Origin of the sequence: Azospirillum sp. TSH64, assembly GCF_003116035.1 — a bacterium.
Taxonomy (GTDB): Bacteria; Pseudomonadota; Alphaproteobacteria; order Azospirillales; family Azospirillaceae; genus Azospirillum.
Genome location: NZ_LGQW01000015.1, coordinates 5,022,977 through 5,077,647 on the forward strand (window position 1 = coordinate 5,022,977; position 54,671 = coordinate 5,077,647).

58 protein-coding genes (2 of these 58 running past the window's edge) are annotated in these 54,671 nt (G+C 68.9%); 37 read left to right on the plus strand and 21 right to left on the minus strand.

Annotation, left to right across the window (positions count from 1 at the left end; translation table 11 throughout):
- From TSH64_RS24095 to TSH64_RS24205, 23 genes are all read left to right on the plus strand, one after another.
- On the plus strand, positions 1-1,137 hold the 3' portion of the coding sequence (locus tag TSH64_RS24095) for a PLP-dependent aminotransferase family protein (protein ID WP_109448885.1). The gene continues 249 nt to the left of window position 1, outside the view; 1,137 of the gene's 1,386 nt are visible here — the last part of the coding sequence; its start codon lies beyond the left edge, outside the window; its stop codon occupies positions 1,135-1,137.
- A gap of 123 nt (positions 1,138-1,260) precedes the next feature.
- Positions 1,261-2,046: an ectoine/hydroxyectoine ABC transporter ATP-binding protein EhuA gene (gene ehuA, locus TSH64_RS24100; protein ID WP_109448887.1), complete on the plus strand. Its 786-nt coding sequence runs from the start codon at positions 1,261-1,263 to the stop codon at positions 2,044-2,046.
- Positions 2,047-2,129: 83 nt separating this feature from the next.
- Complete coding sequence (gene ehuC / locus TSH64_RS24105; protein WP_109448889.1) at positions 2,130-2,789, plus strand: ectoine/hydroxyectoine ABC transporter permease subunit EhuC; 660 nt, start codon at positions 2,130-2,132, stop codon at positions 2,787-2,789.
- Between the two features lie 11 nt (positions 2,790-2,800).
- Entirely contained in the window at positions 2,801-3,457 is a 657-nt protein-coding gene (gene ehuD / locus TSH64_RS24110; RefSeq protein WP_109448891.1) for an ectoine/hydroxyectoine ABC transporter permease subunit EhuD, read from the plus strand.
- 41 nt (positions 3,458-3,498) lie between these two features.
- Positions 3,499-4,284: an ectoine utilization protein EutA gene (gene eutA / locus TSH64_RS24115; protein ID WP_109448893.1), complete on the plus strand. Its 786-nt coding sequence runs from the start codon at positions 3,499-3,501 to the stop codon at positions 4,282-4,284.
- The gene (gene eutB, locus TSH64_RS24120) at positions 4,281-5,267 is read left to right on the plus strand and encodes a hydroxyectoine utilization dehydratase EutB (protein ID WP_199237650.1); all 987 of its coding nucleotides are present in this window, start codon (positions 4,281-4,283) and stop codon (positions 5,265-5,267) included. Before eutA ends, eutB begins: the two co-directional genes overlap by 4 nt.
- A complete protein-coding gene (gene eutC / locus TSH64_RS24125; RefSeq protein ID WP_109448897.1) occupies positions 5,255-6,259 on the plus strand; it encodes an ectoine utilization protein EutC in 1,005 nt (334 codons plus the stop codon). Before eutB ends, eutC begins: the two co-directional genes overlap by 13 nt.
- A gap of 45 nt (positions 6,260-6,304) precedes the next feature.
- On the plus strand, positions 6,305-7,495 hold the full coding sequence (gene doeA, locus TSH64_RS24130; RefSeq protein ID WP_199237651.1) for an ectoine hydrolase DoeA: 1,191 nt from the start codon (positions 6,305-6,307) through the stop codon (positions 7,493-7,495).
- A 2-nt stretch (positions 7,496-7,497) separates the two neighbouring features.
- Positions 7,498-8,535, plus strand: a complete 1,038-nt coding sequence (doeB, locus tag TSH64_RS24135) for a N(2)-acetyl-L-2,4-diaminobutanoate deacetylase DoeB (protein ID WP_109448899.1) — start codon at positions 7,498-7,500, stop codon at positions 8,533-8,535.
- Between the two features lie 138 nt (positions 8,536-8,673).
- A complete protein-coding gene (gene ehuB, locus TSH64_RS24140) occupies positions 8,674-9,522 on the plus strand; it encodes an ectoine/hydroxyectoine ABC transporter substrate-binding protein EhuB (protein ID WP_199237652.1) in 849 nt (282 codons plus the stop codon).
- A 309-nt stretch (positions 9,523-9,831) separates the two neighbouring features.
- Positions 9,832-10,779: a flavin reductase gene (locus tag TSH64_RS24145; protein ID WP_109448903.1), complete on the plus strand. Its 948-nt coding sequence runs from the start codon at positions 9,832-9,834 to the stop codon at positions 10,777-10,779.
- 39 nt (positions 10,780-10,818) lie between these two features.
- Entirely contained in the window at positions 10,819-12,330 is a 1,512-nt protein-coding gene (locus TSH64_RS24150) for an aldehyde dehydrogenase (protein WP_109448905.1), read from the plus strand.
- Positions 12,331-12,375: 45 nt separating this feature from the next.
- The gene (locus TSH64_RS24155) at positions 12,376-13,491 is read left to right on the plus strand and encodes an LLM class flavin-dependent oxidoreductase (protein ID WP_109448907.1); all 1,116 of its coding nucleotides are present in this window, start codon (positions 12,376-12,378) and stop codon (positions 13,489-13,491) included.
- Positions 13,492-13,493: 2 nt separating this feature from the next.
- Positions 13,494-14,321, plus strand: coding sequence for an alpha/beta fold hydrolase (locus tag TSH64_RS24160; RefSeq protein ID WP_109448909.1), 828 nt, complete (start codon positions 13,494-13,496; stop codon positions 14,319-14,321).
- A complete protein-coding gene (locus TSH64_RS24165; protein WP_109448911.1) occupies positions 14,314-14,712 on the plus strand; it encodes a carboxymuconolactone decarboxylase family protein in 399 nt (132 codons plus the stop codon). Before TSH64_RS24160 ends, TSH64_RS24165 begins: the two co-directional genes overlap by 8 nt.
- Positions 14,709-15,023, plus strand: a complete 315-nt coding sequence (locus tag TSH64_RS24170; RefSeq protein ID WP_109448913.1) for an NIPSNAP family protein — start codon at positions 14,709-14,711, stop codon at positions 15,021-15,023. The genes TSH64_RS24165 and TSH64_RS24170 overlap by 4 nt, the downstream gene beginning before the upstream one ends.
- Before the next feature lie 157 nt (positions 15,024-15,180).
- Positions 15,181-16,377 (plus strand): glycine betaine/L-proline ABC transporter ATP-binding protein, encoded by a 1,197-nt coding sequence (locus TSH64_RS24175; RefSeq protein ID WP_109448915.1) that lies wholly within the window; start codon positions 15,181-15,183, stop codon positions 16,375-16,377.
- The gene (locus tag TSH64_RS24180; RefSeq protein ID WP_109448917.1) at positions 16,370-17,305 is read left to right on the plus strand and encodes a proline/glycine betaine ABC transporter permease; all 936 of its coding nucleotides are present in this window, start codon (positions 16,370-16,372) and stop codon (positions 17,303-17,305) included. Before TSH64_RS24175 ends, TSH64_RS24180 begins: the two co-directional genes overlap by 8 nt.
- A 79-nt stretch (positions 17,306-17,384) precedes the next feature.
- A complete protein-coding gene (gene proX / locus TSH64_RS24185) occupies positions 17,385-18,422 on the plus strand; it encodes a glycine betaine/L-proline ABC transporter substrate-binding protein ProX (RefSeq protein WP_109448919.1) in 1,038 nt (345 codons plus the stop codon).
- Between the two features lie 100 nt (positions 18,423-18,522).
- Positions 18,523-19,116 carry an amino acid synthesis family protein gene (locus tag TSH64_RS24190; RefSeq protein ID WP_109452997.1) on the plus strand — a complete coding sequence of 198 codons (594 nt, stop codon included), beginning with the start codon at positions 18,523-18,525 and terminating at the stop codon, positions 19,114-19,116.
- 41 nt (positions 19,117-19,157) lie between these two features.
- Complete coding sequence (locus tag TSH64_RS24195) at positions 19,158-20,126, plus strand: glyoxylate/hydroxypyruvate reductase A (RefSeq protein ID WP_247873120.1); 969 nt, start codon at positions 19,158-19,160, stop codon at positions 20,124-20,126.
- Positions 20,126-21,388, plus strand: coding sequence for an MFS transporter (locus tag TSH64_RS24200; protein ID WP_109448921.1), 1,263 nt, complete (start codon positions 20,126-20,128; stop codon positions 21,386-21,388). Before TSH64_RS24195 ends, TSH64_RS24200 begins: the two co-directional genes overlap by 1 nt.
- A gap of 81 nt (positions 21,389-21,469) precedes the next feature.
- Complete coding sequence (locus TSH64_RS24205; RefSeq protein WP_109448923.1) at positions 21,470-23,278, plus strand: helix-turn-helix domain-containing protein; 1,809 nt, start codon at positions 21,470-21,472, stop codon at positions 23,276-23,278.
- A 42-nt stretch (positions 23,279-23,320) separates the two neighbouring features.
- Here TSH64_RS24205 and TSH64_RS24210 read toward each other — a convergent pair whose 3' ends face one another.
- The 3 genes from TSH64_RS24210 to TSH64_RS24220 form a co-directional block, all read right to left on the minus strand.
- A complete protein-coding gene (locus TSH64_RS24210) occupies positions 23,321-23,644 on the minus strand; it encodes a cytochrome c (RefSeq protein ID WP_109448925.1) in 324 nt (107 codons plus the stop codon).
- Between the two features lie 24 nt (positions 23,645-23,668).
- Entirely contained in the window at positions 23,669-24,937 is a 1,269-nt protein-coding gene (locus tag TSH64_RS24215; RefSeq protein ID WP_109448926.1) for a PQQ-dependent sugar dehydrogenase, read from the minus strand.
- 305 nt (positions 24,938-25,242) lie between these two features.
- Complete coding sequence (locus TSH64_RS24220) at positions 25,243-26,046, minus strand: NAD(P)H-dependent oxidoreductase (protein ID WP_109448928.1); 804 nt, start codon at positions 26,044-26,046, stop codon at positions 25,243-25,245.
- Positions 26,047-26,170: 124 nt separating this feature from the next.
- Between TSH64_RS24220 and TSH64_RS24225 the strand changes: the two genes are divergently transcribed.
- Positions 26,171-27,088 carry a LysR family transcriptional regulator gene (locus tag TSH64_RS24225; RefSeq protein ID WP_109452999.1) on the plus strand — a complete coding sequence of 306 codons (918 nt, stop codon included), beginning with the start codon at positions 26,171-26,173 and terminating at the stop codon, positions 27,086-27,088.
- On the opposite strand, the gene TSH64_RS24230 is transcribed toward TSH64_RS24225, so the two are convergent.
- The gene (locus tag TSH64_RS24230; RefSeq protein ID WP_109448931.1) at positions 27,079-27,555 is read right to left on the minus strand and encodes an Lrp/AsnC family transcriptional regulator; all 477 of its coding nucleotides are present in this window, start codon (positions 27,553-27,555) and stop codon (positions 27,079-27,081) included. The two genes, TSH64_RS24225 and TSH64_RS24230, sit on opposite strands and share 10 nt — an antisense overlap.
- A 246-nt stretch (positions 27,556-27,801) precedes the next feature.
- On the opposite strand from TSH64_RS24230, the gene TSH64_RS24235 reads away from it, so the two are divergent.
- Positions 27,802-29,127 (plus strand): FAD-binding oxidoreductase, encoded by a 1,326-nt coding sequence (locus TSH64_RS24235; RefSeq protein ID WP_109448933.1) that lies wholly within the window; start codon positions 27,802-27,804, stop codon positions 29,125-29,127.
- A 45-nt stretch (positions 29,128-29,172) separates the two neighbouring features.
- Here TSH64_RS24235 and TSH64_RS24240 read toward each other — a convergent pair whose 3' ends face one another.
- The 4 genes from TSH64_RS24240 to TSH64_RS24255 form a co-directional block, all read right to left on the minus strand.
- Positions 29,173-30,069, minus strand: coding sequence for a LysR family transcriptional regulator (locus TSH64_RS24240; RefSeq protein WP_109448935.1), 897 nt, complete (start codon positions 30,067-30,069; stop codon positions 29,173-29,175).
- Between the two features lie 103 nt (positions 30,070-30,172).
- Positions 30,173-30,403 (minus strand): hypothetical protein, encoded by a 231-nt coding sequence (locus tag TSH64_RS24245; RefSeq protein ID WP_109453000.1) that lies wholly within the window; start codon positions 30,401-30,403, stop codon positions 30,173-30,175.
- A 110-nt stretch (positions 30,404-30,513) separates the two neighbouring features.
- Positions 30,514-31,089, minus strand: a complete 576-nt coding sequence (locus TSH64_RS24250; RefSeq protein ID WP_109448937.1) for a TMEM175 family protein — start codon at positions 31,087-31,089, stop codon at positions 30,514-30,516.
- A gap of 70 nt (positions 31,090-31,159) precedes the next feature.
- Entirely contained in the window at positions 31,160-31,858 is a 699-nt protein-coding gene (locus TSH64_RS24255) for a pirin family protein (RefSeq protein WP_109448939.1), read from the minus strand.
- A 133-nt stretch (positions 31,859-31,991) separates the two neighbouring features.
- Here TSH64_RS24255 and TSH64_RS24260 point away from each other — a divergent pair, with 133 nt between their 5' ends.
- Entirely contained in the window at positions 31,992-32,924 is a 933-nt protein-coding gene (locus TSH64_RS24260; protein ID WP_199237654.1) for a LysR family transcriptional regulator, read from the plus strand.
- Between the two features lie 18 nt (positions 32,925-32,942).
- Here TSH64_RS24260 and TSH64_RS24265 read toward each other — a convergent pair whose 3' ends face one another.
- Positions 32,943-33,647, minus strand: coding sequence for a YoaK family protein (locus TSH64_RS24265; RefSeq protein WP_109448941.1), 705 nt, complete (start codon positions 33,645-33,647; stop codon positions 32,943-32,945).
- Between the two features lie 223 nt (positions 33,648-33,870).
- Here TSH64_RS24265 and TSH64_RS24270 point away from each other — a divergent pair, with 223 nt between their 5' ends.
- Positions 33,871-34,269 carry a hypothetical protein gene (locus TSH64_RS24270; RefSeq protein ID WP_109448943.1) on the plus strand — a complete coding sequence of 133 codons (399 nt, stop codon included), beginning with the start codon at positions 33,871-33,873 and terminating at the stop codon, positions 34,267-34,269.
- 209 nt (positions 34,270-34,478) lie between these two features.
- Positions 34,479-34,889 (plus strand): helix-turn-helix transcriptional regulator, encoded by a 411-nt coding sequence (locus TSH64_RS24275; RefSeq protein WP_109448945.1) that lies wholly within the window; start codon positions 34,479-34,481, stop codon positions 34,887-34,889.
- 286 nt (positions 34,890-35,175) lie between these two features.
- On the opposite strand, the gene TSH64_RS24285 is transcribed toward TSH64_RS24275, so the two are convergent.
- Complete coding sequence (locus TSH64_RS24285; protein ID WP_109095614.1) at positions 35,176-35,886, minus strand: IS6 family transposase; 711 nt, start codon at positions 35,884-35,886, stop codon at positions 35,176-35,178.
- Positions 35,887-35,888: 2 nt separating this feature from the next.
- On the opposite strand from TSH64_RS24285, the gene TSH64_RS24290 reads away from it, so the two are divergent.
- Positions 35,889-37,046 carry a HipA domain-containing protein gene (locus TSH64_RS24290; RefSeq protein ID WP_146208063.1) on the plus strand — a complete coding sequence of 386 codons (1,158 nt, stop codon included), beginning with the start codon at positions 35,889-35,891 and terminating at the stop codon, positions 37,044-37,046.
- 43 nt (positions 37,047-37,089) lie between these two features.
- Here TSH64_RS24290 and TSH64_RS24295 read toward each other — a convergent pair whose 3' ends face one another.
- From TSH64_RS24295 to TSH64_RS24340, 10 genes are all read right to left on the minus strand, one after another.
- Entirely contained in the window at positions 37,090-37,995 is a 906-nt protein-coding gene (locus tag TSH64_RS24295; protein WP_109448951.1) for a TauD/TfdA family dioxygenase, read from the minus strand.
- A gap of 32 nt (positions 37,996-38,027) precedes the next feature.
- Entirely contained in the window at positions 38,028-38,726 is a 699-nt protein-coding gene (locus tag TSH64_RS24300) for a ThuA domain-containing protein (RefSeq protein ID WP_109448953.1), read from the minus strand.
- Positions 38,723-39,511 carry an SDR family NAD(P)-dependent oxidoreductase gene (locus TSH64_RS24305; protein WP_109448955.1) on the minus strand — a complete coding sequence of 263 codons (789 nt, stop codon included), beginning with the start codon at positions 39,509-39,511 and terminating at the stop codon, positions 38,723-38,725. The genes TSH64_RS24300 and TSH64_RS24305 overlap by 4 nt, the downstream gene beginning before the upstream one ends.
- A gap of 105 nt (positions 39,512-39,616) precedes the next feature.
- Positions 39,617-40,177: a hypothetical protein gene (locus TSH64_RS24310; RefSeq protein WP_109448957.1), complete on the minus strand. Its 561-nt coding sequence runs from the start codon at positions 40,175-40,177 to the stop codon at positions 39,617-39,619.
- Between the two features lie 26 nt (positions 40,178-40,203).
- Entirely contained in the window at positions 40,204-41,010 is an 807-nt protein-coding gene (locus TSH64_RS24315) for a sugar phosphate isomerase/epimerase (RefSeq protein ID WP_158285410.1), read from the minus strand.
- Positions 41,007-41,822, minus strand: a complete 816-nt coding sequence (locus tag TSH64_RS24320; protein ID WP_109453002.1) for an SDR family oxidoreductase — start codon at positions 41,820-41,822, stop codon at positions 41,007-41,009. The genes TSH64_RS24315 and TSH64_RS24320 overlap by 4 nt, the downstream gene beginning before the upstream one ends.
- A gap of 26 nt (positions 41,823-41,848) precedes the next feature.
- Positions 41,849-42,829, minus strand: coding sequence for an ABC transporter substrate-binding protein (locus TSH64_RS24325; protein ID WP_109448961.1), 981 nt, complete (start codon positions 42,827-42,829; stop codon positions 41,849-41,851).
- The gene (locus TSH64_RS24330; protein ID WP_109448963.1) at positions 42,826-43,848 is read right to left on the minus strand and encodes an amidohydrolase family protein; all 1,023 of its coding nucleotides are present in this window, start codon (positions 43,846-43,848) and stop codon (positions 42,826-42,828) included. Before TSH64_RS24330 ends, TSH64_RS24325 begins: the two co-directional genes overlap by 4 nt.
- Positions 43,849-43,924: 76 nt before the next feature.
- Complete coding sequence (locus TSH64_RS36445) at positions 43,925-45,442, minus strand: ABC transporter permease subunit (RefSeq protein ID WP_247873121.1); 1,518 nt, start codon at positions 45,440-45,442, stop codon at positions 43,925-43,927.
- A complete protein-coding gene (locus TSH64_RS24340; RefSeq protein ID WP_199237655.1) occupies positions 45,439-46,359 on the minus strand; it encodes an ABC transporter ATP-binding protein in 921 nt (306 codons plus the stop codon). The genes TSH64_RS36445 and TSH64_RS24340 overlap by 4 nt, the downstream gene beginning before the upstream one ends.
- A gap of 235 nt (positions 46,360-46,594) precedes the next feature.
- On the opposite strand from TSH64_RS24340, the gene TSH64_RS24345 reads away from it, so the two are divergent.
- The 3 genes from TSH64_RS24345 (at position 46,595) to def (ending at position 49,167) form a co-directional block, all read left to right on the plus strand.
- Positions 46,595-47,527, plus strand: a complete 933-nt coding sequence (locus tag TSH64_RS24345; RefSeq protein ID WP_158285411.1) for a LysR family transcriptional regulator — start codon at positions 46,595-46,597, stop codon at positions 47,525-47,527.
- A gap of 165 nt (positions 47,528-47,692) precedes the next feature.
- A complete protein-coding gene (locus TSH64_RS24350; RefSeq protein WP_109448969.1) occupies positions 47,693-48,553 on the plus strand; it encodes a DUF1989 domain-containing protein in 861 nt (286 codons plus the stop codon).
- A 77-nt stretch (positions 48,554-48,630) separates the two neighbouring features.
- A complete protein-coding gene (gene def, locus TSH64_RS24355) occupies positions 48,631-49,167 on the plus strand; it encodes a peptide deformylase (RefSeq protein ID WP_211099166.1) in 537 nt (178 codons plus the stop codon).
- 68 nt (positions 49,168-49,235) lie between these two features.
- Here def and TSH64_RS24360 read toward each other — a convergent pair whose 3' ends face one another.
- Complete coding sequence (locus tag TSH64_RS24360) at positions 49,236-50,726, minus strand: PLP-dependent aminotransferase family protein (protein WP_109448971.1); 1,491 nt, start codon at positions 50,724-50,726, stop codon at positions 49,236-49,238.
- 314 nt (positions 50,727-51,040) lie between these two features.
- On the opposite strand from TSH64_RS24360, the gene tauA reads away from it, so the two are divergent.
- The 5 genes from tauA to TSH64_RS24385 all read left to right on the plus strand — a co-directional run.
- Positions 51,041-52,048, plus strand: a complete 1,008-nt coding sequence (tauA, locus tag TSH64_RS24365) for a taurine ABC transporter substrate-binding protein (RefSeq protein ID WP_109448973.1) — start codon at positions 51,041-51,043, stop codon at positions 52,046-52,048.
- Positions 52,049-52,094: 46 nt separating this feature from the next.
- Positions 52,095-52,898 (plus strand): taurine ABC transporter ATP-binding subunit, encoded by an 804-nt coding sequence (tauB, locus tag TSH64_RS24370; protein WP_109448975.1) that lies wholly within the window; start codon positions 52,095-52,097, stop codon positions 52,896-52,898.
- A complete protein-coding gene (locus tag TSH64_RS24375; protein WP_109448977.1) occupies positions 52,895-53,776 on the plus strand; it encodes an ABC transporter permease subunit in 882 nt (293 codons plus the stop codon). The genes tauB and TSH64_RS24375 overlap by 4 nt, the downstream gene beginning before the upstream one ends.
- Positions 53,777-53,802: 26 nt before the next feature.
- Positions 53,803-54,558: a sulfite exporter TauE/SafE family protein gene (locus TSH64_RS24380; protein ID WP_109448979.1), complete on the plus strand. Its 756-nt coding sequence runs from the start codon at positions 53,803-53,805 to the stop codon at positions 54,556-54,558.
- Positions 54,559-54,572: 14 nt separating this feature from the next.
- Positions 54,573-54,671 carry part of the coding region annotated (locus tag TSH64_RS24385; protein WP_146208137.1) for an SDR family NAD(P)-dependent oxidoreductase on the plus strand (this coding region is incomplete at its 3' end). 239 nt of the annotated region lie beyond the right edge of the window, so 99 of the 338 annotated nt are shown.

The window sequence follows — 54,671 nt, forward strand, 5'->3', positions numbered from 1 at the left end:
GAGGTCGACCCGCCCTACATCCCGCAACGCACCGACGAGGTGATCGACCTGTCGATCCTGAAGCCGGTGTGCGAGCCTCTGCATGTGGAGGCGATGCGGGGGGCGCTGGTGGAGCTTGCCGCCAGCCTGCCGCCGGCCGTGGTGCTGTCCTTCCGCCCCAACACCCTGTTCGCCCGCCACCGGGCGACGGCGGTGTCCTGGCTGCGCCACTGCGGGGTGGAGACGGGGGCTGCCAACGTCACCCTGACCAACGGCGCCACCGCCGGCATGACCATCGCCCTGATGGCCGCCGCCCCTCCCGGATCGACCGTGGTGACGGAGGAGGTCGGGCACCACACCCTGCTGCCGCTGGCCTCCTATCTCGGCATCAAGCTGCGCGGCGTCGCCATCGACGAGGAAGGGATCCGGCCCGACGCGCTCGATGCTGCCTGCCGCGACGGCACGGCCAAGGCCCTGTTCGTCATGCCGAACCCGATCAACGCCACCGCGACCCACATGGGCGAGGAGCGGCGGAGGGAGATCGCGCGGCTGGCCCAGCGGCACAATCTCTCCATCGTGGAGAACGACCCGCTCGGGCCCCTGCTGAGCGAGCGGCGCCCGCCGCTGGCGGCCCTGGCGCCGGAACGGACCCTCTACGTCACCAGCTTCACCAAGACGGTGATGCCGGGCCTGCGCACCGGCTATCTGGTGGTTCCGGACCGGCTGCTCGCCGCCGTCACCAACCGCCATCTGGTGACCAACTGGATCGCGACGCCCATCGTCGCCGAGATCGCCACCCGCTGGGTCGAGAGCGGATTCGCGATGGAGATGGTGGAATGGCAGCGCAAGGCCCTGCACCGCCGCCACGCGCTGGCGGCGGAAATCCTGAAGGGCATCCCCCATCGCAGCCATGCCGAGGGGCTGCATCTGTGGCTGCCGCTGGGGGAAGGACGGCCGGAGGCGACCTTCGTGTCGCATGCCCGCCATCAGGGGGTGGCGCTGGCGCCGGGATCGGCCTTCGCCATCGGTCCCGGTACGCGGCCCGACGCGCTGCGCGTCTCCATCGGCTCCACCACCGAGGCGGAGCTGCACGCCGGCCTGCGCGTGATCGTCAATCTGCTGAACAGCGATCCGGAACCGGTGCTTCTCGCCATCTGAACAATTCCGAGGGGGGCTCCTCCAGAATTGTCATGATTTTATTTTCCGGATTGACATGATTTAGGCGGTCCCGCATCGTTTGCGCACATCCACGGTCGCCAACCATTGCAAGGGAAGACCGGTGTGACCGACACAATCATCGACATCGACCGGGTCACGAAGCGCTACGGCTCGCACACCGTGCTGCAGGATTTGTGTTTTTCAGTCCGGCCGGGTGAGAAGCTGGCGCTGATCGGGCCGTCCGGCTCCGGCAAGACGACGATCCTGCGGACGCTGATGACGCTGGAGACCATCGAAAGCGGCACCATCCGCATCGATGGCGAGCCCCTGTTCCAGATGGAGCGCAACGGCAGCCTGGTCCCCGCCGACGAGGCGCATCTGCACCGGATGCGGACCAAGATCGGCATGGTGTTCCAGCTGTTCAACCTGTTCCCGCACAAATGCGTGCTGGACAATGTCACGCTGGCGCCGATGCTGACCAAGGGCGTCAGGAAGGCGGATGCCGAGCGCCGGGCGATGGAACTGCTGGACCTCGTCGGCCTCGCCGACAAGGCCCGCGCCATGCCGGCCCAGCTGTCCGGCGGCCAGAAGCAACGGGTGGCCATCGCACGCGCCCTGGCGTTGCAGCCGAGGATCATGCTGTTCGACGAGGTGACCTCGGCCCTCGACCCCGAACTGGTGGAAGAGGTGCTGAGCGTGATGCGGATGCTGGGGTCGACCACCGACATGACCATGTTGCTGGTGACCCACGAGATGAGCTTCGCCCATGATTTCGCCGACCGCGTGCTGTTCTTCGACCGCGGCCGCATCGTCGAGGAGGGGCCGCCCGACGTGCTCTTCACCAACCCGACGCACGAGCGGACCCAGGCCTTCCTGAAAAAGATCATCGCTGCCGGACAGCGGATCTAAAAGTTCAGCGCATCTGAAGGCTCGGCGCATCCGACCGCGTCCGTTTCCGCTTTTTTCCCCCGAACGCAGGAGATCTCGGCTTCATGGCTGATTGGGCCGGCTATCTGGGCTTGATGCTGGACGGCGCGCTGGTGACGGCGAAGCTGACCGTGCTCGGCTGCGCGCTGGCCCTGCCGGCCGCCTTCCTCGCCGGGCTGGGCCGGCTGTCGCGCCACTCCACGGTGCGCGCCCTGTCGGTCGCCTACATCGAGTTCTTTCGCGGCACGTCGATCTTCGTCCAGCTGTTCTGGGCCTATTTCGTCCTGCCGCTGATCGGGGTGACGCTGACGCCGTTGCAGGCCGGCGTGCTGGCGCTCGGGCTGAATGTCGGCGCCTATGGCGCGGAGGTGGTGCGAGCGGCGGTGCAGTCCATCGGCCGCGAACAGCACGAGGCCTGCATCGCCCTGAACCTGACGCGCTGGCAGAGCCTGCGCCACGTGCTGCTGCCGCAGGCGGCGGTGGTGATGGTGCCGACCTTCTGCAACAACGCCATCGAACTGCTGAAGGCAACCTCGGTCGTCTCGCTGATCTCGCTCAGCGACCTCACCTTCCAGGCGCAGGTCGTCCGCTCGCAGACCGGCAGCACCGCCCTGCCCTTCCTGACCGTGCTGGTCATCTACTTCGCCTATGCCAGCCTGATCTCGGCCGGCATGAAAGCCCTGGAGCGCCGCATGACCCGCGGCCTCGACGGGCTGCGCACTTAAGGAAACCGGCCATGGAATGGGATTGGGAGTTCGTCCGCGAGATCATGCCGATGCTGCTGGACGGCCTGCGCATCACGCTGCTGGCCACCCTGCTCGGCTCCATCCTGGCCGCCGCCGCCGGGCTGGGCTTCGCCCTGCTGCGCCGGTCGAAAAACCGGGCGGTGACGCGCATCACCGGCTTCGTGGTGGAGTTCATCCGCGGCACGCCGCTGCTGGTGCAGCTGTATTTCCTGTTCTACGTGCTGCCGGAGCTGGGACTGCTGCTGTCGCCGCTGACCGCCGGCGTGGTCGGCTTGGGCCTCCATTACGCCACCTACACGTCGGAGGTCTTCCGCGCCGGCATCGACAACACGCCGCGCGGCCAGTGGGAGGCGGCCAAGGCCTGCAACCTCACGCCCTACCAGACCTGGCGCCATGTCATCCTGCCGCAGGCGATCCCGCCGATGATCCCGGCGCTGGCGAATTATTTCGTCGCGATGTTCAAGGAAACCCCGCTGCTCTCCGCCATCACGGTGATCGAGCTGATGAGCGAGGCTCGCGGCGTCGCCAACAGCAATTACCGCTATCTGGAGCCGATGACGATGGTCGGCGTCCTGTTCCTGTGCATCAGCCTGATCGCCGTGCCCGCCCTCCACCTGCTGGAACGCCGTTTCCGGCCACCCCGCTGACTGCCGGCGCGCCGACACGCTGACCCTGGAGTTTCCGAGCCATGTCCTCCCTCCCCATCCTGCGCTCTCCCACCGCGCTGGCCTTCGACGACCGCCCGGTCGAAAAGCGCGTCGGCCTGGTCGTGCTGGCGACCGACCACACGACCGAACCGGATTTCCGCCGCATGGTCGCCGGCGACCGCATCGGCGTCTACACCGCGCGCATCCCCTACGCCAACCCGACGACGCCGGAGAATCTGCGCCGCATGCAGCCGCGCCTCGCCGACGGGGCGGCGCTGATCCTGCCCGGCGAGCCGCTCGATGCCATCTGCTATTCCTGCACCTCGGCCAGCGTCGTGATGGGCGACGACGCCATCGAGCAGGCCATCGCCTCGGCCAAGCCGGGCGCTCCCGTCATCACGCCGCCCGCCGCCGCCCGGCGTGCCCTGCATGCCTTCGGCGCCCAGCGCATCGCCGTGCTGACCCCCTACACCGAACAGACCAGCCGGCCGATGGCCGCCTATTTCGGCGTGCATGGCTTCGACATCGCGCGCTTCACCTGCTTCGGGCTGGATGACGACCGCGAGATGGCGCGCATCGCGCCGGCCAGTCTGGTGCGCGCCGCCGTCGAAGCGATGGCGCCGGACGCCGAGGCCCTGTTCATCTCCTGCACCGCCCTGCGCTCGGCCGCCGTCGCCGCCGAGATCGAGGACGCCATCGGCCGCCCCGTCGTCACCAGCAACCAGGCCACCGCCTGGGCCGCGCTGCGCCTGTGCGGCGATGACCGGTCCCGTCCCGGGGCTGGGCGGCTGATGACCCTGCCGCTGCCGCAGGATGCATGGTCATGAGCGGCCAGGACATCGGTCTGGAGGACGTCTTCCGTGCTCGCGCGCGGCTGGCCGGACGGATCGTGGCGACGCCGACCGTCGCCTCGCCCAGCCTGACCGCCCGCTGCGGCACTCCGGTCTTCCTGAAGCTGGAGACCCGCCAGACCACCGGCAGCTTCAAGCTGCGCGGCGCCACCAACGCGCTGTCGGCCCTGCCACGCGAAGCATTGGCGACGGGGGTCGCGGCGGCCTCCACCGGCAATCATGGCCGTGCGCTCGCCCATGCCGCCGCTCAGGCCGGCGTCCGCTGCGTCGTCTGCATGTCGGCGCTGGTGCCAGCCAACAAGATCGAGGGCATCCGCGCGCTGGGGGCGGAGATATGCATCGTCGGCCGTTCCCAGGACGACGCGCAGGTCGAGGTCGACCGGCTGGTCCGCGAGGAGGGCTTCGCCACCGTCCCGCCCTTCGACCATGCCGACGTCATCGCCGGACAGGGCACGCTGGGGCTGGAGATCGTCGAGGCGGTTCCCGATGCCGAGCTGCTGCTGGTGCCGCTGTCGGGCGGCGGCCTGATCGGCGGCGTGGCGCTGGCGGCCAAGGCCCTGCGGCCAGGCCTGCGGGTGATCGGCGTGTCGATGGAACGCGGTGCCGCGATGCATGCCAGCCTGAAGGCCGGACGCCCGGTCCAGGTCGAGGAGCTGGAGACGCTGGCGGATTCGCTCGGCGGCGGCATCGGGCTCGACAACCGCCACACCCACCGGCTCGCCGCCAGCCTGCTCGACGACGTGGTCCTGCTGACCGAGGCGGAGATCGCCGCCGGCATCGAGCACGCCTACTCCGCCGAGCAGGAAATCGTCGAGGGCGCCGGGGCCGTCGGCATCGCCGCACTGCTCGCCGGCAAGGTGACGCCGCGAGGCCCGACAATCGCCCTTCTGTCCGGCCGCAACATCGCCATGGACCTGCACCGCCGCATCATCACCGGAGGCCTGCCATGCCCCGCATGACCATCCTGACCGAGGCGGAGCTGCGGCGGATCGTTCCGCTCGACCGCGATGCCGTTGTCTGCGTCGAGGACGCCTTCCGGGCACTGGCCACCCGTCCGGTGGCAATGCCGCCGATCCTGCGGCTCGACATCCCGGAACATGCCGGCGGTAGCGGGGGAGAAGTCGACGTCAAGACCGCCTATGTCCCCGGCCTCGACGGTTTCGCCATCAAGATCAGTCCCGGCTTCTTCGGCAACCCGGCGCTCGGCCTGCCCAGCGTCAACGGGCTGATGGTGCTGCTGAGCAGCCGGACCGGGCTGGTCGAGGCCCTGCTTCTCGACAACGGCTATCTGACCGACGTGCGGACCGCCGCGGCGGGTGCGGTCGCCGCCAAACACCTGTCGCATCCCGACAGCGCCGTCGCCGCCGTCTTCGGCGCCGGGGTGCAGGCGGCGTTGCAACTGGAGGCGCTGATCCTGGTCCGCCCGATCCGCGAGGCCCGAATCTGGGCGCGCCAACCCGAGCGCGCCGCCACCACCGCCGCCCGCCTGTCGGAGCGGCTGGGCTTCCCCGTCCGCGCCGAGACGGACGGCCTGACAGCCGTGGCGGGGGCCGACATCGTCGTCACCACCACCCCGGCCGACCGGCCGATCCTGATGGCGGACTGGCTCGAACCCGGCCAGCACGTCACCGCCATGGGGTCGGACGCCGAACACAAGAACGAACTCGATCCCGCCATCCTGTCCCGTGCCGACCTCTATGTCGCCGACCGCCTGACGCAAACCCGCCGGCTGGGCGAACTGCATCACGCGATCGCCGCCGGCACGGTCGCCGCCGACCGGGAGTTTCCCGAGCTGGGCGCCGTCATCGCCGGGCAGGCCGCGGGCCGCCCCTCCACCGACGCCATCACCGTCTGCGACCTCACCGGAACCGGGGTGCAGGACACCGCCATCGCCACGCTGGCGCGCGGCCGGGCCCTGGCGGCCGGTGCCGGCACCGTCTTCGACGCCTGATCCTTCATTTCCCATGCCCCTCCTCTTACGAGAGAGACCCCCGACATGCTGGAACCGACGCTGAACTTCAGCCGGGCCGAATATGCCGCCCGGCTCGACAAGACCCGTGCCGCCATGGACAAGGCCGGCATCGAGCTGCTGATCGTCACCGATCCGTCGAACATGGCCTGGCTGACCGGCTATGATGGCTGGTCCTTCTACGTCCACCAGTGCGTGATCGTGCCGCCGCACGGCGAGCCGATCTGGTACGGACGCGGCCAGGACGCCAACGGCGCCAGGCGCACCGCCTATCTGGCCCATGACAGCATCATCGGCTATCCCGACCATTACGTGCAATCGACCGAACGCCATCCGATGGATTTGCTGTCGACGATCCTGGCGGACCGCGGCTGGGGCGGGCTCACCATCGGCGTCGAGATGGACAATTACTGGTTCACCGCCGCCGCCTACCAATCGCTGACCACCCACCTGCCCAATGCCCGCTTCCAAAACGCGACGGCGCTGGTCAATTGGCAGCGTGCGGTGAAGAGCCCGCAGGAACTCGACTACATGCGCAAGGCCGCCCGCATCGTCGAGGCGATGCACGCCCGCATCGTCGAGCGCGTCGAGCCCGGCATGCGCAAATGCGACCTCGTGGCCGAGATCTACGACGCCGGCATTCGGGGCATCGGGGGGGCGGACGGCTTCGGCGGCGACTATCCGGCCATCGTCCCGCTTCTGCCGTCGGGGGCCGACGCCTCGGCCCCGCACCTGACCTGGGACGACCGGCCGATGAAGCTGGGCGAGGGCACCTTCTTCGAGATCGCCGGCTGCTACAAACGCTATCACTGCCCGCTGTCGCGCACCGTCTTCCTCGGCACGCCGACGCAAGCCTTCCTCGATGCCGAGAAGGCGACGCTGGAGGGAATGGAGGCCGGGCTCGCCGCCGCCAAGCCGGGCAACAGCTGCGAGGACATCGCCAACGCCTTCTTCGCCGTGCTGAAGCGCTACGGCATCACCAAGGACAACCGCACCGGCTACCCCATCGGCCTCAGCTATCCGCCGGACTGGGGCGAGCGCACCATGAGCCTGCGGCCCGGCGACCGCACCGAACTCCAGCCCGGAATGACCTTCCACTTCATGACCGGCCTTTGGCTGGAGGACATGGGGCTGGAGATCACCGAGAGCATCGCCATCACCGACACCGGCGTCGAATGCCTGGCCAATGTGCCGCGCAAGCTGTTTGTGAAGTCCTGACCATGGCGCCCGCCGCACTTGCCCCCTCACCCATAACCCCGACGGTTGATTTCGACCGTGACGGGGTGCAGCATGGCTTCCTGCGCCTGCCCTACAGCCGCGACGATTCGGCCTGGGGGTCGGTGATGATCCCGCTCACCGTGGTGCGCAACGGCAGCGGGCCGACCGCCCTCTTGACCGGCGCCAACCATGGCGACGAGTATGAGGGCGCCGTCGCCCTGTTCGACCTCGCCCAGACCCTGACGGCCGACCGGGTCGCCGGCCGCGTCATCATCGTTCCGGCGATGAACTACCCGGCCTTCCAGGCGGGAACCCGAACCTCGCCCATCGACAAGGGCAACTTGAACCGCAGCTTTCCCGGCCGCCCCGACGGCACGGTGACGCAGAAGATCGCCGATTACTTCACCCGCGAACTCCTGCCGCTGGCCGATCTGGTGATGGACATCCATTCCGGCGGCCGGACGCTGGACTTCGTGCCCTTCGCCGCCGCCCACATCCTGCCCGACAAGGACCAGGAGGCGCGCTGCTTCGCCGCCGTGGCCGCCTTCGCCGCGCCCTTCTCCATGCGCATGCTGGAGATCGACGCGGTCGGCATGTACGACACGGCGGCGGAGGAGCTGGGCAAGACCTTCGTCACCACCGAACTCGGCGGCGGCGGAACCGGCCGGGCGGAGACCATCGCCATCGCCAAGCGCGGCGTCCGCAACGTCCTGCGCCACGCCGGGATCCTGACGGATGGGCAGGCAGGTGGCAGCCAGTCGGTCGGCGGCCAGCCGGCGGAAGCCAGCCGCTGGCTCGACATGCCGTCTGCCGACTGTTTCCGCTTCGCAGAGGACAGCGGCCTGATCGAGGCCTGCGTCGATCTGGGCCAGCCGGTGCGGAAAGGCGACCTGCTCGCCCGCATCCACCCCATCGGCCGCACGGGGCTGGCGCCGGCCGAATACCGGGCGGCGCTGGACGGCATCCTGGCGGCCCGGCATTTCCCCGGCCTGGTCAAGGCCGGCGACTGCATCGCGGTGGTCGGAACGGTCGAGAGCTGACCGGCGCCAGTTGAAACCCGCCTCGGCAGAAGGCGGGCATTTTGAAGAACGGGTATCGACACCGACCGAACAGGGACCGGCGCCCCGATGGGACCGCCGGCCGGGCACGCACCAAATCACGAAAGAGGGACGGCCGACATGAAACACTCTGTAATGGCTCACCGGTTCGGCATGGCCGCTGCGGCGCTCCTGACGCTCTCGGCACCGGCCTTTGCCGCCGACACGCTGGAGACGCTGCGCGAACAGGGCTTCGTCCGCATCGGCATCGCCAACGAACCGCCCTACACCGCCGTCAAGCCGGACGGCACCGTGTCGGGCGCCGCCCCCGACGTTGCCCGCGCGGTGATGAAGAAGCTGGGGGTCAACGACGTCGTCGCCTCGATTTCCGAATATGGCGCGATGATTCCAGGCTTGCAGGCCCGCCGCTTCGACGCCGTCACCGCCGGCCTGTTCATGAAGCCGGAGCGCTGCAAGGCCGTCGCCTATTCCGAGCCGATCCTCTGCGACGCCGAATCCTTCGCCTTGAAGAAGGGCAACCCGCTGAAGCTGACCTCCTACGAGGACATCGCCAAGAACCCGAACGCAAAGATCGGCGCTCCCGGCGGCGGCACCGAAGAGAAGCTGGCGTTGCAGGCCGGCGTGCCGCGCGACCGCGTGATCGTGGTGCCGGACCCGCAGAGCGGCATGAAGATGTTGCAGGACGGCCGCATCGATGTCTATTCGCTGCCGGTCCTGTCGATCCACGATCTGGTCGGCAAGGCCAACGACCCGAACATCGAGGTGGTCGCCCCGGTCAAGGGCGCCCCGGTCTATTGCGATGGCGCCGCCTTCCGCAAGCAGGACACCGCGCTGCGCGATGCCTTCGACAAGGTACTGGCCGAGATGAAGGCGTCCGGCGAGTTCGCCAAGATCATCGAGCCCTACGGCTTCTCCGCCGAGGCCGCGAAGCAGACCTCCCGCGAGAAGCTCTGCGCCGCGTCCAACTGACCGGTCCCGGGCTGCGCGTGGATTGAAGCCGGACGTTTGCCTGAGCGGGGGCGGGGCAGGAAATCTGCCTCGCCCCCGCTGTATTTCCCTCTGCCCATAGCCCCTGTCCGCCAGCGACGGCGCTGCCGCGGGAGGACCCATTCCTTGGAATCGATGGGACAAAATGTCGCACATTCCTCTGTAGAGGAGGAAGATGGCGGTATCCGCACAGGGTAGCCTCGTCTTCGTAATGGAAGGGAGGCAGACGTGACATTCTCGTCGAATGAACCACCGCCCATCAATCAAAGGGACCTTCGCAACGCCTTCGGCATGTTCCCGACCGGAGTTACGGTCGTCACCGTGCTCGACGAAGACGGAAATCCCCGCGGGATAACGGCGAATTCCTTCACATCCGTTTCGCTCGATCCGCCGCTGGTCCTTGTCTGCATCGGAAACCGTTCCTTCAGCTTTCCGATCTTTTGCAATACGTCGTCCTTCGCCGTGAATCTGCTGCATGCGGGGCAGGCCGATGTCTCCGGCCTTTTCGCCTCCCGCTCGCCCGATAAATTCCAGTCGACCGGCTTCGGCCCGAAACACACCGGCGCCCCGGTCCTGACCGATTGCCTCACCTGGTTCGATTGCACGGTGCACGACCGCGTGATGGCCGGCGACCATCTGGTTCTGATCGGCCGCGTGCAGGCGTTCGGCCCAGGCGGGACCGCCGGGGGGACGGCAAACCGGACAGCTCCGCTCGGCTTCTGCCGGGGCCGCTACGCGACGGTGCACGAGGCGCCGGACGCCGGTGCCGACGCGCCGCACGGCATGCAGGTCGGCTACCTCGTCGAAGCGGACGACGGCATCCTGCTGCAATCCGACGGGGCGGGCGGCTGGCGCCTGCCGGGCGGCCGCAGCCGCAAGGCCGAACGGGCACTGGCTTTGGCGGACGGCAGCACGCTGCCGCTGCGGCCGGACGACAGCTTCCTCTATTCGGTCTTCGACGTCGCCGGGCAGGATGCCGGCTGTCTGGTCTATCGCACCCGCCTCGCCGCCGATGCGGCGACCATGCCCCTGCCGCCGGGCCTGCGGTTCTTCGCGCTCGACGCCCTGCCCTTCGAGGCGATGGCGACGCGCGAGACCCGGGCGATGCTGCGCCGCTATGTCCGGGAACGGCAAGCGGACCGCTTCGGCATCTACATCGACTCAAGCGACGGCGGACGGCTGGCGATGGTCGACGGCCGGCCTTCCCCCTGGCCCGGCGCCTTCGCCGAAAACGGCTGATCCCCCCCGCCGCCCCTTCACAAAGAATACGAGACCGCGATGCACACCACCTGCAGGTCGCTCGAAGGCACCCGCCGCGCCCTCTATATCGGCGGACGGTTCGTCGAACCGAAAAGCGGCCGCTACATCCCGAGCTACGACCCCACCACCGCCGAGCCCTGGTACGAGCTGGCCGATGCCGGTGCCGAGGATGTCGAGGCCGCCGTCGCCGCGGCGCGGACCGCCTTCACCGATCCGGCCTGGCGGCGGATGACCCAGAGCGACCGCGGCAAGCTGGTGCGCCGCCTGGCCGAGCTGATCCTCGCCAACGCCGAGGAACTGGCGCTGATGGAGACCCGCGACAACGGCAAGCTGATCAAGGAGATGCGTGCCCAGATGCGCGCCATCCCCGACAGCTACGTCTATTTCGCCGGGATGGCCGACAAGCTCCAGGGCGACACCATCCCGGTGAACAAGCTGGACATGCTGAACTTCAACCTGCGCGAACCGCTGGGCGTCGTCGGCATGATCACGCCGTGGAACTCGCCGCTGATGCTGCTGACCGGCACGCTGGCGCCCTGCCTCGCCATCGGCAACACGGTGGTGATCAAGCCGTCGGAACACGCCACCGCCTCCACCCTGGCGCTGGCCGAGCTGGTCACCGAGGCCGGTTTCCCGGACGGCGTCGTCAACGTGGTGACCGGCGGCGGCGCCACCGCCGGCGAGGCGCTGACCCGCCATCCCGGCATCGCCAAGATCGTCTTCACCGGCAGCACCCAGACCGGCAGCCGCATCGCCGCCACCGCCGCCGCCAACCTCGTGCCCTGCCAGATGGAGCTGGGCGGCAAGTCGCCCCATGTGGTGTTCGGCGACGTGGACATCGAGCGGGCGGTGAACGGCGTGGTCGCCGGTGTCTTCGCCGCAGCCGGGCAGACCTGCGTCGCCGGGTCGCGCTGCTTCGTCGAGGCCGCCATCTATGACCGCTTCGTCGAGGCGCTGGTCGCCCGCACCGGGCGCATCACCGTCAACCACCCGATGGAGGAGAGCACCGACATCGGCCCGCTCGCCCTGTCGGCGCAGCTCGCCAAGGTCGAGAACTATGTCGCCTCGGGCCAGCGCGACGGCGCCCGGCTGGCCGCCGGCGGACGGCGGCCCCAGGCGGCCGGGCTGGAGAAGGGCTGGTACTTCGAGCCGACGGTGCTGGCCGACGCGCGCAACGACATGGGCTTCATGCAGGACGAGATCTTCGGCCCGGTCGTCGGCGTGGTTCCCTTCGCCTCGGAGGACGAGATGATCGCCATGGCGAACGACACCCGCTATGGCCTGGCGTCCGGCATCTGGACCAGCGACATCGACCGCGCCATGCGCTTCGCCACCCGGATCGACGCCGGCACGGTCTGGATCAACACCTACCGCGCCGCCGCCTACATGTCGTCGAACGGCGGCTTCAAGCAGAGCGGCTACGGCCGGCGCGGCGGCTTCGACGTGATGCGCGAATTCTCGCGGTCGAAGAACGTCGTCATCGATTATTCCGGCGCCATGCAGGACCCCTTCGTCATCCGGCTGCGCTGATCCGCCCCGACCGGGCTTCTCCTCCCCCGAGAAAAGGACAAGGACATGAAGTTCGCCGTCGCGCTTTCCATGGAGCGCTTCTCACCGGACACGCCGATGAGCGACGTGACCAGCACCATGCTGGAACTGGTGAAGATGGCCGACCAGGGCGGTTTCGAGACCCTGTGGACCGCCGAGCACCACACCATCGAGTGCACGATCTCCCCCAACCCCTTCACCATCCTGACCTGGCTCGGCCAGCACACCGAGCGCATCCGGCTCGGCACCGCCACCATCGTCGCCCCCTACTGGAGCCCGATCCGGCTGGCCGGCGAGGCGGCGCTGTGCGACCACCTGACCGGCGGCCGGCTGGAGTTCGGCATCGCCCGCGGCGCCTACCAGTACGAGTTCGACCGCATGGCCGGCGGCATGCCCCAGCAGGAGGGCGTCGCCTACATGAAGGAGCTGGTGCCGGCGGTGCAGAAGCTGTGGGCCGGCGACTATGCCCATGACGGCCATTACTGGAAGTTCCCGCTGGCGACCTCGGTGCCCAAGCCGTTGCAGGTGCCGCACCCGCGCATCTGGGTGGCGGCCCGCGACCCCGGCACCTTCGACTGGGCCGTCGGCATCGGCGCCAGCATCCTGTCGACGCCGCTGGCCGCCCCGGCGGCCGAGATCGCCGTGCTGGGCGAGAAGTTCCGCAAGGCGGTGGCCGACCATCCGGAGGTGCCGCGCCCGCGCTTCATGATGCAGCGCCGCACCTGCTGCTACGAGCGGCCGGAGGAGGCCGAACTGGCGGTGCGGCACAGCATCGACTATGGCCGCAGTTTCGAAAACCTGTTCCAGAACATCGGGACGGTGACCAACGGCTTCCCGACCGCGGTGTCCTACGAAAGCGTCGCCGGCCGCGACAACTACAAGCCGGAGAACGTCCTGAAGAACCTGATGTTCGGCACGCCGGACGAGGTGATCGAAAAGCTGCTGGACTATGAGGCGGCCGGCGTCGACCAGTACTCGCTCGGCCTGTCCTTCAACCTGCCGGTCGAACTCCAGCGCAAGACGCTCGACCTGTTCACCCGCGAGGTGCTGCCGGTCTTCGCCGCGCGTGAGCGCGACCGCCGGTTCGAGGAGGAGCGCCGCCTTGCTGCCGTGCCGCCTCGCATGGCCGCGGCGGGGCGCTGACCATGGCCGACTCCCGTCATTTCACGGTCGGGCCGGTGACGCTGAACTACCGGCTCGACGGCCGGGGGCCGGAGCCGCTGGTCTGCATCCACGGCGTCGGCTCCTATCTGGAGGCCTGGAGCGGCGTGGCGGAGCGGCTCGCCGACCGCTTCACCATCCTGACCTTCGACCTGCGCGGCCATGGCGGCACCACCCGGATCAAGGGCCGCTACGAGATCGACGATTTCGTCGGCGAGACGCTGGCGCTGGCCGACCATGTCGGGTTCGGCCGCTTCAACCTGGCGGGATTCTCGCTGGGCGGGCTGATCGCCCAGCGCCTGACCCTGACCCATCCGGAGCGCGTCAAGCGGCTGGTGCTGCTGTCCACCGTCGCCGGCCGCAATCCGGAGGAGCGCCGGCGGGTGCTCGACCGCCTGGCGGCCCTGCAGGCCGGGCAGCCGGGCTCGCACTACGACGCCTCGCTGTCGCGCTGGCTGACCGAGGACTTCCAGGAACGGAACCCGGAACTGATCCGGGGCCTGCGCGAACGCAACGCCGGGAACGACCCCGACTGCTACGCCGCCGCCTACCGCGTCCTGGCGGAAACCGATTTCGGCGGCTTCCTCGACCAGATCCGCTGCCCGACCCTGATCGCGACCGGGGAGGAGGACATCGGCTCCAACCCGCGCATGGCGCGCACGATGCACGACAGCATCCCCGGCTCGGATCTGCACATCCTGCCGGGCCTGCGCCATTCGATCCTGATCGAGGCGCCGGACGCGGTGGCGGGGCTGATGGGGCGCTTCCTGACGTCCGCCGAGCAACCGAAGGAGGGCGCAAGCCATGGATGAACCCCTGCAACGGGCGGGCGAACGCGTCCGGCGCGACGTGCTGGGCGACGCCTATGTCGACCGCGCCATGGCGGCGGCCGACGACTTCTCCCGTCCCTTCCAGCAGATGGTCAATGAATATTGCTGGGGGCAGTGCTGGGCCGACGACGCGCTCGACCGCCGCCAGCGCAGCCTGCTCAACCTCGGCATGATCGCGGCGCTGGGCCGCATGCACGAGTTCGAGCTGCACCTGCGCGGCGCCATCCGCAACGGCCTCTCCGATGCCGAGTTGCAGGCGGCGCTGATCCAGATCGCGGTCTATTGCGGCATTCCCGCCGGTGTGGAGTGCTTCCGCATCGCCCGCAAAATCCGCCAGGAGATCGCCGAAGACGGCACGGGAGGCACGCCATGATCGTCGAGGAACGCATCTACCGCATCCGCTCGGGCAAGCTGCGCGAATATCTGGCGCTGGTGCAGAGCGAGGGGCTGGCGATCCAGCAGCCGATCCTCGGCAACCTGATCGGCTACTTCGTCAGCGAGATCGGCCCGCTCAACCATGTCGTCCACATGTGGGGCTACGCCGATTTCGAGGACCGCACCGCCCGCCGCCAGCAGCTTTCCGAGGATCCGCGCTGGCAGACCTTCATCCCGAAGCTGGCGGCGCTGATCGAGACGGCGGAAAACCGCATCCTGCTGCCGACCGCCTTCTCGCCCCTGAAATGACGAACCGGCAGCGTCATGCTCCGTTTCTTAGGAACGATAGGTCTGCTTTTCCTCTGTTTCGCAGGAAGACAGGAAGACGCGCAAGTCTTCCTAATGGGCACAAGTAAAAATCTTAAAGACAGGGAAAGCCCACCGAACACAACGATGGGAGACGGTTGTGACTGAACGACTGAGGGTAGAGAATCTCTATAAAGTTTTCTCCAAATCTCCCGATCCGGCCCTGCGGATGTTGGCCGCAGGTGCAAAAAAAGCCGATGTTCTGGCAAAAACCGGAATGGTTGTAGGGTTGAACGACGTTTCACTGTCGGTTCCGAGCGGCGCCATCTATATGGTGATGGGACTGTCGGGATCGGGCAAATCCACCCTGGCCCGCTGCATCAACCGGCTGAACGAGCCGAGCGCCGGCCGCATCCTGCTGGATGGCCGCGACATCGTCGCCGCCGGAGAGGCGGAGCTGCGCGACATCCGTCGCAAGCGCATCTCCATGGTGTTCCAGCATTTCGCCCTGCTGCCCAACCGCACCGTCGCCGAGAACACCGAGTTCGGCCTGAAGCTCCAAGGGGTGTCCCCCCAGGCCCGGCGGCGCCGGGCGGAAGAGGTGCTGTCGATCGTCGGGCTGGCGCGCTGGGGCAACCACTACCCCCACGAGCTGAGCGGCGGCATGCGCCAGCGGGTCGGGCTCGCCCGCGCGCTCGCCACCGATGCCGACGTGCTGATCATGGACGAGGCATTCAGCGCGCTCGACCCGCTGATCCGCACCGAGATGCAGGACGAGCTGCTGCGCCTCCAGCGCACGCTGAAGAAGACCATCCTGTTCATCACCCACGATTTCCAGGAGGCGCTGAAGCTCGGCACGCGGATCGCCATCATGGCCGACGGCGAGCTGGTCCGCGAAGGCACGCCGCAGTCCATCGTGCTGGAGCCGGGCAGCGACTATGTCGCCGCCTTCACCCGCGAGGTCGACCGCTCGCGCCTGTTCGATGCCCGCTGGGCGATGACCCCGGTGCAGCCCGTCCCGCTCGCCGCCGGCCTGTGCCTCGCCGAGACGGGCGACGGCGGCGGGCTGGTGCTCGACGACGGCGGCCATGTCGTCGGCGCGCTCGACTCCGAGACGTTGCGGGGACTGCGCGAAACATCTGGCCGCGGGATTGGCAGCTTGGGCGCCCTGCGCAAGGACTTCGTCACGGTGCGCGAGTGCGACAGCCTTCTCGACGCCGCCCGCGCCCACCGGGCCGGACGGCCGATGGCGGTGGTCGACGAGGAGGGCCGGCTGACCGGCACCCTCGCCGCCGACCGCATCCTGGCGGGCATCGCCGCCGCCCCCTCTCACCCGGCGGGAGGCCTGCATGCTTGACGCGAACGACCTCAACGTCTTCCCGGTCGACGCCTGGATCCAGGACGGCGTCGCATGGATCGCGCTGAACCTGCGCCCGCTCTTCCTCGCCATCAAATGGCCGGTCGAGTATGTGCTGAACCTCAACATCTTCCTGCTCCAGGAGATTCCCTTCCTCGCCATCGTGGCGGTGTCGGTACTGCTGGCCTGGCGGCTGGCCAGCATCGGGGTGGCCTGCTTCAGCGCCGTCGCCCTGGTCGCCATCGCGGCGCTGGGCGTCTGGTCGGAGGCGATGACCACCCTGTCGCTGATCACCACCGCCATCGTCATTTGCGCCGCCGTCGGCATCCCCATCGGCATCGGCTGCGCCCGCAGCGACCGGATGTGGGGCGTGGTCCGCCCGATCCTCGACATCATGCAGACGACCCCGACCTTCGTGTATCTGGTGCCGGTTGTGATGCTGTTCGGCGTCGGCACCGTGCCGGGCGAGGTGGCGGTGGTGACGGCGGCGGCCCCGCCGCTGATCCGCTTCACCAACCTCGGCATCCGCATGGTCGAGACCGAGATGGTCGAGGCCGGCCTCGCCTTCGGCGCCACCAAGCGGCAGCTGCTGTGGGAGGTCCAGCTTCCGCTGGCCGTGCCGACCATCCTCGGCGGCCTGAACCAGACGGTGCTGACCGCGATGGTGATGTCGGTCGTCGTCGCCATGATCGGCGCGGAAGGGCTTGGGCTGGTGGTGCTCCAGGGCCTCGGGCGGCTCGACGTCGGCCGCGCCGCGGTGGGCGGCATCGCCATCGTCCTGCTGGCGATGATGCTCGACCGCATCACCCAGAAGCTGGCCCAGCCCGGCGGCCCCGGCGGACGCCCGCTGCTCCGCAGCCTGCGCGCCCTTGTCCGCTCCAGCCGTCCGGCCACCTCCAAGCCGGCGATCTCCAGTCCGGACCAGTGATCCCCCCGGACCGCAAAGCCCGAACCGCAAGCCCCGCTCCCCCCCGAATCCCGTCCCGACCCCGATTGAGGAAACCGCCATGCCCTTCTTCACAAAGTCGGTCGCCAAATCCCTCTCCGTCGCCGCCTTCCTCGCCGCGGCCTGCGTCCAGCCCTCCCTGGCCGCCGACCAGCCCGGCAAGGGCAAGACCATCCGCTACGCCCAGTCGGACAGCCTGGGCGCCAACTACGTCACCGCCCAGATCGTCACCGCCGCCTTCAAGGAACTCGGCTATTCGGTCAAGCTCAGCACGCTGAGCACGACCCTGTTCTTCCAGGCTGCGGCGCAGGGCGACCTCGACATCGCCACCGACATCAACTTCCCGCAGCGCGAGCCCGCCTTCCGCAAGGTGGAGCAGCAGGCGACCATCGTCGGCGGCGGCCTGATCAAGGAGGGCGGGGTCAACGGCTACCTGATCGACAAGAAGACGGCCGATGCCCACCACATCACCTCGCTGGAGCAGATGAAGGACCCGAAGATCGCCGCGCTGTTCGGCAAGGGCGGCAAGGCGGATCTGGTCAACTGCGATCCCGGCTGGAGCTGCGGCGACGTGGTCGACTTCCAGCTCGACAAGTTCGGCCTGAAGGACACGGTGACCTCGGTGCGCGGCAAGTACGAACCGCTGATGGTGGAGGCGGTCGCCCGCGTCCGCCGCGGCGAGCCCGCCTTCTTCTATGCCTGGAGCCCGTCCTGGGTCACCAACACGCTGGTCCCCGGCAAGGACGTGGTCTGGCTGCCCACCCCGTTCGACGCCCTGCCCCCGTCGGTGCCCAACAAGGGAACGGCCCTGGTCAGCGGCGTGTCGGGCTGCGCCGGCGGCGCCGACCCCTGCCGGATGGCCATGGCCTCCTGGAACTGGAACACCGTCGCCAACCGGGACTTCATCGCCGCCAACCCGGCGGTCAAGGCGCTGGTCGAGAATATCGGCTTCCCGCTGCAGACCTGGGCCGGGTGGGAACGCAGCATCAGCGAGAAGGGCGCCAGCGAAAGCCATATCCGGGCGCTGGCCCAGGAGTGGCTTTCCGCCAACAAGCCGGCCTTCGAGCAGTGGGTCGCCAGCGCCAGGGCGGCGAGCTGAGCCGACATCCAACGCTCCCCAGTTTCCACCCCCGAAGCCGCCGGCCGCCCCCGGTCAGGCCGGCTCCGGGACCGGACATCAGAGAATCGGACAGGACATGATGGACATCGGACTGCGCAAGATCTCCACCTTCATCGAGGAGACCATCGTCGAGGGCGGCAAGCCGGCCGAACGGCCGATCACCTCGGTCGTCGTCGCCGCCGTGCTGCGCAACCCCTGGGCCGGCCAGGGCTTCGTCGAGAATCTGCGGCCGGAGATCCTGCGGGTGGCCCCGGTGCTGGGGGCAGAGATGACGCGGCGCCTGGTCGCCCTGATGCCGGCCGCGCGCATCGAGGCCTACGGCAAGGCCGCGTCGGTCGGCGTCAATGGCGAGATCGAGCACGCCTCCGCCCTGATCCACACGCTGCGCTTCGGCAACATGTTCCGCGAAGCGGCGCAGGGCACCACCTTCCTCAGCTTCACCAACACCCGCAACGCTCCCGGCGCCCTGCTCGCCCTGCCGATGATCCACAAGACGGAGACCGGCAAGCGGGCGCATTTCCTGACCTCCAATTTCCAGGTTCCCGACTCCCCCGGCCCCGACGAGCTGCTGGTCGCCATCGGCGCATCGGACGGCAGCCGTGCCCATCCGCGCATCGGCGACCGCTTCCTCGACATGGAGGAGATGGAAGCGGAAAAGGCCGGCGCCCGTTGAGGCTCCAGCGCGCCCGCTCCCGCCCACGCCCGGCTTTTCGAATGGATCGAGGCTATACCGACATGCCGCTGCAACGCAGCCCGATGACGCTGCTGTTCTGTTCGGGCATCGACAATGCCGGCCTGTGGCGGGAGGCCCTGCACCGCCGCCTTCCCGACGTGACGCTGCGGGTCTGGCCGGAGGTCGGCGACCCGGACGACATCGACATGGCGCTGGTGTGGCAGCCGCCGCCCGGCGTCTTCGCCCGATTGCCCAACCTGCGGCTGGTGATGTCGCTCGGCGCCGGGGTCGAGACGCTGCTGGCCGACCCGTCGCTTCCCGACGTGCCGCTCGTCCGCATGGTGGCGGACAGCCTGAGCGACGACATGGCCGGCTTCGTCGCCCTGCAAGTGCTGCGCTGGCATCGCCATTCCGACGAATTCGACGCCGCGCAGGCGGCCGGGGTCTGGCGCTGGCTGCCCTACCGGCCGGCCCGCGAGGTCACGATCGGGCTGCTCGGGCTGGGGGAGCTGGGACGTGCCGCCGCCGTCGTGCTGGGGGCGCTGGGGTACCGCGTCCTCGGCTGGAGCCGGTCGCCGAAGCGGCTGGACGGCGTGGAGTGCTTCGCCGGCCCCGACGGGCTGGAGGCGATGCTGCCGCGCTGCGACCAGTTGGTCTGCCTGTTGCCGCTGACCGCCGACACCCGCGGCATCCTGGACCGGCGCCTGTTCGCCCGCCTGCCGGCCGGGGCCGTGCTGGTCAATGCCGGGCGCGGCGACCATCTGGTCGAGGCGGACCTGCTCGACGCCCTCGACTGCGGCGGGCTGGGCGGCGCCAGCCTGGACGTGTTCAGCGAGGAACCGCTGCCGGCCGGCCACCCCTTCTGGCGGCATCCACGCATCCGCGTCTCCCCCCACAGCGCCGCCGCCACCCACCCGGCGCAGGCGGTGGAGCAGGTGGCGGCGACCCTGGCGGCCTTCCGCGACGGGCGGCCGCTGGCCAACCGGGTCGAGCGGGGGCGCGGCTATTGATGATGCCGCCGCTTCTGCCGGTGATGGCCGCCGCCGTCCTGATGCAGGCCGGCAACGGGCTGCTCCAGGCCCTGCTGCCGCTGCGCATGCAGGCGCAGGGCCTGTCGGCCGCCGACATCGGCATGGTGGCGTCCGCCTATGGCGTCGGCTTCGCCGCCGGCTGTCTGGCCGCACCCAGGGTCGTCCGCAAGCTCGGCTTCGTCCGCGCCTATGCCGGGCTGGCGGCACTGATGGCGATCCTCGCGCTTGCCCTGCCGCTGGCCGGCGGCAGCGTCGGCTGGGTCCTGCTGCGCGCGCTGACCGGCGTCGGCTTCGCCGGGCTGTTCACGGTGATCGAGGGGTGGATCGGCGCCGGAGCGCAGGACGGCAACCGCGGGCGGATCCTGGCGGTCTACATGGTCACCACCAAGCTGGCGCTGATGGCCGGCCCGCTCCTGCTCGACCCCGGCGGCGACCAGCCCTTCCGGCTGCTGATCCTGCTGATCCTGCTGTCGGTCCTGCCGGTCGCCCTCACCCGGCCGGTCCGCCCGGCCCTGCCGACCGCAGTCTCGCTCGACCTCAGCGGGCTGTTCAGGCTGGCGCCGTCGGCCCTGGTCGGCTGCTTCGCGGTCGGGGTGGTGACCGGCACGATGATCGCGTTCGCCCCGCTGTATGGCTTGCGCATCGGCCTGTCCGAACCGGCCGCCGCCGCCCTGCTCGTCGCCCTCCAGGGCGGCAGCCTTCTCGCCCAATGGCCGCTCGGCGCGCTGTCGGACCGGCGGGACCGCCGCGTCGTGATCGCCGCCGTGGCCGCGACCGGCGCCGTCCTGTCCGCCGGGCTGGCGCTGCTGCCGGCCGGCAGCCCGGCCTGGCTGGTCTGGGCGGGGTTCGCGCTGTGGGGCAGTCAGGTTTTGTGCATCTACGCCCTGTGCGTCGCCCACGCCTGCGATGTGGTGCCGCCGGGCCGCATCGTCCCCACGGTCAGCGGCCTGCTGGTGGTCTGGGCCGCCGGAGCGATGGTCGGCCCGGTGCCGGGCGCCCTGCTGATGGACAGGCTCGGCCCGTCGGGACTGTTCGTCTACGCCGCCGCCGGCTGCACCGCGCTTGCCGCCTTCGTCCTGATCCGCCGCGCCGTGCGGGAACGGGACCGGGCGCCCGGCCCGCCGGCCTTCCGCCCGCTGCCGCCCGACAGCCTGACCGGAGCGGCGATCTCCGGCCCCCGGACAGTCCCTGACCCCTCCAGCATCGGGCCAACGGATGCCAAGCCGCCGGAAGGGCGCTGACGTTCCGCTTTTTCCGAGTGCCGTCATCGGGTTAGAGTCGGTCGAAACTGGGCCTTCAGCCCTTCCCTTCGCCGGAGGAACATGGTCGAGACGTCGCGCATCCAGTCGCTGCGCGTGGTGGCGAGCCTGATCAATTCGGGCGGGGATCTGGCGACGGTGCTCCAGCGCCTGGTTCTGGCCGCCTGCCGCCATGCCAACTGGTCGATGGGGTCGATCATGGCGGTCGATGTCGAGCATGGCTACGCCCTGGTCGTCGTCCGCCACGACCCGACGCTGATCCAGCGCCCGCTGCCCGACCGCTGGGAGCTGGCGACCAGCCCGTCCCTGGTCGCCCTGCGGCGGAACGAGCCGATCTTCATCCCCGACGCCCGGGTGTCGGAGGAGTTCCCCGGCTATCGCCGCGAGGCCTTCGAGCGCGACTACCACAGCGTGCTGGTCATGCCGATGAACTGCACCGACGACAGCGGCCGGCCGCTGGTGCTGAGCGTCGTGTCCCGCGGCATCATCGAGGTGAGCGAGGAGGATCTGGCCTTCATCGGCATGATCGTCCAGCTCGGCGAGATCGCGGTGGAGCGCCAGCACCGGCTGCGGGCCGAGACCCTGGCCGCCGAACGCCTGCAACGGGCGCTGGAAGTGAACACCTCACTGCTGCGCCAGGCGCTGGAGGACGGGGCAATGGCCACCCTGCTGCCCCGCATCCGCGACCTGCTGCCCTACTCCATCGTCATCGTCGACTTCACCGCCAACCTCGTCACCGCCGACCGGGCGCCCTGCGGCAGCGACATCGGCGACGCCGACTGGCAGGCGGCGGTCGCGGCCGACCTCGGCCCCTCGATCATGAAGGCGGCGCGCGATGCCATCGATCATCCCGCCGCCACCGGGCTCGCCGCCACCGGAGCGACGCTGTTCTGGGAGGTCAAGGGCAAACGCATCCGGACGACGCCGCGCATCGACCCGCTGACCGCCGACGGCGAGGTGGTCGGCGTGCTGATGATCTTTCCGGGACCGCAGCCTTACGGCCAGGCCGACCAGCTCCTGCTCGACGGCATCAAGCACGCGCTTGGCATCCAGATGCTGCGCAACGTCATCCGCTTCCGGTACGAAAACCGGACAGTGACCGAGCTGTTCCTGGAACTGGTGGAGCGGCGATGGCGGGATCCGCTGGACATCGGACAGCGCGCGCTGCGGCTCGGCCTCAACCTCGACCTGCCGGCCCAGATGATCCTGGTCGGGCTGCCCGGCCGCAGTCCGCGGGCGGTGAGTGCCGCGGCCGACCTCCAGCTCCCGGTCCAGCGGCTGCTGTCGCTGCACGGAATCGCCGGCACGCTCGTCACCGTTCCGGCCGGGCTGGTCTGCCTCGTTCCCGCCGTCGACGAGCGGAGCCATGGACCGGTCAAGCGGCTGATGGCGCAGATCGCGCGGTCCGTCGCCGACATCCTGCATGCCGAGCCGTTCGTCCTGCTGACGAGCCGCTGCATGGCCCCGCCGGACTATGCGGAGGCGTGGGAGCGCTCCTGGCGGATGATCAGGATCGCCGAGGAGTTCGGCCGCCCCGGCGTCCTCGATGCCCGGCAGTTCGGCCCGCTGCCGATGCTGCTGGCTGCCGCCAACACCCACGAGGTGCGCGGCTATGTCGCCGACAGCATTGGCGCCCTCATCGAGTACGACCGTCAGCACGGGACGCCCTATCTGGAGACGCTGTCCGCCTATCTGAAGACGGGGTGCCGCACCAAGGCCTGCTCCGACCAGCTCGGCGTGCACGTCACCACCCTGCGCTATCGGCTGACACGCATCGAGGAGCTGTTCGGCATCGATGTCGAAAGCCCGGATCGCCGCTTCTCGGTTGAACTCGCCATTCACCTGAGCGGCGTCATCGACCGGTCCCCCTGATCTCGAAAGGGCTCCGCCGGCCCCCACACCGGTCCTGCTGCGCTATGGCGGCGTCACCTCGATCCGGATGGAACCGAAATAGGAGGCGAGATCGTCGATGTCCGCCTCGCTCAGCGACGGGGCGACCACCGACATCATCTCGTTCCTGCGGGCCCCCGTCTTGTAGTCGGTGAGCGCCTTCCGGAGGTAGATTTCCGGTTGCCCGGCAAGGTTGGGCGCTTCCGGAATTTTGGAAAGCCCGTCCAGCCCGTGGCAGGTCTGGCACTGGATGGCCTTCTTTCTTCCCGCCGCGGGATCTCCGGCGTGGGCGCCGGCCGCATAGACGGCCAGTCCCAGCAGGATCGGCACGCTCCACCGGTATCGCATCCTCATCCTCCCGGCGACTGCCCGTCATTGCCCATAGGAGATCCGGTAGACGGCGCCTGCGAAATCGTCCGACACCAGCAGCGAGCCGTCGGCCAGCACCGCCACATCGACCGGCCGTCCCAGATATTCGCCGTCCGAGGTGAGCCAGCCTTCGGCGAAGACCTCGGTCTTGTCCGCGGTGCCGTCCGGCTTGAGCGAGGTGAACATGATCCGCGCCCCGATGGGCTTGGTGCGGTTCCACGACCCGTGCTCGGCGGCGAAGATGCCGCCGCGGTACTTCGCCGGGAACTGGCTGCCGCTGTAGAAGGTCATGCCGAGATCGGCCGCATGCGCGTCGTATTCGACCTGCGGCGACACCGCGTCTGCCGGCGCCTGCTGGTCCTTGTATTCGACGGTGCGGACCTTGCCGCCCCCATAATAAGGGAAGCCGAAATTCAGGCCCGGCTTTTCCGCCCGGTTCAACTCGCCCGGCGGGACATCGTCGCCCATGCCGTCCACTTGGTTGTCCGTGAACCAGAGCGCCTTGTCCTTGGGGTTGAAGTCGATGCCGACGGAATTGCGCACCCCCCAGGCATAGACTTCGCGGTTCTTTCCGTCGCGGTCCATGCGGACGATGCCGCCGATCCCCCATTTCCTGTAGAGGTCGAGCTTGTCGGCCGCCGGCACGTTGAAGGGCTGCCCGAGCGCGATGTAGAGCTTGTCGTCCGGGCCCACCCGGCACACGCGGGCGGTGTGGTTGTAGCTTTCCTCCTCCTTCGGAATGAGTTCGCCACCCTTGACCACCTGGAAGGCGGCGACGTCGGCGCCCTCATAGAAGAACTCGGCGGCGGGGAAGGTGAGCACCCGGTTCTGCTCCACGACGAACAGGAATCCGTCCTTCGAGAAGCAGACCCCGTTCGGCACCGAGAAATTGATCGTCGGCGCGAAGACCTTCACTTCGTCGGCGACGCGGTCCTTGTCCCGGTCGGTGACCGCGTAGACCTTGGTCTTGCGCGTCCCGACGAAGACAGCCACGCCCTGCGGCCCGACGGCCATGTGACGGGCGTCGGGCACGATGGCATAGAGCGCGATCTTGAAGCCCTGCGGCAGCTTGATCCGCGACAGGGTCTTGCTGATCGCCGCCGCCTTCGGACCGGATTGCGGGATGACCGGAATTTCGGTCACGTCGCCGGTGGTCTTGAATTGCTGCAACTTCTCGAGGTTGCCGGGCGGCTGCGGGTAGTCCTGGGCTCCGGCGGGCATCGTCAGGCATGCAACCGCCAGGAAAAGCGCGGTGTTCAGACCGGTCTTCATGATTCCTCCCATTGCATCGCTCTTTTGGTCGTCGCACGGGTTCTGGGCCCGCTTTCTTGGGTCGTCGACTGGAGCACGGCGCCAACGGCCGCAGGTGGACGCTGGCATCAGGCTTCGGCAATTCAGGATCGTCGCAACCGCTCCATGGCTCATCTCCGTTTCATTTCGGGGTCTGAACCGTGCATCGGTGCGTCTCCAGCGTAGTTGCGGGCGTGCCGGACAAACCACACCCTCGTGGAGGTAGGGCCGAGAAATTCGGGGTATCGCGATTCCTGCGCCGACCGTGGGAGCCTCGCGCCCCTGCCTCATTCGGTCTTGTCCGCAACGCCGTGCTTGAGGTGGAGCGCAAAGCCGGCAGCGCCCGGCTCCTCGAGACCGGGACGGAGCTGCATGGCCGGGATCAGATAATCGCCGCCGTTCTGACGCCGGAAGGGGAGTGGCGGCGTTGTCGCGAGCGTCCGCATCCGCCCGCGCAGCCGCTCCGCGACCGCCTCGAAGCCGGCCTCGTCCAGGCGGTCCGCACGGTAGACCAAGAACGGCGGAAGCACCTCGTAGCCCGGATAGTGGAGGATGCCGTGGTTGATCGGGAACAGCAGGTCGTCCATCGGCCCGTTGATCCCACGCGGCGAATAATGGTCCTCCCAACCGCCTGCGGTTACGATCAGCATGGCGCGCTTGCCGGCCAGGGCCCCTTCGCCGTAGCGGTCGCCCCAGCGCCGGTCGCTGTGCTCACCGACACCATAGGCGAAGCCGTTGGCATAGACCCGGTCGACCCAGCCCTTGAGGATCGCCGGCATCGAGAACCACCAGAGCGGAAACTGAAGGATCAGCGTGTCCGCCCAGAGCAGCTTGTCGATCTCGGCCCTGACATCCGCGGTCAGCGCCGCGGCATCGAAGGCGCCGCGGGACGAGCCGGGCACCTTCAGCCGGTCCTCGGAGGGAAGCGTCGGGAAGTCGTCCCGGTCGATCTCCGATTTCCAACCCATGCCGTAGAGGTCGGACACCCGCACCTCATGGCCCTGTGCTTCCAGGTCCTGGATGGCGACGTCGCGCAGCGACGCACTGAGCGAACGCGGTTCGGGGTGGGCGAAGACGATGAGGATTTTCATGGCCGGCTCCGGCTGGGTGATGCAACCGGTGAGCAGGTATCATGCGGAGCGGCGATCCGGTATATGGTGGGAATGGATATGATTATGCCGGAAAACGGATAAATTGGACGTCACGCTCGAACGCATGCGCACCTTCGTCCGCGTGGCCGAACGGGGAAGCCTGTCAGCGGTCGCCCGCGAACTGGGTATCGGGCAATCGACGGTGACGCGCCATCTGCGGGAACTGGAGACCGCCGTCGGCGTGCCGCTGCTGAGCCGGACGACGCGGCGGGTGACGGTGACGGACGAGGGCAGCCGGTTCCACGCACAATGCGTGCAGATCCTGCGGCTGGTGGAACTGGCGAGCGAGGAGGCGCGCAGCACCCGCGGCGCGCCGGCCGGCACGATCCGCATCTCCTGTACGGCAGCACTCGGTGTCCTGCATGTCGGCCGCCTGATCTTCGCGTTCCAGGATCTGTACCCGGACATCGCAATCGACCTCAGCCTCAGCGACGAGCGCATCGATCTCGTCCGCGACGGCGTCGACATCGCGCTTCGTCTCGGACCGCTCACCGACAGCTCATTGAAGCTGAAGCCGTTGGGCCAATCGAGGCGCCTGCTGGCGGCGGCGCCCCAGTATCTCGCGGGGAGCGGGGTGCCGACGCATCCGCGGGACCTGGGCAAGCATGAAGGCATCCGGATGTCGAACATCGCCGGAAGCGACCTGCTCGTTCTCGAAGGGCGGGGGGAGCGCCACGCACTGCCCTTCGGCGGACGGCTGCAGATGGATCATGGGCTCGCCGTGCGCGAGGCGCTCGCGGCCGGCCGCGGCATCGCTCCCACCCATCTTTGGCTGGTCGAGGATCTTCTCGCGGCCGGACGGCTTGTGCGGGTGCTGCCGGATTATGCGCCGCCCCCGGTGCCGCTCAGCATGCTGATCGTGCCGGAACGTGCGGGCATCGCGCGCGTCCGGCTGCTGGTCGATTTTCTTGCCGAGCGGATCGCGCAGATCGCCGGGATCGAGCCCGGCGCCGTGCGGAGCAACGCGGAGGGTCACACCTGAAACAGCGTCGTCAGCGGCATGTGGGCGCGCACGATCGGCGATTTCAGCACGACATAGCTGAAGTATTTGTCGATACCGATGTCCATGTCGGTCAGCTTTTCCATGATCTCCTGATATTCGCCGATGCCGGAGGTGACGAACTTCAGCATGTAGTCGTAGCCGCCGGACACCAGATGGCATTCCAGCAGCTGTTCGATCTTCTTGGCGGCGGCCAGGAAGCGGGCGAAATCGACCTGCCGGTGGTTCTTCAGCGTCACCTCGGTGAAGACGGTCAGGGTCTGGCCCAGTTTGCTGACGTTGATCTGCGCCGTGTAGCCTTCGATATAGCCTTCCGCCTGGAGCTTCTTCACCCGCATCAGGCAGGGGCTGGGCGACAGATTGACCAGTTCGGCCAACTCGACGTTGGTGATCCGGCCGTTCTTCTGGAGCTGATGCAGAATCTTGATGTCGATGCGGTCCAGCTTCATGGGGAACCCATCCGGTTCGAGGGCGGGAGAGCGGAATACGGCAGCAGATAATTCTGCCGGGCATGCCGGGGAAGCTTAACATGCACAGCCCGCCTGTCGACGGCCGAGTGGCTTTCTTTCGGCGGAACAAAGCGCCGCGCTTTCCGTCATCGGCAGAAGATAATGCCGTTCAGTCGCCCAATGCAGCGCCCGCCGATCCGCGCGCCATGGCTAGATGGTGTCACGCCGAAATCGGAGACCCGCGCCATGCCCGCCCCCTTGCAAACCATTCCGTCCTCCCCGAGCCTGCCCGAACGGGCGGATGCCGTCGTGATCGGCGGCGGCATCGTCGGTGTCTGGGCGGCCTATTTCCTGGCCCGGCGCGGGCTGTCGGTGGCGCTGGTGGAAAAGGGACAGGTCGGGGCGGAGCAGTCCAGCCGCAACTGGGGCTGGTGCCGGCAGCAGAACCGCGACGCGCGCGAACTGCCGATGGCGACCAAAAGCCTGGATTTGTGGGAGCGTTTCGCCGCGGAAAGCGGCGAGGACACCGGCTTTTCCCGCTGCGGCCTGCTCTATCTCAGCAACGACGACGGGGAACTGGCGGGCTGGGCGCGCTGGCGCGATTTCGCCCGGACGGTCGGCGTCACCACCCACATGCTGTCCGCCGCCGAGGCCGCCGAGCGCGGCCGGGCGACCGGGAAGCCCTGGAAGGGCGGCGTCTTCTCGCCGTCGGACGGCATCGCCGATCCGGCCCGCGCGGCACCGGCGGTGGCAAGGGCGATCATGGCGCTGGGCGGCACGGTGCACCAGGGCTGCGCCGCGCGCGGGCTGGAAACCGCCGGCGGACGGGTCTGCGGCGTCGTGACCGAGAAGGGAACGATCCGCACGACGCTGGCGGTTCTGGCGGGCGGAGCCTGGGCGTCCTCCTTCTGCCATCAGATGGGCGTGCGGTTCCCGCTGGCCTCGATCCGCTCGTCGATCCTGTCGGTCGGCCCCAGCCCCTCCGGCCTGCCCGATGCCCTGCACACCGCCGCCGTGTCGATCACCCGGCGTGGCGACGGCGGGCACACGCTGGCCATCAGCGGACGCGGACGCGTCGACCCGACGCTCCAGCAAATCCGCTTCGCGCCGCAATTCATGCCGATGTTCGCCCGGCGCTGGCGCAGCCTGATGCCCGGCGGGACGGAGGGGATGCGCGCCGGCCACGAAACGCTGCGGCGCTGGCGGCTCGACCGCCCGACGCCGATGGAGCGGGTGCGGGTGCTCGACCCAGCCCCGGACCGCGGCACAATCCGCCTCACCCACGAGCGGGCAACCGCGCTGCTGCCCGGCCTGAAGGGCGCGCCGGTCACCGCCGCCTGGGCCGGCTACATCGACAGCACGCCCGACGGCGTTCCGGCCATCGGCGAGGTCGGCAGCCTGCCCGGCCTGATCCTGGCCGCCGGCTTCAGCGGCCATGGCTTCGGCATCGGCCCCGGCGCCGGGCACCTGATCGCCGACCTCATCACCGATCAGGCGCCGATTGTCGATCCCAAGCCCTATCACCCCGACCGCTTCGCCGGCTTTTCCGCCGGCAAGGTCGCCGACTTCTGACCGGCGGCAGGGCCAGAAAATTCAAGAGCCGCCCGGCCAGGAGTTTCAAGAGCTTCCAGGCTCCAGGGCGCGGGCGGCCTTGCGAATGCAGTCGCGCATCAGGGCATGGCTGCCGGACAGCGGGCGCTCCTTGCTGGTCAGGATGGCGATGGGCACCTGGATGCTCGGGCGGAAGGGCCGCTGCACGATGCCGGAAAACTGGCTCCATGGCAGAAGCCCGTCCACCACCGCCACGCCGATGCCTTCGCGGACGAAGGGCAGCGCGGTGATCGACAGGTCGATCTCCACCGCCGGGGCATAGACGCCGCCCTCGGCCTCCAGCGCCGCGGCCAGCAGCCGGCCGGGCAGCGTGTCGACGCGGTAGGAAATCAGCGTCTCCTCCGCCAGATCGGCGAAGCCCAGCTCGGCCTGTCCGGCCAGCCGGTGCCCCTCGGGCATCAGGCAGACCAGTTCGGCGTGTCCGACCGTTTCGACATCGAGGTCGGGATGGGGCATGGCGTTCATCGCCACCCCCAGCAGAACGTCGCCGCTGCGCAGCATGTCGCGGATGTTGCCGATCGGCGCGACCAGGGACCGCACGACGATGTCCGGGTGCGCCTCGCGGAATGCCGTCAGAGCCTTGGGAACGATGGACATGGAAGGCGGAGCGGAGGCGGCGAGACGGACCAGACCGGTGCGGCCGTGACGCATGTCGAGCGTTCGCCGGCGCAACGCCCCCAGTTCCGAGAAGATCCGCTCGGCCTCCGGATAAAGCTCGTTGGCCTCCTGGGTCGGCACCAGACGCCCGCGCACCCGGTCGAACAGCTTGAACCCCAGCTGGTCCTCGGCATGCAGCAGGATCTGGCTCAGGGCCGGCTGGGAAATGTTCAGCATCCCCGCCGCCCCGGTCACCGTTCCACAGCGCATCAGCATGCAGAAGACTTCCAACTGCCGGGCTTGCATTCACGATCCTGGGCTCTGTTCGCCGACCGACTATAGCGATCGACAAGCCCGAGGGTCGAGCGGTAAGGGTGACCGGCCGTCGAGGGCGGCGAGCCCGACGCCGTCAGAACAGCGGGAGCTGGACGCGGCCGCCGTCATCCGCATGGGCTTTCGCGGCACGCAGTGCGGCATCCTGGGCGCCGGCCATGGTGCGCGCGGTTCCGGAGCGGACCTGCTCGCCGGCGACGGTGACGACCCATGCCCAGATCTCCGGCCCCCGCCAGATCACTGCGAGGTCGCACCCGTGGACCCGCGTCACCGCGTGTCGAATCGTCCAGTCCGTCATCGTTGGCATGCTGCCGGCGTCCCCATCGGTTTCACCATGCTGTAGCACAGGGGCGGGGGAGCCAGCCAGCATCGGTCCGCACCCTATCGGTGTAGATCAGTATCGACGCCGGTTTTCCCTCACTCCTCCACGATGCGTTCGATCCGCCGGTCCGGCACCAGCCACAGCAGGATCACCAGGATATAGAGGGCGATGGACAACCACTGCAGGACGAAGGCCAGCGGGATGGCCAGTGCATACAGCCCCAGGCTGATCTTGCCCTTCAGGTCGGCCCCGACCGCCCGTGCCACCACCGACTCGCGTCCGCCGCAGGCGATGATCGCACGTTCGGTCAGGCTGTAGCCGATGGCCGCCATGCCGAGCACGACGCCGTAGGATGCCGTCGCCACCGGCGAGAAGTCGCTGGCATCGAGCCAGCGGATGACGAAGGGGACCAGCGACAGCCAGAACAGCAGGAACAGGTTGGCCCACAGCACCCGCCCGTCGATGCGCGTGGTCGCCTGCAGCAGATGGTGGTGGTTGTTCCAGTAGAGCCCGACATTGATGAAGGACAGCACATAGGCCAGCAGGATGGGGACGCGCTCCGCCAGGGCGGCGAGGCTGCCATCCTCCGGCACCTTCAACTCCAGCACCATGATGGTGATGGCGATCGCCACGACCCCATCGGTGAACGCTTCCAGCCGGCCGGCCTTCATGGTCCGAACTCCAGTCTTTGCGGAGGACACCGCGCCGGGGCGGCAAGGCCCCGGCACGAAATCGGTCTCGTCAGGCCGCATCCACCATGACGATCTCGCTGTCCTCCAGCGCCGTCACCGTCAGGGCGTCGAGATCGGCGATGGCCGCACCGTCGCGGGCATTCACCCGCACCCCGTCGATCTCGACCGCACCGCTGGCCGGGACCAGATACGCGCGGCGGTCCTTGCCGAGCGGGTAGGTCGCCGTCTCGCCGGCCTTCAGCGTCGCCCCCAGCACGCGGGCGTCGGTGCGGATCGGCAGGGCGTCGCCGTCATCGGCGTAGCCCGACGCCAGGGTGACGAAATGGCCGCTGCGGTCGCCCTTGGGGAAGGGCTTGCTGCCCCAGCCCGGCTTCTCGCCGCTGCGCGTCGGCATGATCCAGATCTGGAAGATGCGGGTGGTGACGTCCTCCAGATTGTATTCGGAATGCGCGATGCCGGTGCCGGCGGACATCACCTGGACGTCGCCCGCCTCGGTGCGGCCCTTGTTGCCCAGATTGTCCTGGTGGGTGATGGCGCCCTCGCGGACATAGGTGATGATCTCCATGTCGCGGTGCGGGTGCGGCGGGAAGCCGGTGTGGGGGGCGATGGTGTCGTCGTTCCAGACGCGCAGGTTGCCCCAGTTCATCCGCTTGCGGTCATGGTAGTTGGCGAAGGAGAAGTGGTGCTTGGCATCCAGCCAGCCGTGGTTCTCACCGCCCAGGCTCTCGAAGGGACGCAGTTCGATCATGGTCCGTCTCCTGATTGTGCGACCGATGGGTCCTTGCCGCCTCGGCCGCCGTGTTTCGCTTGAGAGGACAATAGCGCTGGTCTCCTTTCAGGTTTACCCCTATAAATCGCCGCAAGATGTTCAAGAAAGTTGAATGATGAGCAGCGTCGGCACCCCCAGCTTCGACCAGCTCAGCATCTTCCTCGCCGTGGTGGATGCCGGCAGCTTCGCCGGGGCGGGACGGCGGCTGAACCGGGCGGTCTCCGTCGTCAGCTACGGCATCGCCAACCTCGAAGCCCAACTCGGCCTGGCGCTGTTCGACCGCGAAGGGTCGCGCAAGCCGACGCTGACCGCCGCCGGGCGGGCATTGCTCGCCGAAGCCCGGACGATTGCGCAAGCGATGGACGGCCTGCGCGCAAAGGTGCGGGGCCTGCACGAGGGGCTGGAGGCCGAGGTCGATCTCGCCGTCGACGTGATGCTGCCGGCCGACCGTCTGGGCCGGGTGTTGCGGGACTTCGCGCGCAGCCATCCGACGGTTTCGCTGCGCCTGCATGTCGAAACCCTGGGCGCGGTCGCCGCCCTGGTGCTCGACCGCCGGGCGGTGCTCGGCATTTCCGGCCCGGTAGCGGCCGGCATGGACGGGCTGGACCGGACGACCGCCGGATCGGTGCCGATGGTGCCGGTCGCCGCCCCCGACCATCCGCTGGGCCGCATGGCACAGATCGCCCCCGGCGCCGGCCGCGACCATGTGCAACTGGTCCTCACCGACCGGTCGCGTGCCACCGAGGGGCAGGATTTCTCGGTGATGAGTCCGCGCACATGGCGGCTCGCCGACCTGGGCGCCAAGCACGCGCTGCTGCGCGAAGGGATCGGCTGGGGCAACATGCCGCTGCCGATGGTCGAGCCCGATCTGGTCGCCGGCACCCTGGTGCGGCTCGCCATGCCCGACCATCCGGGCGGCACCTATCGCTTCTCCGGCGTCTGGCGGCGCGACACACCGCCCGGCCCGGCCGCCTCCTGGCTGCTCGCCCAGTTCGTGCAGCTGGGAGCCGGCGACCGCGAGGAGGACGGCTTCACCGACCTCTGACGGATGGGGTTCCCGGCATCAGGCCGCAACCGGTGCGGTCGAGGCCGGGTGAAGGGCGCAGAACGCGGTGCCTGCCAGCACCAGCGCGCCGACGACGACCAGGGGCAGCACCAGCCCGCTCTGCATGACCATGACGGCGCCGAGTGCCGCACCGAGGAAGATCGCCGCCACGCTGGCCATCCGGCGTCGCGCATTGGTGTTCGCCCCGCCGGCAAGGCCGGAATCGGCGGCCAGTCCGGTCAGGGTCAGGGTGAGGACCGTCGTCGTCAGATCGGGAACCTTCATCTGCCGGACCGTGGCGTTGCGGAATCCCATGGCGAAGCCGGTCAGGACGATGATCGCATAGAGGGCGGCCGCCGGAGCCTGCGTCCCGACATCGAAGCCCGCGGCGACGGCGGCGGCGATCCAGAACAGGGCCGTTTCAAACAAGGCGGCGGTCAGCAGCCAATGCCGCATCGGCCGGCCGGCGAATCTCCTGCCGAGCCGACCGGCGATCAGGGCGCCGGTCAGGAAGGACAGCAGCGCCGCCACCGCCGGCAGAACCCGGAAGCCCGGCGTCCCGACGACGGCGAAGCCGAGGAAGACGATGTTGCCGGTCATGTTGGCGGTGAAGACCTTGCCCAGGCCGAGCACGCTGACGGCATCGACGAGTCCCGTCGTCACCGACAGCAGCAGCAGGAGGATGGGCAGTGGGGAGGTGCCGGATGCGGCCGGTGCGGACATGGCTGGCGTTTCCTGCGGATTTTTCGGGTGAAGGGGGCAGTATCGGCGGCGGCAGCCGGCCTGGTCTTGTCGCATCGGCACGGCCTTGGACCATTCTGGACCTCCCGGCAGGTCTGGCCGCATGTCTGGCCACAGATCTCCAGCCGCATGGCGAACAGCCTCGACAGGATGGGCGGATGGGTTAGGCTGCCGGACTTCGCGCCCGTCACCAGCCGTCATCCCGATGAACAGCAGCGCCATCCGCTTTTCGGACTCACACCTGCAACAGCGCCGCCCGGTCTGGGAAGCGTTGTCGACGATGTATCTGGACACGGACGTTTCGCTGTCCCGCGCATGGCGGGTGCAGGTTCTTTCGGTCTCGCCCTACAGCCTGGACGAGATGGACGCCATCCTTCGGGAGGAGATCCACCCCGTCTGCTTTTCGAACCTGCTCCAACCCGCCGGTGAATGGGCCGGCTTCGATCCCGCCATGCTCGAGCAGGCGATTAGAGGTCGCAGGGCGCGCTGGCGCTCCAGGCTGCTGGCCAAGCTCAGCCTGGCCCTGCCGGGGTGTTTCCCGACGGCGGAATGGACGGTCACGCGCCGGGAGATCGCCTGTCGGCGCGGAGCATCGCAGACGTGAGCGGCACCGTGCAGCGGCTCCAGGCGAGGCCGGGCACCCAGCTCATGGCGTCGTCCTGATGCCGGATAATGTATCGCAGACACTACACTTCCCCGAAATAACGTACTATCTATAAGACATAAACCGGCATGTCCCGACACTTCGCTTCGATCTGCATCACGTCTCGCACATGAGAGCTGATTTCCGCATCGCGTATCAGGTGTAAGACGATGAAAGCCCAAGACGGAACCCACAGGACCAAAGGGTCGCCGGTCTATCCGGCGGTGGCTCGGGCAATCGGGAAGCTCGGCCAGGACATCTCTCTCGCACGCCGGTCGCGCCGCATTCCGGCCGAGGATTTCGCGCGGGCGATGGGCGTGTCCCGAGCGACCCTCCATCGGCTGGAGAAGGGCGATGCCGGTGTCTCGCTCAACACGCTCGCGATGGCGCTCAACGCGCTCGGCCGACTGGATCTGCTCACGGACCTGCTCGACCAGACGAAAGACGACGTTGCCTTGATGATGCTCCGCCAGGACGTACCGACCCGCGTCTCGAAGCCTCGGGCGAAGAAAAACGTGTCGAAGCCCGATGACGCCACGACCGGCCCCATCGTCTCCACCGATGAGGTGGAGGGTTGGTGAGATGACGACACGGAGAATCGACGTCCGGCTCGGAACGAATGCCGTTCCCGTGGGAGAGTTCATTTACGAGAGCACGGGCACCCGCGAAACGTCCGCATTCACCTATCACGCCTCTTGGCTGGACAACCCGCGGGCCTTCGCCATCGCGCCCGACCTGCCGCTCCAGGTGGCTCCGTTCTACCACGCGCGCATGGGCAACGCCTCCGCGCTTCCCGGCCCGAGGTGTTGTCAACTTGACCAGCCAAGGACGCAGTGAGGCTGAGCCGCCCCGCTGCAGGGTCGTTGGTCAGCTGGCCTGAGCAAGCCCGGTCACCTCGCGCCAAGCGGTGAAGGCGCGAGCACGGGCGACGCGGTACTCGGAGGCGGAGATCAGGTGGCGGCGCAGTTGGAAGTGAGTGTGGATCCGGCTGTGGATGGAGAGAAACCGCTGGGCGTGTCGGACTGATTTGAACCGCTTCATGTGCCGCTCGTGCCATCGGGTCGGCTGGTGTGAGACTTCGCAGCGATTATTTAGGTATCGGCTTTGCCGATGCTCGCTGCCGAGCTTCATCTCCCTCTTCGCTGCGGCGTAAGATTTCAGCTTATCCGTGACCACGACCCGCGGCGCATAGCGCAGTCCTTTCAGTAGCTTGCGAAAGAAGCGCTTGGCCGCCTTGGTGTTGCGCCGGCTCTGCACCAGGATGTCCAGCACCACCCCATTCTGATCGACGGCGCGCCACAGGTAATGCTGCTTGCCACAGATGCGGATGAAGACCTCGTCCAGGAACCACTTGTCGCCCGGCTTGGGCCGGCGCCGCTTGAGGGTGTTGGCGAAGTCGCGCCCGAAACGGAGGCCCCATTCTCGGATGGTCTCGTAACTGACCTCAATGCCGCGCGCCGCCAGCATCAACTCGATCTCGCGCAGGCTCAGGCTGAAGCAGTGGTACAGCCACACCGCTTCGCTGATGATCTCGGCCGGAAAGCGGAAACCGCGATAGGGATTGGACGTCGTGCTCATGCTTGCCAGCCTGCCATGCCAGAGCGGCCAACGCCAACCTGACAACGCCCGGCCCGATTGCCGATGGTTCCCCGGATTCGTGGGGTCGCGCCATCATCAGGATGGCGCTGGGCGGCCGCGTGGACTCGGAACTCGACTACCTGTTGGAGGCCGACGACGAACTCCGCTCCGGGGCGCTTCGCTACTTCGATAAGCCGGGCCCCGCCGGAAAGCCGCTCGCACCCCCCAGGGAGACGGGCGAGATCTCCATCCCGCGCCTTTTCGACCTCGAGCAGATTGTGGCCGAGTCCCGGGCATTCGAGGCGGATCCCATCCACTACCGGGAGAGCCGGGCGAAGATGCTTCACGGCGGTCTGCTCAAGACCGCCGTCGGATCGCTCGGCGGCGCGCGGCCGAAGGTGAACGCCCGCGATGAACATGGCGCCCTGTGGATCGTGAAGCTGGCGAAGATGGACGATGAGTATGCTGTCGCCCGTGCCGAGGTTCTGGCGCTCCGCCTGGCCGGGCGCGTCGGCATCAAGGCGTCCACGGCCGACCTGCTGCCGACCGGCCAGCGCTTCCCCGTCGCGATCATCAGGCGTTTCGACCGCATTGCCGGCCGCGCGGACGGTCAGCCGCACGCCCGTGTCCCCTTCATCTCGGCGCAGACCTTCATGGGGCTGCGCGGTGCCGAGCCGGGCAACTACGTCGATCTTGCCCAGCGGATGCTCACGCACTGCGCGGCACCACGGACCGACATGCGCGAACTCTTCCGGCGGGTGATGTTCAGCATCCTGATCCGGAACACCGACGACCATCTGCGGAACCACGGTTTCCTCGCCGCGCCCGGAGGCAAGTGGACCCTCTCTCCGGCGTTCGACGTGAACCCGGTTCCGGAGGAGGGCACCCTGAAAACCGCCATCTCCGAGATTCACGGCAACGAACTCAGCGTGGCCCGCCTGATCGAGGCCGCTCCGTATTTCCAGACGAGCGAGGACGAGGCCCGCAAGATCGCCATCGGCATGGCCAATGCGATTTCCGCCGAGTGGCGGCAGATCGGAACGAGGCTCGGCATGACCGGGCAGGACATGCGGGCCATCGCCCCGGCGATGGAGAACCGCCAGATCGAGGAGGCACTTGCGCTCGGGCGGACGACGGCTCCCGGCGCCACCATCCCGTGAGGCGGGGCATGCCCGGTTTCCGCTGCCGGGCATGCCGCACCCGTCACTCCGGCACGGAGCCTTTCACCACGACGCGCATCAGCACGCGGCGGTGCTTGCCCATCTCGTAATTGGCGGTGGCGCGGTGCAACAGGCAGCGGTTGTCCCAGAAGACGAGGTCGCCGTGCCGCCAGCGGTGGGTGTGGACGAAGCGGTCCTGCGTCGCATGCTCCAGCAGCTCCTCCAGCAGGGTTCGCCCCTCCTCCTCCGGCATGCCTTCGATGTGGGAGCTGTACATGCCGATGTAGAGGCTCTTGCGCCCGGTTTCGGGATGGGTGCGGACCAGCGGATGGGCGATGGGCGGGGCGGCGGCGATGTCGTCTTCGGTCGGCGGGGCGCTGCCGGTGTAGCGGCGCATGAACTCCAGGCTCTGCACCGTCTTCAGCCCGCCGATCCGCCGACGCGTCGCCTCCGGCAGCGCGTCGTAAGCGGCGGTCATGTCGGCGAACTGGGTGTCGCCGCCGTCCGGCGGCAGTTCCACCGCCTGCAGCATCGTCAGCAGCGACGGCTCGCGCAGGAAGGACTTGTCGGTGTGCCAGAAATAGTTGGAACTGATGAATGGCTTGGCCACCGGGTTGCCGGCGGCGTCCAGGTTGGTGATGGTGTGGACCGCATCCCATTTCGACCCGTCGGCCAGCCGGATCATGTGGCCCTCGATGGGGCCGAACAGTTCGGCGAAGCGGTACATGCGCTCCTTGTCCAGCGACTGGTTGCGGATCACCAGCAAGTGATGGTCGCGGAAGGCCGTCCGCACCGCATCGACCGTCGCGTCGTCGAGCGGCCGGGACAGGTCGAGCCTGTCGGTCTCCGCCCCGATGATGCCGTCGAGCGGCGTGAACAGGGGAATGGTCGCGGCCGAAGCGGCGGAAGCAGCGGCGGAGGAGGCGGCGGGCGCATGGAGGCTGGTCATCGGGACGGTTCCTCGTGCAGGTCGGTTGGTTTTCAAAGCGGTCGGCGGCAGGCCCAGAGGGCGGCGCGCCTCAGGATTTGGCGGTGGACCGGGTGTTCCAGGGAGGCGCGGTCATGGCCCAGCGTGTCGGCCACCACCCGCCCCAGCCCGGCGTCGCGCGCCCACAGGGCGGGCCAGGCGCGTCCCCCTTCCGGCGCCACCAGCGCCAGCGGCCGGACGTCGCCGGCCAGATCGAAGTCGCCGTAGGCCTCGTCGGTGACGGTGAAGGGCGGCAGGCCGGCGGTCAGGGGATGGGGAAGGTCGGTGGGGACCAGGGTGACCGGACCGCGCGGCGGATGGGCGGAGCGGCCACACACCCAGGCGCCGCCCAGCAGATCCTTCCAGTCCGGCCAGTCGTCGAAGCAGATCAGCGCGGTGTGCAGGCCCAGCAGCCCGCCCCCGCCGGTGACGAAGTTCCACAGCCTCCGCCGTCCGTCGGGCGACAGCGAGAAGGCCCAGCGCTCGCGGTGGGGGGCGTATTTCTCGCTGCCCAGCATCCGCCAGCGCAGCGCATAGACGGTGAGCAGGTCGAAACCGCCCTGGTCCAGCGCCGAGAGCCCGGCTTCGATGTCGTCGGTGACGGTCGAGACGACCCCCGCACCGGCCAGGATTTCCTCCAGCGCCGGAGCGGCGTCGGCGAAGGGGTGGCCGATGCCGCCGGTCAGGATCAGGTTGCGGACCGCCCCGCTCATCGGTCGCCCGCCAGGGGCTTCACCGCCGGCGCGCGGCGGGGCAAGTGCATCTTCAGGCTGAAGGACACGCCGCCATCGACCATGAGATGCTGTCCGTGGATGTAGCGCGCCCGGTCCGAGGCCAGGAACAGCACCGCGTCGGCGACATCGTCGGCGGTGCCGAGCGACCGGGCGGGAACGGCGGCGCCGCGCACCGCGCGCACCTCCGCATCCGCATAGATCGGCGCCGACATGCCGGCGTCGATGAAGCCGGGGGCGACGGCGTTGACCCGCACGCCGCGCGGCGCCAGCGCCAGCGCCAGATGTTCGGTCAGCAGCGCGACCGCCGCCTTGGTCGCCGGATAGGCCCCGGCGTCGGGGCTGGGGGCGACGGCGTTCAGCGAAGTGATGTTGACGATGGCCCCCGACCCGCGCTCCGCCATCCGCCGCGCCACGGCGCGGGTGACGATGAAGGTGCCGGTCAGGTTCACGTCCACCACGCGGCGGAAATCGGCAACGCTGTGCTCCAGCAGGTCGCCGAAGCGGACGATGCCGGCATTGTTGACCAGCAGGTCGGGACCGTCGCCGAACGCCTCTGTCATCGCCGCGACCACCGCGTCGATCTGCGCCTCGTCGGTCACATCGGCGGTGAAGGCCAGGGCACCGGGAATGCGCGCGGCCTCGACCTCCAGCCCGGCGGCATCGAGGTCGAGCAGCGCCACGCGGTATCCTTCGCCGGCCAGACGGCGCGCGATGGCCGCGCCCAGTCCGCCGCCGGCTCCGGTCACCAGAGCGGTCTTGGTCATGCGATCCTCCCGGGAAAGCGGGTTTTGAACATCGACGGAATCGCCGTCGCGGCGTGCTCTGCGCCCATCGCTGTGGTCTTCCTTGTTCCGGATGCGGGCGGCCCGTCAGCCGCGCGGGCGCCTGTTGACGACGGTTCCGGCCTCGGGCTGGAAATAGCTGCGCTCGGGCTTGTAGGTTCCGCTCGCCACGGTGATGCCCCAGCTTCCCGGCTCCAGCGCCATGAAGCCGTGGATGTCGGCGGGCGGGGCGATCACCACGCTGTCGCCCGGCTCCAGCACGCGATCCTCGACCACGCTCAGGTCGGCCTTGCCGGGAACCGAGCCGTCGTCGCGCCGCTCATAGACGGTGTGCTTCACCCGCCCCCGGTAGATCGCCATGCTCTCCCAGTTGCCATGGTCGTGGACGGCGATGGGCTGGCCGTCGGGCAGCTCGAACAGCAGGATCGACAGGTCGCCGTCATAGTAGAGGTACTGGGAATTGGCGACGTGGTTGCCGATGCGCGGCACGCCGGCGGTGCACAGGTCGGGCCGGGCGGCGAGTGCCGCCAGCGGTTCGCGCAGCGCCTCCGTCAGGCGGGCGGTGTCGTGTCCGTGCGTCTCGATCGCCCGGATCGCCGCCTGGGCGCAGGCGCGGATGGCGGTGCCGGTCTCGGGGCTGGCGGCCATAATGGTTCCTCCTGGGTGGGCGGTGGTCAGAGCGTCGCCAGCAGGCGGCGGGTGGCGGCAACGGCGCGTGCCACGCGGGCCGGCGCGTCCATCGTCCGCGCCAGGGCGGCGGTGGGGATTTCGAGGGCGAGCGGCAGGCCGGGCGGAAGCGCGCGCAGCAGCCCGGTCAGGTCGATGCCGCCGTCGCCGGGGAACAGCCGCTCCTTCACCGCGGTGTGCAGCAGGGACTCGCGGTCGGTCCGATAATCGCGCGGGGCGTCGCAGAGATGCATGTAGGCGAACAGGCCGGGCGGGATCGCCGCCACCTCGGCCGGCGTGCCGCCGGAGCGGTCGTAATGCAGCGCGTCGAGCGCGATGCCGATGTTCGGGCGACCCACCCGGCCGATCAGCCGGGCGGCGGCGGCGGCGCTCGGCACGCTCATCCAGGGCACGAACTCGAACTGCACGCTCAGGCCGAAGCCGGCGGCATCGTCGCACAGCCGCCCCAGCCTTGCCGCCAGCCGCCCCTCGTCGGGGTCGTCGCCGGTCGCCAGAACATGGCGGGCGCCCAGCTCGGCCGCAGCCTCCAGGAAGGGGCGGAAGGCGTCGAGGTCGGTGTGGGGCAGGACGCGGGCGGTGTTGGCGTCGAGCGCCGTGACGCCGCGGTCGGCCATGCGCCGCTTCATCTCGCGCCTGAGGGCGGGGTCGGCCAGCAGCGGCATCGGATCGCCGTCGGGCTGGCCGCCCAGCAGGCGCAGGCCGACATGGGCGCAGCCCTGGTCCGCCGCCACCGCCACCATGTCGGGCGGCGACAGCTCCGGCACCGTGTAATAGGAGAGCGACAGCGGGTTCACGCGGCACCTCCCGCCTGGAGGGGGGCGGGAGCCGGACGGACGCCGCCATACTGCGCCCAGCTGCCGGCGACGTGCCATCCGGCATCCACCACCAGGTTGACGCCGGTGATCGCCGACGCCCGGTCGGAGGCCAGGAACTCGATGCTCTCCGCCACCTCGCGGGGCTGCACGATCCGGCCGAGTGCTGTGAATTCGGCCGGATCGGCGGCGTAGCGGCCCGACCGGATCCGCTCGACCACCCGCGGCACCAGCGTCGAGCCGGGCGAGACGCAATTGACCCGGACCCCGGCGCGCCCCCATTCCCCGGCGAGGTTCAGCGTCAGGCTGACCACCCCGGCCTTGCTCGACGCATAGGCATGGACCGGCACCGAGCCGATGGCGGCGATCGACGCGATGTTGACGATGCTGCCCCGTCCCTGCCGCGCCATGCGGGTGCCGAAGGCGCGGTTGGCGTAATAGGTGCCGGTCAGGTTGACGTGGATTGTGCGCTCCCACACCTCAAGCGGCAGCTCGGCCGGCGGCAGCACCGGCTGGAAGACGGCGGCGGCGACCACCAGCGCGCCGACCGGGCCGTGCGCCGCCTCGATGGCCGCCGCCGCCCGCTCCACCGCGCCGGCGTCGGCGATGTCGAGCGCCAGCGCGGCGCCGCCGAGGTCGCCGGCAACCCGCTCCGCGGCATCCGGGTCGAGGTCGGCGACCGCCAGCCGCCAGCCGCGCGCCGCCATCAGCCGGGCGGTCTCCTCGCCGATGCCGTTGCCGCCGCCGATGACGACGGCCAGCGCGCCGCCCGCGGTCGAGGTCTGCTGCGTCATGGCCGGGTCCATGGCCGGGTCCTCCGTCACTTGCGCAGATCTGCGGCGAGGAAGGAGTCGTCCAGCACCTTCGACCAGTCGACCGGGCCGGACCATTCGCCCATGCGCTCCATGCCCTTGACCCAGATGTTCAGGGCGTCCATGTCGAAATCGCCCTGGCTCCAGTACTTGATCGCCGCCATTCGCTTCATCGAGGCGGTGGCGACATCGACCGGCAACGTGTCGCCATAGCGCTTGGCGACCATCTTCGCGGCCTCTTCCGGATTCTCGTAGATGAAGTTCACCGCGGAGCGCCAGGCAGCGAGCAGCCCGCGCAGCTGGTCCGGGCTCTTGCGCATGAAGTCGCCGGTGGCGACGCCGACGGTCGGCGTCATCGACGGCAGGTTCTCCAGCGAGAAGGCGACCTTATAGCGGTCCTTGCGAGCGCTGTAGAGCGGCTCCAGGATCAGCGCCGCATCCACCCCGCCCTGCTCCAGCGCCGACAGGCCCGAACCGACCGATCCCAGCGCCACCATGTCGGCCTTGCCAGGGTAGCCGGCCGCCTCGAAGGCCATGACGACCATCAGCTCGCTCGACGATTTCGGCGCGGTGATGCCGACCTTGCGGCCGACCAGATCCTTGACCGAGGACACGCCGCTGTCCGGCCGCGTCACCCACAGCAGGTCGTCCACCCGGCGGATCGCGGTGTGGACGATGCGGATGTCCATGCCCTGCCGGATGCCGGCCAGCGCGGTGGAGGTGCTGACGATGCCGTAGCCGAGCCCGCCGCCCACCATGTTGCGGATGCCGGTGCCGCCGCCCACCGAACTCATCACGTCGGTGACGTCGACGCCGTTCTTCTTGTAGTCGCCGCGCTCCAGCGCCACCGCGATGGGTGCGGTGTTCAGCAGGGCGCCATAATGGGACGCCATGATCTCCAGCGCATGGGCCTGCGGTGCCGAGGCCAGCAGGCCGCCGATCAGCGGCACCGCCGCCAGCGCGCGGGTCAGGAAACGGGTGATGGTCATGGCGTCCCTCCGTTGTGCGTTTTGTCTTTTCTCAGCAGCCGGCGGGCGTTGCCGGCCAGCGCGGGCGACACGGCGCCGTGGTGCCCGTCCTCCGGCTGGTCCCAGCCGGCGAAGTTGGTGCCGAAGACCAGCCGGTCCGGCCCGACCACCTGGGTCAGCAGCGCCAGCGCCCGGTCGTCGTTCAGGTGCGTGTCGAACCACAGGCGCGACAGCATCTCCTCGAAGGCGCCGTCCTTCTTCATCGACTGGCTGGCCCACGGGCGCTTCATGCCGGCCTGCGCCAGCCGCCCGGCGGTGAAGGCGGCGGCACCGCCGCCATGGCTGATCCAGACGTCCAGCCGGGGATGGCGCTCCAGCACGCCGCCGAAGATCAGGGTGGCGACGGCGATGGTCTCCTGCGCGGCGAAGCCGATGATGACGTCGAGGTCGAAGCGCTTCAGCGCCGGGTCGCCGGGCGGCCCGTCGATGCCGGCCGGGGCCGGATGCAGGAACAGCGGCACGTCCAGCCGGACGAACGCCTCGTAGAGCCTGTCGAACTCCGGGCTGTGCAGCGGCTCGCCCGCGAATTCGGTGCCGGTCGCCGCCCCCCACAGCCCCAGCTCGCCGACAGAGCGTTCCAGCTCCTCCGTCGCCGCGCGCGGGTCCTGCATCGGCAGGGCGGCCAGTCCGCCCAGCCGGTCCGGATAGCGCGCGACCAGCTCGGCCAGCGCGTCGTTGTGCCGGCGGCAGAAGGAGACGGCGGAGGGCACGTCGATGTGGTGGAAGTAGTTCAGCGGACTGGCCGACAGCACCTGGAAATCGATGCCGGACCGGTCCATGCGGCGCAGCCGCAGCTCCGGGTCGGTGAAGGGGCTGTTCAGGTGGCGGACGCCGCTCAGCCGGTAATTGCCGACGCGGTACCAGGGCTGGCCGGTCTCGTCGACGCCATGCTCCGGGCCGTGGATGCCGGCGGCGCCGTTGGTCGCCTCCAGGCGGACATGGGCATGGACGTCGATCAGCGTCGCGGTTTCGATGGGCATGGGAAGGTCCTTTCCGCCGGACAGGCCGGCGGCCGGGAAGGAAGGGCTGGCGAAAGGCGTCGAATACGGGCGCCGCTCAGGCGACCCGGTGCATCCGGTTGTCGAGCGCGAGCAGCGCGCTGTTGACCGCCAGGGCGAACAGGCCGATCAGCACGGTGACGCTCATCATCGTCGCGGTGTCGTTGACGCTGATGCCGTTCATGATCATGAAGCCCAGCCCGCGCTTGGAGGCGAACATCTCGCCGACCATCACGCCCAGCAGGGTGATGGAGAAGCTGATGCGCAGGCCGGTCACGATCTCCGGCACCGTCGCCGGCACCAGGACCGCGGTCAGCGTCTGCATCCGCGTCAGCCGCATGGCGCGGGCCGAGCGCCGCAGCACCGGGTTCATGGCGCGGATGGCGCCCATGGTGACCAGCATCATCGGGATGAAGCCGTGGAGCGTGCCGAAGGCGACCTTCGCCGGCATGCCGAGCCCGAACAGCAGCAGGATCACCGGATAGAGCGTGACCTTGGGAATGGCGTAGAGAGTGACGAACAGCGGCTCCAGCACGTCCGACAGCGCACGGTTGGCACCGATCAGCACCCCCGCCAGCCCGCCGCCGAGGCAGGAGATCAGCAGCGACAGCCCGAGCGCCTTGGCGGTCTCCGCCACATTTTCCCAGAAGGACGGGTTGCCGAACAGGACGGTCATCCGGTTCAGGGTGACGGCGGGCGAAGCCAGCGCCTCGTCCCCGGCTAGCCCGTGGAACAGCTGCCAGCCGCCCAGGATCAGCAGGGCGATGACGGCGGCGGCCACCAGCTTCTCCCCTGCCCCGGCGGTGTCGCGGGCGGCGCCGACGCGGCCCGCACCGGAACGGTGGCGCACCCGCTGTTCCGCCCAGTGCAGCAGCACGGTCAGGCTGGAGACGAAGACCACGACGAACAGCAGCAGCGCGTACATCGTCCGGTCCTGGAGATTGTTGTACGCGAAGGCGATGGAGTAGCCGAGCCCGCTGCCGGCCAGGATGAACTCCGCCCCGATGACGCCGGTCACCGAATAGCTCAGCGCCAGCTTCACCCCGGTGAAGATGTGCGGCCCGGCGGCCGGAAGCTGGATCAGCAGCGCGTCCTGGACGCGGTCGAGGCGGTAGGTGCGGCCGACCTTGCGCAGCACCGGCGGGATGCGGTCCAGCCCGGACAGCGTCGCCGTCACCATCGCCATCACCGCATAGAGGAAGCCCATGGCGATGATCGGCAGCGCGTTCATGCCGAGCAGCACGATGAACAGCGGATACAGCACGAAGAACGGCAGGGCGTAGTAGCTGGCGATCAGCGGCTCGACCGCCCGGCGGACCCGCGGCAGGGCGTGGAGCGCGACGCCGCCGGCAAAGCCAACGACCATCGCGGCGACGGCGGCGGCCAGGATGTTGCGCAGGGTGAAGCCGATCTGCGACCAGAAGCCGTCGGTTCCCATCAGACGGACCAGCTCGGCCAGCATCTCCGACGGCGGGATCATGGTGGCGCGCCCGACATAGCCCAGCCGGCAGGACGCCTCCAGCGCCAGGACGGCCGCGACGGTGATCAGCAGGCGCTGGATGCCGGCCCGCGTCATCCCGCGACCCTCCGCTGGCTGGCCATCGCCTTCAGCGACTCCTCGCGCAGCGTGTTCCACAGCCGGGTGGTGACCTCGCCGAAGGCGGGTTCGGCGGCGATGGCGCTGGTGCGGTCGCGCGGCCAGCCGGTCTCCACGATCTCGATGAAGCGGCCGGGGCGCGACGACATCACGCCGATGCGGTCGGACAGCATCGCCGCCTCGTCCAGCGCATGGGTGATCAGCAGCACGGTCGCCCCGCTGGCCCGCCACAGCCGCAGCAGCTCGTCGCCCATCAGCAGGCGCGTCTGCTGGTCGAGCGCGCCGAACGGCTCGTCGAGCAGCACGAGGCGCGGACGCATCACCAGCGTCCGGGCGATGCAGACGCGCTGGCGCATGCCGCCGGACAGCTGGTTGGGATAGGCGTCGGCGAAATCGTTCAGCCCCATGAAATCGATGGCATGGCGAACGCGCTCCTCCGCCTCCGCACCGCGGAAGCCGGCGCGGCGCAGGCCGAAGGCGATGTTGTCGCGCACGGACAGCCAGGGGAACGACGCATCCTCCTGGAAGACCACGCCGACCCCGTCGGGAACCGTGCCGCGCACGCGCTTGCCCTCAAAGGTGATGGTGCCGTCGGTTGGGCTGCTCAGCCCGGCCAGCACGTCGAGCAGGGTGGATTTGCCGCAGCCGGACGGCCCGACGATGGAAAAGAACTCTCCCCGGCGCAGGTCGAGGTCGACCGGACCCAGCGCATGGACCGCCGATCCGAAGATGCGGGTGACGCCGGTCATCACCGCGTGGGCGCCGGCCGCGAGGCCGTTGGAACCCTGGGCACCGCTCGGACCCTGGGCGCGGCCGAAGGGAATGGGCTGCGCCGGATGGGACGCGCCTGCCGCATCCTGGGGGACCGGTGCTCTTTCTGACGATAGGCCACGCATGGGCTGCATCTCCCTCCCGGTGTCGGGCGTTCGGCGTTGCGCCTGAATTCTGTTTGTTTTGTAAGCATACAAATGCAGCCCGCCGGCCCTGTCTAGGACAGCTTTGGACCACCCCCATACAAAAATTGTTTGCCCTCCCCCACCGCCGATGCGAGGCTTCCGTCCCTGCCGGTGGCGTGCCGCAGGGCCGCCCCACTGGACCGCCCCACTGGACCGCAACGATGGATCGCGACCGATGCGCAGCCGCCAGTTGGAAAGCTTCATCCTCGTCTGCGAACTGGGCAGCATCAGCAAGGCGGCGCTGGCGCTGAACATCGCGCAGCCGGCGCTGGGGGTGCAGATCAAGGCGCTGGAGCGGGAGTTCGGCGTGCCGCTGCTGGTCCGCACCGTCACCGGAACCCACCCCACCCCGGCCGGCCTCCTCTTTCTGGAAGAGGCGCGGCTGATGGTGCGGCGCCTGCAGGACTTGAAGCGCTCGCTGCGCGAGGCCGCCGGGCAGGTTCCGAGAACGCTGGCCGTGGGACTGACCCCCAGCCTGTCCGGACTGCTGGCCGGCAGGCTGATGGAGCGGCTGCACGGCGCCCTTCCGGGGGTGGAACTGAAGCTGTTCGAGGAGCTGAGCCATGCCCTCATCGGCCATGTCTCGTCGGGCAAGCTGGATCTGGCGCTGGCCTACACGGTGCCGCGCAGCCGCATGCTGCACCGGGAACCGCGGCTGAACGAGGCGCTGTGCCTGATCACCCATCCGGGTTCGCGGTTCGACGGGACCGGCCCGCTGTCGCTGGCGGCCATCGCCGACGCCGACCTGGCGATGCCCAACGAGGGCGATCTGGTCAGGCGCCTGGTGACCGATGCGATGACGGCGCGCGGTCTGGTGCCGAACATCGCCTTCTCGCTCGAATCGATGCAGGCGATCAAGGACATGGTCCGGCGCGGACTGGCTTGCGCGATCCTGCCGCACAGCGCCGTCGCGGAAGACATCCAGGCCGGCACCCTGGTGATCCGGCCAATCTGCGACCCGGCGCTGATGCGCACGCTGTTCCTCATCCATCCCGCCGGAAGCGAGGTGAATGCCGCCACGGCACAGGCGCTGCGCATCATCGACGGCCTGCTGGACGAGTTGAGGCGGAGGGACCGGAACTTCACCGTCGCGACGGAAGAGGAGTGATGGTTTCCATATGGCCGTTACCGATCTCAATGGTGTTGTCGGTGCCGATCCCGGTGAAGGCTTCGGCCCAGGGCGCAGCCCGATTGCGCAACAACCCCTGAACCGTCCTTGAACAGTCCCTGAACAGCCCTCGCCGCGAGCGGGCACAATCGAACGGAAAAGCCAATGAAGCCCACCCCCATCACCGCGCCCCCCGCAGATGCCGCTGCACGCAAGGCGGTCAGGCCGGTCATCTGCTATCCGACGCAGAGCCTGCCGCGTGCCGATCTGGCGGCATACCGCGCGGTGCGGGACGGGATGGAACTGATCGGGACGGTGGTGGTCCCGCCGCGCGATGCGGCCACCTGGACCGTGCCCGCCGGCCACTTCTGCCGCATCGTCTCGACCGAGGGCGCACAGGTTGGCGACCTCAACCTCTTCAACGCGAACGATCTGAAGGAGCGGCTCTACACCGGCAAGACCCGGGCGCTGAACGGCACCCATGTGGGGCTTGGCGATCAGCTGTTTTCCAACCTCCCCTATCTCCGCCCCATCGCCACCATCACGCACGACACGCTCGACTGGTACGGTTTCGACGAATTCGGCGGGTCGGTGCATGACGTCATCGGCACCCGTTGCGACCCCTACACGCACAACCTGCTCAGTGCCGGGGACCATTACCACCACTGCTGCCATTCCAATCTCACCCGCGCCCTGGCGAAAGCCACCGGCATGAGCCTGGCCGAGGCCGAACCCCACATCCACGATGTGCTGAACGTCTTCATGTGCACGGGCTTTACCCGGGACACCGGGCAGTATTTCATGAAGGCGAGCCCCGTGCGGCCGGGCGACTACCTGGAGTTTTTCGCCGAAGTGGACCTGCTCGGCTGCATGTCCGCCTGCCCCGGCGGCGATTGCTCGTCGGAGCACTCCTCGGACACGGCCAGTTGCCATCCGCTTCTCGTCGAGATCCACAAGCCCGCCCGACTGCCGGAGGGATGGCGCGCACCGGCCATCAATGGCTACGACCGAAGCCACGGCTGCTGAACGGCTCAGAGCGGGCTTGCACTGCGGTCGATCTCGATGACTCATTGAGTCCATCGGATCGGAGTGAGGGACACATCATGCGCGAAATCTTGAAGATGGGTGATCCCCGGCTGCAACGGGTGGCGAGGCCGGTCGAGGATATCCACGACCCGGCGGTGAAGTCGCTGATCGCCGAGATGTTCGAAACCATGCATGCCGCCAACGGCGCCGGGCTGGCCGCACCGCAGATCGGCGTCGACCTGCGGGTGATCATCTTCGGCTTCGACGCCAATCCGCGCTACCCGGACGTGCCTCCCGTCCCCGTCACCACGCTGATCAATCCCTGGTTCGAGAAACTCACCGAAGAGGTCGAGGAGTCCTGGGAGGGCTGCCTGTCGGTTCCGGGGCTGCGCGGGATGGTTCCGCGGTGCACGCACATCCGCTATGGCGGCACGCTGGAGGACGGCACGACGCTCGTCCGCGAAGCGAAAGGCTTCCACGCCCGGGTCTTCCAGCACGAGTTCGATCACCTCGACGGCTTCCTCTATCCCCAACGGATCGTGGACATGTCCAAGTTCGGCTTCATCGACGTCCTGTTCCCGGAATCCGGACTGGCCGATCTGGAAGAGCACTGACACGACCCAGGCGGGAGATGTCCTTGCCCGAAAACCCCCAATCTCGGTGCCGACGGGGTCACGCCGGTTCACGCCGCCAGCAAAGCCCCAAGGCGGCGTAACCCCGGTTCGATCCGGTGAGCGGCAATGGAGGTGAAGCCCAGCCGGAAATACCGGCGGCCCTCGGCGGGATCCAGAAAGAAGATATCGCCGGCTTCGATCAGGACGCCCTGATCGCGTGCCCTGCGAACCAGATCGCGGCTGTCCAGGTCGGGCGGCCCTTCGATCCAGAAACTCTTCGCGCCGAAGTCGCGGCGGGGCCGGCAGCCGGGCAGAAGCTTCGGCAGCAGTTCGGCGATCAGCTCGGCCCGCTCCTCCAGCACGGCGGCGGTCCGGCGCAGATGCTGGCGGTAATGGCCGAGCTGGATGAAGGTGGCGAGGCTGCGCTGGTTGTTGGTCGGCGGGTGGCGCAGCATCAGCCGGCGCAGGACGCGCAGCTCGTCGATCACCGGCTTCGGCGCCACGATGTAGCCGATGCGCAGGCCCGGCGCCAGGATCTTGGAGAAGCTGCCGGTGTAAATCACCCGGTCGGCCCGGTCGAGGCTCTTCAGGCAGGGCAGATCGGCATCGCCCTCCACCGACAGGTCGGATTCATAGTCATCCTCGATCAGGACGACGTCGTGGCGGGCGGCGGCGTCCAGCAGGGCGCGCCGCCGCCCCATCGGCATCACGGCGGTGGTCGGACACTGGTGCCCCACCGTCACGAAGGCGACCCGGCGGCTGGCGAACACCGCATCGGGCAGGACGCCGAAGCCGTCGCAGGTCAGCGGCCTTATGTCCGCCGTCGCCATGCCGACCATGTGGCGCACGTCGGGATAGCCTGGATTCTCGATCCCCACCGGCGTGTCGCGACCGACCAGCAGCTGGACCAGCATCGACAGCGCATGCTGGGAACCGATGGTGACGATGATCTCGCCCGGACCGGCGAAGATGCCGCGGCGGGGCAGCACCTTGTGGCGCAGCTGGTCCAGCAGGTCGGGGTCGTCGTCGTCGATCATGTCGCGGGCCCAGCGGGTGATCTCCTGCACGCTGGACGCCGCCTTCACGCTCTCCCGCCATGGGTTGGTCGGGAACAGGCTGGGATCGAACTGTCCGAACAGAAAGGGATAGGGATAGTCCGTCCAGTTGCGCGGCTTGGTGATCTGCGGCAGGCGCGACGGCCGGATGGCGAAGCGCGCCGCCCAGCCGCCGGCCTTGTCCGCCGCGGCGCCGTCCGCCGCGACGCCGGTGTGCGTGGGCTCCGACGCACGCCGGTCGTCCGACGGGGCAACGAAAAAGCCGCTGCGCTCCCGCGCGACCAGCAGGCCATCGTCGATCAGATGCTGATAGGCGGCGTTGACGGTGTTGCGCGAGATGCCCAGCGCCTCGGCAAGGCTGCGGCTGGAGGGAACCCGCATGTCGGGTGCCAGCAGGCCGGTCTCGATGGCGTCGGCGATGATGCCGCGGACGCGCGCGCTCAATCCCTGCGGGTCGCGCTCCATCCCGCCGAAAAGAAGCCGCCAGGCGGTGTCGATCTGCATGGTGCAACCGTCCTTCTTACCCCGGGCCATCGCATGGGAGTGACTGCCCCGGTATGCGGAAAAGCAAGAAGGGTGCCGGCCGATGACGGGCGGAAAGGCGCCGATTGCGGCGGCCGGGATGGTCACCGGACGGGCGTCTGCCCAAAGGGGCGCCACATGGCGCGGGATGGGGCAGCGGATCGGGCGCCTGACCAGTGACCGCCGCAAACCGGGGGGATCTGGACCTTTCGGCGGGGGCGGCGGCTGGGTCCTAATGGCCGCATCGGCCCAATAGTCACATCGGCCTAATGACCGGCCTCGACGGAGACCCCGCCATGACCTTCAGCAAGACCCTGCTCGCCACCGCCTTCGTCGCAATCGGCGCGCTGTTCGGGGCCTCCGCCCCGGCCGTGGCCGCGGAGAAGACCGTCACCTTCGCCTATCAGGACATGATGACGCCGATCCGCGTCCTGATGGAAAGCGGCGATCTGGAGAAGAAGACCGGCTATGCCGTGAAATGGGTGAAGTTCGGCGGCGGCGGCGACGTGATCCGCGCCATGGCGTCGGGCAATGTCGACATCGGCGAAGCCGGCTCCTCCCCCATCGCCGCGGCGGCCTCCCAGGGCCTTCCCATCACGCTGTTCTGGATCCTGGACGACATCGCCAACGCCGAACAGCTGGTCGCCCGCAACGGCAGCGGCATCAAGTCCATCGCCGACCTGAAGGGCAAGACGGTGGCGGTGCCCTTCGTGTCGACCTCCCATTACCAGCTGATGTACGCGCTGCAGGAGGCCGGGCTGTCGGGCAAGGACGTGAAGCTGCTGAACATGCGTCCGCCGGAAATCGCGGCGGCGTGGGAGCGCGGCGACATCGACGCCACCTTCATCTGGGCACCGGTCCTGACGACGGCGAAGAAGAACGGCACCGTCATCGCCAGCGCCGGCGATTTCGCCAAGAAGGGCAAGGCGACCTTCGACGGCATCGTCGCCACCAAGGCCTTCATGGCCGCCAACCCCGACTTCATGACGGCCTTCGTCAAGCTGCTGGCCGCCGCCGACGCCGATTACGCCAAGACCGGCGATAGCTGGACCGCGGCGTCGCCGCAGGCCGCCGCCATCGCCAAATGGACGGGCGCCGCCCCGGCCGACGTGCCGGACGGGCTGGCCGCCTACCGCTTCCCGACCCTGGAGGAGCAGGCGTCGAAGGAGTGGCTGGGCGGCGGTGCCGCCGAGGCGCTGAAATCGACCGCCGAGTTCCTGAAGAGCCAGGGCCGCGTCACCGAACTGGCCCCCGACTACGGCCCCTTCGTGACCGCCGACGTTGTCAAGGCGGCCGCCAGGTAACGGTCCGGTCCGCAGCACCATCCCCCCGCAATCAGGAGGCCCAGCCATGCTCGAAGTCCGCAATGTCAGCGTCCAGTATGGCGGCGGGGAAAGCGCCACCGTCGCCCTGTCCTGGGTCGATCTGACCATCGAGCCGGGGGAATTCGTGGTGGCGCTCGGCGCGTCGGGCTGCGGCAAGACGACCCTGCTGTCCTGCATCGCCGGCTTCCTGCCGCCGACGGACGGGGAAATCCTGCTGGACGGCAAGCCGGTCACCGGGCCGGGGGCCGACCGCGGGGTGGTGTTCCAGCGCCACGCCCTGATGCCTTGGCTGAGCGTGGCCGACAATGTTGCCTTCGGGCTGAAGATGCAGGGCATGGGCAAGGCCGAACGCGGCCGGCGCGCCCGCAGCATGCTGGAGCTGGTCGGGCTGGCGTCCTTCGCCGACAAGCGCATCTACGAGCTGTCGGGCGGCATGCAGCAGCGCGTCGGCATCGCCCGTGCGCTGGCCGCCGACCCGCGCATGCTGCTGATGGACGAGCCGCTGGGCGCGCTCGACGCCTTCACCCGCGAACAGATCCAGGAGCTGATCCTGCGGGTGTGGGCGGAGACGCGGAAGATGGCCTTCTTCATCACCCACGAGGTGGAGGAGGCGATCTTCCTGGCGACCAAGCTGATCATCATGACCCCGCGCCCCGGCCGGATCGCCGAGATGATCCCGCTGGAGTTCAGCCGGCGCTTCCTGGCCGGGCAGGATGCCCGGTCGGTCAAATCCTCCCCCGATTTCATCGCGATGCGCGAGCGGGTGCTGGGCTTCATTCACGAGCGCAGCGACCACGGCAGCCACGCCGCCACAGGAGAGGCCGCATGAAACCCACCGCCACGGAGCAGGTGCGATCCGCCAAAAGCCCGGGGGCCGGGCTGGCCGGCATTCCGTCCGGGATGGTGCCGTTGAACCGGCTGCGCCGCCGAATGCAGGGATTTCGGTCGCAGCCGGCGCTGATCAGCATGGCGGCCATCCTGGCGGCGCTGGCGCTGTGGGCGGCGCTGACCGGCCAGGGCGTGGTCAAGCCGCTGTTCCTGCCGAAGATCGGGACAGTCTTCCAGGCCTTCCTCGACGCGGTGGACGGAAGGATCGACGGCGCGCCGCTGACCGAACACATCGCCATGAGCCTGGTGCGCGTGGTCAGCGCCTTCGTGCTGGCGGCATTGATCGGCATCCCGGTGGGGCTGGCGACCGGGTTGAGTACGACCCTGCGCGCGGCACTCGATCCCTTCATCGAATTCTACCGGCCGCTGCCGCCGCTGGCCTATCTGCCGCTGGTCATCATCTGGTTCGGCATCGGCGAGACCTCGAAGATCCTGCTGATCTTCTTCGCCTGCTTCGCCCCGGTGGCGCTGGCCGCCCGGGCCGGCGTGTCGGCGGCGGCGGCCGATCAGGTCAACGCCGCCCGCGCGCTGGGCGCCAGCCGCTGGCAGGTGGTGGTGCATGTGGTGCTGCCGGCGGCATTGCCCGACATCCTGGTCGGGCTGCGGATCGGCATGGGGGTGGGGTGGACGACGCTGGTCGCCGCCGAGATGGTCGCCGCCTCCACCGGCATCGGGCAGATGGTGCTGAACGCGTCCAACTTCCTGCGCACCGACATCGTGCTGATGGGCATCTTCGTCATCGGCGCCTTCGCCACCCTGTTCGAGTTCGGCATGCGCTGGCTGGAACGCCGCCTGGTGCCCTGGAAGGGCAAGGTCTGAGCCGCTGAGGGAAGGTTGCGAAACCGATGTCCATGCTCCTCTTCGGGGGCGTGACCTTCCTCGCCGCCGCGTTTCGCGGGGTGACGGGGTTCGGATACGCCCTGATCGCGGCGCTGGGGCTGCTGTTCCTGCCCTCGCCCGCCGCCGGCATCCCCTTCATCCTGGTCAGCGACCTGCTGTTGACCTGTTTCCTGCTGCTGGACCGCGAACAGGGGGCGGTGGATTGGGCGGTGGCGCGGCTGATGCTGGCGATGGGGTTCGCCGGCGCGCTGTGCGGCAGCCTGATCGCCGCCAGCCTCGACGACGGCACCTCGCGGCTGCTGGTCGCGGTGACGGTCTTCGCGGCGGCCTGTGTCGCCCTGGTGCGGGAGCCGCCGCACTGGCTGCGGCACCGGACGGTCGGGGCCGGCATCGCCTTCATTGTCGGCGTGCTGCTTGCCGCCTTCGCCGTCGGCGGGCCGCTGATCGCGGCATGGCTGCTGGCCGGGGGGCGGGACCGGCGGACCATCAAGGGGACGCTGGCGGTGTTCTTCGGCGCAGTCGATGCGCTCAGCCTTGCCGGGCGCGCCATGGTCGGGGCCATCGACCCCGGCGTGGCCGGGCTGCTGGCGACCTTCATCGGTCCCACGCTCGCCGGCTTCGCCGCCGGCCGGCTGCTGTCCGCCCGCCTCAGCCTCGACGGCTGGCGGCGGCTGGCCTCCGGGGGCCTGTTCGCCGTGGCGGTGGCCGGCCTGATCCAGACCGCCGTCACACTGGGCCTGAACTTCACCACTCCGTCATGAGGAAAGATCGAACGATGTCGAACACCGCCGCGAAAACCGGCACAGGCAAGACCGCCATCGTCACCGGCGCCACCTCCGGCTTCGGCGACGCCATCGCCCGGCGGCTGGTGGCG

What these genes read in the sequence shown, in the direction of transcription:
- TSH64_RS24360 (WP_109448971.1), bottom strand. Translation starts at nt 50,726, where the DNA reads ATGCAGATCGACACCGCCTGGCGGCTTCTTTTCGGCGGGATGGAGCGC.
- TSH64_RS24310 (WP_109448957.1), bottom strand. Translation starts at nt 40,177, where the DNA reads ATGGCCGCCAGCCCCGAGACCGGCACCGCCATCCGCGCCTGCGCCCAG.
- TSH64_RS24225 (WP_109452999.1), top strand. Translation starts at nt 26,171, where the DNA reads ATGCGCACCTTCGTCCGCGTGGCCGAACGGGGAAGCCTGTCAGCGGTC.
- eutC (WP_109448897.1), top strand. Translation starts at nt 5,255, where the DNA reads ATGCCCCGCATGACCATCCTGACCGAGGCGGAGCTGCGGCGGATCGTT.
- TSH64_RS24250 (WP_109448937.1), bottom strand. Translation starts at nt 31,089, where the DNA reads ATGAAGGCCGGCCGGCTGGAAGCGTTCACCGATGGGGTCGTGGCGATC.
- TSH64_RS24380 (WP_109448979.1), top strand. Translation starts at nt 53,803, where the DNA reads ATGTCCATGCTCCTCTTCGGGGGCGTGACCTTCCTCGCCGCCGCGTTT.
- TSH64_RS24160 (WP_109448909.1), top strand. Translation starts at nt 13,494, where the DNA reads ATGGCCGACTCCCGTCATTTCACGGTCGGGCCGGTGACGCTGAACTAC.
- TSH64_RS24190 (WP_109452997.1), top strand. Translation starts at nt 18,523, where the DNA reads ATGGACATCGGACTGCGCAAGATCTCCACCTTCATCGAGGAGACCATC.
- TSH64_RS24155 (WP_109448907.1), top strand. Translation starts at nt 12,376, where the DNA reads ATGAAGTTCGCCGTCGCGCTTTCCATGGAGCGCTTCTCACCGGACACG.
- TSH64_RS24220 (WP_109448928.1), bottom strand. Translation starts at nt 26,046, where the DNA reads ATGAAAATCCTCATCGTCTTCGCCCACCCCGAACCGCGTTCGCTCAGT.
- TSH64_RS24375 (WP_109448977.1), top strand. Translation starts at nt 52,895, where the DNA reads ATGAAACCCACCGCCACGGAGCAGGTGCGATCCGCCAAAAGCCCGGGG.
- eutB (WP_199237650.1), top strand. Translation starts at nt 4,281, where the DNA reads ATGAGCGGCCAGGACATCGGTCTGGAGGACGTCTTCCGTGCTCGCGCG.
- TSH64_RS24205 (WP_109448923.1), top strand. Translation starts at nt 21,470, where the DNA reads ATGGTCGAGACGTCGCGCATCCAGTCGCTGCGCGTGGTGGCGAGCCTG.
- TSH64_RS24235 (WP_109448933.1), top strand. Translation starts at nt 27,802, where the DNA reads ATGCCCGCCCCCTTGCAAACCATTCCGTCCTCCCCGAGCCTGCCCGAA.
- TSH64_RS24270 (WP_109448943.1), top strand. Translation starts at nt 33,871, where the DNA reads ATGAACAGCAGCGCCATCCGCTTTTCGGACTCACACCTGCAACAGCGC.
- TSH64_RS24295 (WP_109448951.1), bottom strand. Translation starts at nt 37,995, where the DNA reads ATGACCAGCCTCCATGCGCCCGCCGCCTCCTCCGCCGCTGCTTCCGCC.
- TSH64_RS24150 (WP_109448905.1), top strand. Translation starts at nt 10,819, where the DNA reads ATGCACACCACCTGCAGGTCGCTCGAAGGCACCCGCCGCGCCCTCTAT.
- tauB (WP_109448975.1), top strand. Translation starts at nt 52,095, where the DNA reads ATGCTCGAAGTCCGCAATGTCAGCGTCCAGTATGGCGGCGGGGAAAGC.
- def (WP_211099166.1), top strand. Translation starts at nt 48,631, where the DNA reads ATGCGCGAAATCTTGAAGATGGGTGATCCCCGGCTGCAACGGGTGGCG.
- TSH64_RS24195 (WP_247873120.1), top strand. Translation starts at nt 19,158, where the DNA reads ATGGATCGAGGCTATACCGACATGCCGCTGCAACGCAGCCCGATGACG.
- ehuD (WP_109448891.1), top strand. Translation starts at nt 2,801, where the DNA reads ATGGAATGGGATTGGGAGTTCGTCCGCGAGATCATGCCGATGCTGCTG.
- TSH64_RS24180 (WP_109448917.1), top strand. Translation starts at nt 16,370, where the DNA reads ATGCTTGACGCGAACGACCTCAACGTCTTCCCGGTCGACGCCTGGATC.
- TSH64_RS24300 (WP_109448953.1), bottom strand. Translation starts at nt 38,726, where the DNA reads ATGAGCGGGGCGGTCCGCAACCTGATCCTGACCGGCGGCATCGGCCAC.
- TSH64_RS24345 (WP_158285411.1), top strand. Translation starts at nt 46,595, where the DNA reads ATGCGCAGCCGCCAGTTGGAAAGCTTCATCCTCGTCTGCGAACTGGGC.
- TSH64_RS24200 (WP_109448921.1), top strand. Translation starts at nt 20,126, where the DNA reads ATGATGCCGCCGCTTCTGCCGGTGATGGCCGCCGCCGTCCTGATGCAG.
- TSH64_RS36445 (WP_247873121.1), bottom strand. Translation starts at nt 45,442, where the DNA reads ATGACGCGGGCCGGCATCCAGCGCCTGCTGATCACCGTCGCGGCCGTC.
- ehuB (WP_199237652.1), top strand. Translation starts at nt 8,674, where the DNA reads ATGAAACACTCTGTAATGGCTCACCGGTTCGGCATGGCCGCTGCGGCG.
- tauA (WP_109448973.1), top strand. Translation starts at nt 51,041, where the DNA reads ATGACCTTCAGCAAGACCCTGCTCGCCACCGCCTTCGTCGCAATCGGC.
- doeB (WP_109448899.1), top strand. Translation starts at nt 7,498, where the DNA reads ATGGCGCCCGCCGCACTTGCCCCCTCACCCATAACCCCGACGGTTGAT.
- TSH64_RS24170 (WP_109448913.1), top strand. Translation starts at nt 14,709, where the DNA reads ATGATCGTCGAGGAACGCATCTACCGCATCCGCTCGGGCAAGCTGCGC.
- TSH64_RS24325 (WP_109448961.1), bottom strand. Translation starts at nt 42,829, where the DNA reads ATGACCATCACCCGTTTCCTGACCCGCGCGCTGGCGGCGGTGCCGCTG.
- TSH64_RS24305 (WP_109448955.1), bottom strand. Translation starts at nt 39,511, where the DNA reads ATGACCAAGACCGCTCTGGTGACCGGAGCCGGCGGCGGACTGGGCGCG.
- TSH64_RS24260 (WP_199237654.1), top strand. Translation starts at nt 31,992, where the DNA reads ATGATGAGCAGCGTCGGCACCCCCAGCTTCGACCAGCTCAGCATCTTC.
- TSH64_RS24215 (WP_109448926.1), bottom strand. Translation starts at nt 24,937, where the DNA reads ATGAAGACCGGTCTGAACACCGCGCTTTTCCTGGCGGTTGCATGCCTG.
- TSH64_RS24255 (WP_109448939.1), bottom strand. Translation starts at nt 31,858, where the DNA reads ATGATCGAACTGCGTCCCTTCGAGAGCCTGGGCGGTGAGAACCACGGC.
- TSH64_RS24320 (WP_109453002.1), bottom strand. Translation starts at nt 41,822, where the DNA reads ATGACGCAGCAGACCTCGACCGCGGGCGGCGCGCTGGCCGTCGTCATC.
- ehuC (WP_109448889.1), top strand. Translation starts at nt 2,130, where the DNA reads ATGGCTGATTGGGCCGGCTATCTGGGCTTGATGCTGGACGGCGCGCTG.
- TSH64_RS24285 (WP_109095614.1), bottom strand. Translation starts at nt 35,886, where the DNA reads ATGAGCACGACGTCCAATCCCTATCGCGGTTTCCGCTTTCCGGCCGAG.
- TSH64_RS24165 (WP_109448911.1), top strand. Translation starts at nt 14,314, where the DNA reads ATGGATGAACCCCTGCAACGGGCGGGCGAACGCGTCCGGCGCGACGTG.
- TSH64_RS24145 (WP_109448903.1), top strand. Translation starts at nt 9,832, where the DNA reads ATGTTCCCGACCGGAGTTACGGTCGTCACCGTGCTCGACGAAGACGGA.
- TSH64_RS24240 (WP_109448935.1), bottom strand. Translation starts at nt 30,069, where the DNA reads ATGCAAGCCCGGCAGTTGGAAGTCTTCTGCATGCTGATGCGCTGTGGA.
- TSH64_RS24340 (WP_199237655.1), bottom strand. Translation starts at nt 46,359, where the DNA reads ATGCGTGGCCTATCGTCAGAAAGAGCACCGGTCCCCCAGGATGCGGCA.
- TSH64_RS24350 (WP_109448969.1), top strand. Translation starts at nt 47,693, where the DNA reads ATGAAGCCCACCCCCATCACCGCGCCCCCCGCAGATGCCGCTGCACGC.
- eutA (WP_109448893.1), top strand. Translation starts at nt 3,499, where the DNA reads ATGTCCTCCCTCCCCATCCTGCGCTCTCCCACCGCGCTGGCCTTCGAC.
- TSH64_RS24245 (WP_109453000.1), bottom strand. Translation starts at nt 30,403, where the DNA reads ATGCCAACGATGACGGACTGGACGATTCGACACGCGGTGACGCGGGTC.
- doeA (WP_199237651.1), top strand. Translation starts at nt 6,305, where the DNA reads ATGCTGGAACCGACGCTGAACTTCAGCCGGGCCGAATATGCCGCCCGG.
- TSH64_RS24275 (WP_109448945.1), top strand. Translation starts at nt 34,479, where the DNA reads ATGAAAGCCCAAGACGGAACCCACAGGACCAAAGGGTCGCCGGTCTAT.
- proX (WP_109448919.1), top strand. Translation starts at nt 17,385, where the DNA reads ATGCCCTTCTTCACAAAGTCGGTCGCCAAATCCCTCTCCGTCGCCGCC.
- TSH64_RS24330 (WP_109448963.1), bottom strand. Translation starts at nt 43,848, where the DNA reads ATGCCCATCGAAACCGCGACGCTGATCGACGTCCATGCCCATGTCCGC.
- TSH64_RS24210 (WP_109448925.1), bottom strand. Translation starts at nt 23,644, where the DNA reads ATGCGATACCGGTGGAGCGTGCCGATCCTGCTGGGACTGGCCGTCTAT.
- TSH64_RS24265 (WP_109448941.1), bottom strand. Translation starts at nt 33,647, where the DNA reads ATGTCCGCACCGGCCGCATCCGGCACCTCCCCACTGCCCATCCTCCTG.
- TSH64_RS24230 (WP_109448931.1), bottom strand. Translation starts at nt 27,555, where the DNA reads ATGAAGCTGGACCGCATCGACATCAAGATTCTGCATCAGCTCCAGAAG.